This is a genomic window from Acidipropionibacterium virtanenii, from assembly GCF_003325455.1.
Classification (GTDB): domain Bacteria; phylum Actinomycetota; class Actinomycetes; order Propionibacteriales; family Propionibacteriaceae; genus Acidipropionibacterium; species Acidipropionibacterium virtanenii.
Genome location: NZ_CP025198.1, coordinates 2635335 through 2692184, shown reverse-complemented (window position 1 = coordinate 2692184; position 56850 = coordinate 2635335). Strand labels below are relative to the sequence as shown.

Genomic DNA, 56850 nt, shown 5'->3' with positions numbered 1-56850 from the left:
GTCGCCTGTGGACACCCCGGCCCCCTGGAGAACCAGGATGTCGGGGTCGACCTCCTTGACGGCGGCGGTCGAGTCGCGGATGTAGTCGTCGGTGGTCAGCGACCCCTTGCCGATCTGCGAGGAGGGCTCGCAGATCATGACGTCGGGGCCCATCCCGGCGATCGCCTGGCACTGGGCCAGGGAGTCGGCGCAGACGACGGTCGCCAGTCCCACCTCGCGGGCGCGGACCAGATTCGCGTCCAGGTCGGCGAGGGTGAGGCTGTGCTCGGCGTGGTTCAGGACGACGGCCCGGGCGCCGGCGGCGACCAGCGACTCGGGCAGGATGCGGCCCATCCCGCGACCCGGGGTGATCGGGTCCATGTGCTGGGCCGTCACGACCAGGCGCTCGGTGTTGTCGGCGACGAGCCGCAGGTCGGCGTGCTGGGCCGTGAACATGATGTCGACCCCGTACTCGGCGCTCAGCTCATCGGCCAGCCGGGCGAGCCTCAGGAGCTCGTCCCCGTAGAGGTAGGCCTTCGGATTGATGATGAGGAACGGAGCCTCGATGACCCGATCCATCTGTCCTCCCAATGATCGTTTGATGCAAAAAAATGCATCGAAAAAGCAAATATATGCGTACTGAGATCATTGCACACCCGGCCACAGCCCACAAGATCGAACGGAGGAACGTGCATCGCTGGTGGGCCGATATGCATCAAGGCTCGTGGCGGACGATCCGGCCACTGCCCTGGGATGTCGGCGATAGAGTCGCGATCATGTCAGCAGAACCCGTCGTCGCCGTCGTCGTCGCCGGGGGGCTCGGATCCCGATTCGGGGGACCGGTCCCCAAGCAGGTGCGCAATCTCACCGGCAAGGCGGTCGTCGCGGTGGCCGTGGAGTCCCTGGCCGCGGGCGGCTGCACGGAGGCCGTGGTGGTGGTCAAGGACGGCATGCACAACCACTTCAGGATGGCGCTCGCCGCATCGCCGATCCCGGTGCGCTTCGTCACCGGGGGAGCCACCCGGCAGGAGTCGGTGCGCAACGGGTTGAATGCGATCGCCGGCAGTCCCCGGCTCTCGCGGGCCCGGAAGGTACTGATTCATGACGCCGTCCGCCCCCTTGTGCCGGCCTACGTCGTCAACGACGTCATCGAGGCCCTGGGCGGCGGCGCCGTCGCCGTCACTCCGGCGGTAGCCGTCGTCGACACGATCCGCTGCCTCGACGCCGAGGGGGCCAGTCATGTCGTCGACCGCTCCACACTGCGCGCAGTCCAGACCCCCCAGGGATTCGATCGGCAGGTCATCACGGAGTGTCATGAGCGGTTGATGGCCGACGGCCTGGACGTCACCGACGACGTGACCTGCTGTGAGCACTACGGCCATCCGGTGACCCTGGTGGAGGGATCGAGGATGGCCCTCAAGATCACCGAGCCGCTGGATCTCGACATCGCCGAGACGCTGGTCAAGGCAACCGCCGGTGCCGGCCACCATTCCGGACGCCGGGTCAGGCGGGCCATCAAGGACCTGGATCCGCGCCGTGGCCGGAGGCGTCGCGGATGAGCGGAGGCACGATGCCGACGATTCGCACCGGGATCGGCACCGACGTCCACAGGCTGAGTCCCGGGGTGCCGATGCACGTCGCAGGGCTGTCCTTCCCGGATGAGTCCGTGGGGCTGGAGGGCCATTCCGACGGCGACGTCGCCGCCCATGCCATCTGCGACGCGCTGCTGTCGGCGTCGGGCCTGGGGGACATGGGATCGGTCTTCGGGACGAGCCGTCCCGAGTGGGCCGGGGCCTCGGGGGTCGCCTTCCTCGCCGAGACCTCTCGGATGCTCGCCGGGGCGGGCTGGAGGATCGGCAATGTCGCGGTCCAGGTGATCGGCAACCGGCCTCGGATGGCGGCCCGCCGTGACGAGGCCGGGCAGGTGCTGTCGGCGGCCGTGGGGGCTCCGGTGTCGGTCTCGGCGACGACGACGGACGGGCTGGGATTCACCGGCAGGGGAGAGGGCGTGGCCGCAGTGGCCACGGCGCTGATCCTCACCGACTGAGACGGCACTCCTGCCTTTTCTCCGCCCGCATTTTCTTTGTTGTGCTCCGGCTGTCCTGTCGCTTTGCGTCTCTAACTCTGCGTTGGCCCTCTTGCAAGAGGGCCAACGCAGAGTTAGAGGCGCAAAGCCGGTGCACAGGGGGCGGGTTTGGGCCCATGGCCCCCCGGCAGGCATTGCTCAGGGCGAGTTACTGCACCTCGGAGTCGGGGGCGGTGAAGGTGTTGCAGGCCGAGATCGCCGTCGACCCCAGGCCCTTGGTGTACCAGGCGCGGCGGCTGGAGCCCGAACCGTGGTTGCCCTCGCCGGGGGAGATCTTGCCGTTGGAGCCGATGTCGTCGCCGAAGTCGTAGAAGAGGGTCTTCACATGGTTCTCGTCGGCGGCGGTGAGCTTGAGGGACCGGGCCACCGCGCTGGTGAACTGCGCTGACAGGCAGTCGGCCTGGGTCTCGGAACGGCGTCCCGCATCCAGTTCGTCGGAATCCTGCCCGGCCTTGTGGAACTCCTGTTTGGCAATCGCATTGGCCGCCAGGATCCCGGTCCGCGCCTGAATGGCGTGGCCGAACTCATGAGCCATGATCGCCTCCACCACGTGCCGTTCGGACCGCAGGTCCGGGGGGATGGACTCGGGCAGGTCGTGGGAGAAGTAGATCTGCTGATCACCCGAGCAGTAGAAGGCGTTGTGACTGGGGGCCTTGCCGCAGGCGGTGCTCGGGTTGCCGGTGTAGACGGTGACGGTCGGGCGGACGGCGGTGAACCCGGCCTGCTGCAGGGCGGGGCCCCACACCCTCATCAAGCAGGCGGTGAGTTCGTTGAGGTGGGACTCGACGTCGGAGTCGGAGCTGGCTCCGTAATCGATATCGGGCAGTTCGCAACGCACCGGCTTGGCGACGCTGACCGAGTAGATCTTGTTCTGCCGGGTCCAGGAGGTGAGTTCGGAGCGGTACTCGGGCACCGGGATCTCCGGCGGGTTCGAATCGGGAGGAGGCACCTGGTAGGTCTCGTTCTTGTAGGCCGTGCCTCCTCCGGTGGAGGTGGATTCCCCGAGCGCCCCCAGAAGGCCGACGCTCCCGACGAGCACCAGGCCGGCGACGATGACCCAGATGAGCACCGACACCGAGCTGCGACGCTTCCGCACCGGCTGTGGGAAGGGCCCCGGCTGACCGGGCTGAGGCCACTGCGGATACTGCGGGGGCCGGGAGTATCCGGCGCCCTGCGGATACTGGGGGGCCTGCGGGTACCGCGGAGCCTGCGGCTGGGGATAGCGAGGGCTCTGCGGCGGCCGGGCGGGCTGGGCGTAGCGGCCCTGGTACGCCGACGCGCCGTAGCCGTCCTGGAACCCCGCCTGCTGGGGCGGCTGATAGGCGGGCTGAGCGGATCCAGGCCGGGGGCCCGGTTGCTGACGGCCCTGCGGATGCATCTGCTGCCCGTAGCCCTGCTGGGGCCGGCCGTGACCCTGCTGCGGAGCCCCGTAAGGCTGCTGCGGATAGGCCCCGAAGGAACTGTGCCCGAAGGAACTGTGCTCGAAAGAACTGTGGGCGGGCGCCTGGCGACCGCCCCACGTCGACGAACCCCCATGGCCGTTCGCTCCGGAGGCGCTCCGGGCCTGTCCGGTCCTCGAATCGCGCCAGCCGTCGGAGGCGCCCGACCGCTGACGTGAATCCTCCCAACCGCGGCGCGGGCGGGTCTCCTCGCCTCCCGGATCGGGCCGTGCCCATGGATTCTGGCTCACGGCCGTCAGAGTACCGGCCCGCAGTCCTCACCGCGGGCCCCCGGTCCGATATTCCCGAACCGCGAACCAGAGGCTGTGCAAGACTGAGGCCGGTCAGATCAGAGCACCGGGAGGCAGCGCCGTGACCGATATTTCGCACGACACGGGCAGGTATTCGCCGCGGCGTCGGCAACGTCGTGGGGCTCGTCTTGTCGTGGCCCTCCTCGCGGTGCTGGTCTCGCTGACCGCCACCGCATCCCCGGCCAGAGCCGATGACGCCGGCATGGCCACCAGCTACACCGTCGAGGGCACAGTCTCCAAGGACGGTGGGCTGACGGTGCGCGAGACCATCTCATGGACCGGCGAGGACACCCCGCCCGACACCCTCACCCAGCGTCTGGCCACCCGGTACAATCAGCTCGACAACGCCTATTACGAGTACACGATCAGCGGCCTGAAGGCTTCCAGCGGGGGCCGCGATCTCGGTGCGAAGGTGTCTGCCGACGGCACCTACCAGGTGATCACCGTCGACACCTCGAAGCTGAGCGGCACGAGTCTGACGATCTCGTACGCGGTGCGCGGAGCGGCCCTCAAGGATGCCGATGTGAAGGGGCGCAAGGCCCACACCACCATCGTGTGGCGGGTGCTCCAAGGTCTCTCGGTCCCGGTGCGGGAGGCGACGGGGACAGTGAAGATGCCCGGTCTCATCGACCGCTACTCCTGCCAGTCGGGGGCCCCGGTGGCCCCCAGCGCGTGCCGGCTGTCCCAGGGCGGGGCCGGCGGCCAGCTCGACCCAGTCTTCACCGACGGTCCGCGCGGAGCCGGCGAGATGGTCGAGATGACCATCGGGATCTCCTCGACGCAAGTCGCCCCGGACGCCGTCCTCAAGCACGAATGGACCCTCGACCGGGCCTTCTCGGCCAGCCCTGCGGCCCTGTTGACCGCCCTGGCGGCGCTGCTGCTCGGCGGATTCCTGGTGTGGTTGCTCCACCGGCGCGCCGGCCGCGACCTCGACGGTTCGGGAGATCCCACCCGGATCGCAGAGTTCTCACCGGTGGGCCCGGGCGAGGAGGAGTTCAACCTCCTCCTGCCGGTGCGTCCCGGCGAGGTGGGCACCATCGCCGACGAGCGGGTCGATCCGGTCGACGTCACCGCGACTCTGCTGGATCTTGCGGTGCGCGGGCACCTCATCATCCACGAGCTGCCGCGGGAGAACCCGCACGCCCCGATCGACTGGTCCTTCGAGAGGGTCGACAACGACATGGTCGGCGGCGCCGGGGAACTGCGCGGCTACGAGCGCCTCCTGCTGGACGCGGTGGCGCCCCGGCGCGGCGAGGACCGGGTGCGGGTCTCGGAGGTCTCGACGGCGATCGGGCCGGTGATCCCCGAGGTGGAGGACGCCCTCTACGACGAGGTGGTGAGCGAGGGCTGGTTCGAACGGCGTCCCGACTCCACCCGGAACCGCTGGAACGCGATGGGAGTGGCGGCGGTTGTGCTGGCCGCGGTGGCGGCCGCGCTCCTGGTGGCGTTCACCACTCTGGGACTGCTCGGGCTGGCACTGCTGGGCGTCGCGGTGGCCCTGCTCATCGTCGGCCAGCAGATGCCCAGGCGCACCGCCAGGGGCTCGGACGTGCTGGCGGGGCTGCACCTGCTCGCCGGGGAGCTGCTGTACCACCGGACCGATCAAATGCCGCCGGGCCGCGAGTACGAGGAGCTCTCGGAGCTGATTCCCTACGCTGTGGTGCTCGGCGGACGCGATCGGTGGCTGGAGGCGCTGGCTGCCGCCGACGACGACATCGGAACCCCCGATCCCGAGGACCTGAGCTGGTACCACGCCCCCGACACCTGGCACCTGCAGGATCTGCCGGTCTCGATGGGAGCCTTCATCACCACGGTGCAGGGACGGCTCTTCGGCCGCTGAGCAGTCCGGCATCCTCGGCGGCGGGAGGCGTCCTCAGCGTCCCGGGCGACGGCGCTCCCGCACCCACTCGGTGATCGGATTCGGCGGCTGTTCGGGACGCGCCGGGGTGGGGCCCACCGCCGCGGCGAGCCTGCGGTTGTCCACCGCTCCCATCGCGATCAGGGCCGCCGCGCACACCAGGGCCACGACCAGCACCACCCGGCTGCCGGGTACGACCATCGGCGTCAGGGCCGTCGCCGCGATGACGAGCCATCCGAACAGGTGCCAGGGAGTCAGCGCGGGAGACCTCTCCGCCAGCCACCTGAGCCCCGTCGAGGCCGCCGCCAGGATGACGGGGGAGAGCAGGACGGTGCCGGATCCAAGGGCGGTGCCGCCGCGGGAGGCGTCCAGACTCACCGAGAGGGTCAGTACCGTCAGCACCGCCAGAACCGCAACCGCCAGCAGCAGGGTGCGCGACGTGGTGCGGGTGACGCCGCGGCGATTCTGGTAGGTGTGGCACATCCCCGCCGTGACCGCGACACCCAGACCGGCCACCATCACCGACATCGGGCGCTCGGCGCTGGTCAGCGCGACGAAGACCAGGGTGATTCCGACGCCGGTCTCGATGGCCCCGGTGACGGTGTCGGGAAGGGCAGCTGTGCTCACGCGCAGATGATACGTGGTCGGTCAGGCAACCACATATCCCGTGCTGCACGGGTTCGGTGGTATCGTGTTGCCCATGGCGAATCTGACGATCACGGTTGACGAGGAGACGCTCAAGCGCGCCCGTATTCGGGCGATCGAGCGAGGAGAGTCCGTCAACCGCGTCCTCGCCCAGCGGTTGGAGGAGTACGCGGGAGCCGACGCCGAACGCGAGCGGAGGCAGAAGGCCGCCGATGACTTCGCCGAGTTCGCCCGCACCCACAGCGGCAGCAGCGGAGGGCGCGGCTGGACCCGCGAGGATCTGTACGAGGAGCGGCTCGGGAAGAATCCGGCGTGACTGTCTTCTTCGACACGAACATCATCGCCTACATGTTCGATGACGGTCAGCCCGTCAAGCAGCACAGAGCCTTCGAGATCTTCTCCCAGAGCGCGCCGGATGCAGTCATCAGCACTCAGGTGCAGATCGAACTGTGCTCGGTGCTGACGCGCAAGCTGGGCAAGAGCCGTGAGGACGCGGCCCGCGTCCTGCGGGAGTTGAGACTGGACGTCGTCCCCACCGATGAGGCGCTGGTTCTCGCCGCCGCCGACGCGGCGGCGGAACATCAGCTGTCGATCTTCGACGCCCTCGTGCTCGTCGCGGCCGGGCGGGGCAGATGCTCCGAGCTGTGGACGGAGGATCTGGCCACCGGCAGCACGCTGGATGGCATCCGCATCGTCAATCCGTTCCTCGCGGGCTGAACTGCCGTACTGCTCAGCCCCCCTACAGCTCCAGGCCGGGGTAGAGCGGGAAGTTGCCGACCAGCTCGTCGGCCTCGGCATGGACCCGATCGGCGACGCCGTCGGCCATCTCGTACTTGGCCTTGCCCGGCCTGCCGGTCGACGCCGTCTTCGCAGTGGTGGCCGTCAGGGCCTCGACGATCAGGGCGGCGACTCGGTCGAACTCGTCGGCGCCGAAGCCGCGGGAGGTGAGCGCCGGCGTGCCGATCCTCACTCCGGAGGTGTACCAGGCGCCGTTCGGGTCGGCGGGGATCGAGTTGCGGTTGGTGACGATGCCGGAGTCCAGCAGCGCGGCCTCGGCCTGCCGGCCGGTCAGCCCGAAGCTGGTGGTGACGTCGAGCAGGTTGATGTGGTTGTCGGTGCCGTCGGTGACGAGCTTGACGCCGCGCTTCATGAGCCCCTCTGCCAGGGCCTTGGAGTTGTCGGCGACCTTCTGGGCGTAGTCGCGGAAGGCCTGGGTGCGGGCCTCGGCCAGGGCGACCGCCTTGGCGGCCATGACATGGGCCAGCGGGCCGCCGAGCACCATCGGGCAGCCGCGGTCGACGTCGTCGGCGTACTCCTTGTTCACCAGGATCAGGCCTCCGCGGGGCCCGCGCAGGGACTTGTGGGTGGTGGTCGTGACCACCTGGGCGTGGGGCACCGGGTCCTCGTCGCCGGTGAACACCTTGCCGGCCACCAGGCCGGCGAAGTGGGCCATGTCGACCATCAGCACGGCGCCGATCTCATCGGCGATCTCGCGCATCCTGGCGAAGTTCACCCGGCGCGGGTAGGCCGAGTAGCCGGCCACGATGACCAGCGGCTTGAACTCGCGGGCCAGCTCGCGCACCTTGTCGTAATCCAGCAGACCGGTCTGCGGATCGGTGCCGTAGGAGCGCTGGTCGAACATCTTGCCCGAGATGTTGGGGCGGAAGCCGTGGGTGAGGTGCCCGCCGGCGTCCAGGCTCATGCCGATCGCGCGCTGGTCGTTGAACCTGTGGCGCAGGGTGTCCCAGTCCTCCTGGGAGAGGTCATTGACGTTCTTCGACCCGAACTCGGCCAGCGCCGGGGTCTCCACATGGTGGGCCAGGATCGACCAGTAGGCGGTGACATTGGCGTCGATGCCCGAGTGCGGCTGCACATAGGCGTGATCGGCGCCGAACAGCTCCCTTGCGTGCTCGGCGGCCACCGCCTCCACGGTGTCGACGTTCTGACAGCCCGCGTAGAAGCGGTGGCCGATGGTGCCCTCGGCGTACTTGTCGGACAGCCAGGTGCCCATGGTGGCCAGCACCGGCAGGGAGGCGTAGTTCTCCGAGGCGATGAGCTTGAGGGAGTGACGCTGGTCGTGCAGCTCGGCCCTGGTGGCGTCGGCGATCCGCGGCTCGACCGAACCGATGATGTTCAGCAGGGTCTGGTAGGCCGGGGAGGCCTGCTCGTTGATGCTCGTGGGTTCCGGGTAAGTGGACTCGGGCACTGATTCCTCCTGTTGTGGGGCGGTCTCACCCTAGTACGCGGCTCCGGCGCGCAGGCTTGCCTGAGACGGCGTCTCACACCGTGCTGCGCCGGTCCCGCAGCAGTTCCAGGGCGAAGACGACGCCGGCGGCCGCCACGAAGGCCAGGGCCGCGATCACCACGCCGTGCCAGCCGAACCGGCTCCAGAGACCGACGGCCACCGCGGAACCCACCGACCCGCCGATGAAATAGGTCGTCATGTACAACGAGTTGAGCCGTGAGCGCAGCGTGGGCTCCTGGGCGTAGACGACGTTCATGTTGGTGACGTGGGCGCTCTGCAGCCCCAGGTCGACGAGGATGAAACCGATCCCGAACATCACCACCGACCACGTCCCGAACCACATCGCCAACCACCCGGCCGCCAGGATCGCCAGGCCCGACGCCACCGCGCGGTTTCCCAGTCCGCGATCGGCCAGCCTGCCCACCGGGCCGGCGGCGAAGGCGCCCACCACCCCGAGCAGTCCCAGCAGCCCGATGACGCCGGGGCCCAGATCGTGCGGCGGGCCGGCCAGCAGCGGCGTCATGGTCGCGAAGCAGGCGCTCATCGAGGCGAACAGCAGGGCCGAGATCACCGCCCGGGAGCGGACCTTCGGATAACGCGTCCAGGCCTTGGCCATGGATGCGGGCACCCGGGTGAGGCTGAAGGTCTCGGGAACCGGCACATCGGGCAGCGCCCGCCACAGCGCGGCGGCCATCGCCACCAGCAGCACGCCCAGCACCCAGTAGGCGGTCTTCCAGCCGCCCACCATGCTCAACATGCCCGAGACCGCGCGGGCCACCAGGATGCCGACGAGCAGCCCGGTCATCATGGTGCCCACCGCCGATCCGCCCCTGCCGGGGGCGGCCAGTTCGGAGGCGAAGGGCACCAGCACCTGCGCGGCCACCGAGAACAGCGAGCCCACGGCGGTGCCGATCATCATGACGGTGAAGGTGGTCGACACGGCGGCGGTGAGCAGTCCCGCCGCCGAGAGCACCAGCAGAGTCACGGCGAGCTTGCGCCTGTTGACCATGTCGCCCAGCGGCACGAAGAGCACCAGCCCCAGGGCGTAGGCGAACTGGGCGACGGTGACGCTGGTGGCGGCGGTTGCCACGGGGACGCCGAAGTGCCGCGAGATCTCGTCGAGCAGCGGCTGGTTGAGGTAGTTGCCGCCGACGCACAGGCCGGTGGCCGTCGCCATGAGGAGCAGAAGGCTGTGACTGAGACCCCGGCCTCCGGGCTGCTCCTGCGCACTCACCATCAACCTCCTGGTCGGGTCACCCAGCACTCGGTGGTCATCGGAATCGAGACCGCGTCCAAGGTTGCCACGGCGGGGTCGGTGGCCAGAATCTCCCGCCATCCGGACATCCATTCCGTCCGCTGCTCATCGGTGGCGGTGAGCCACTGCGAATGGGTCCGCCACAGCGCCAGGAAATCCTCCTTGAGCATCGTGCGCGACCACTCGACGTCATACCGGGTGAAGGGCAACCAGCCCGGGCCCGGCGCGGCTGGCGTGCGGTCTGGGCCGCGGTTGAGTTCCGAGCCCCGCGGCACATTGCGGATCGCCTCGATGCGGGCCAGCCATCCGGAATCGGTGTGATCGGTGTTCCAGGCCAGCCCCAGGGGTCGGGCCCCGCGCATCACGCGGGCCAGTTCGCGGCCGAGGGCCACCAGGCGGTCAGTGAGCTTTCCGGTGCCGGCCCCCAGATCCAGCACCCGCCCGCCGGCCGGGGCTCCGGCCACCAGATGTCTGACGGCCTCGATCGGGTAGTCGGGGCGGTAGCGCTGGTAGTCGGTGGCTGCCTCTCCGAATGAGTGTGCGCGGGCCTGCCGGTCGGAGGGGGAGATCCGCCCCTCAATCACCGGAGCCCGCCCCGCGGACTCGCGAGACCTCGTAGAGGGCGATGGAGGCCGCGACCGAGGCGTTGAGGGACTCGACCGTGCTGGTGATCGGGATGGAGGCCAGCACATCGCAGGTGTCGCGGGTGAGTCGTGCCAGGCCCTCCCCCTCCGAGCCGATCACCAGCACCAGCGGGCCGTCGAGCCCGGGTGCGTCGGTGATGTCGGCGTCGGCCTCACCGGCCAGCCCCACCACGGTGTAGCCGGCCTTCTTCAGCTTGGTCAGGGCCTGGTTGAGGTTGGCGGCCATCGCCACCGGGATGCGGGCGGCGGCACCGGCCGAGGTCTTCCAGGCCGCGGCGGTCATCGACGCCGAGCGGCGCGAGGGGATGAGCACCCCCTGGGCGCCGAATGCGGCCGTCGAACGGATGATCGCGCCCAGGTTCCGCGGGTCGGTCACCTTGTCCAGGGCGACGATGAGCCCGGCGGCGGGCGACTCCACGCCGGCGGCGATGAGATCGTCGATGTCGGCGTACTCATACTCGGGCAGCCGGATCGCCACGCCCTGGTGGTTGGTGCCGCCGGTCAGCCGATCCAGCTCGCCGCGGCTCACCTGGAGCATCGGCATCGAGTGGTCTGCGGTGTGGGACAGGATCTCGCGCAGCCGCGAGTCGTGCTCGGCGCCCTCGGCGACGTAGGAGGCGCGCACCGGCAGCCCGGCGTGAAGGGCCTCCAGGACGGCGTTGCGGCCGATCACCCATTCGGGGCCGACCCCCTTCGGGGCCTTGGCGCCCTGTCTCGGCTGGCGGTTGTCGTGCTGCTTGTCCTTGTAGGCCTTGTGGTAAGGGCGGTCCTCGGCCTTGGGGGTCGGTCCGCGGCCCCGCAGGCCGCGGCGCACCCGGCCACCGGAGCCGGCCGTGGCGCCCTTGCCGGCGAACTTGGAGGAACGGTTGGTTCCAGCACCTCGACGCTGTGAGTTTCCGGGCATGGTGCCTCCTGTGGAGCTGGATCGTTGCGGTGATGGAAGTCAGCTCAGTGACCAACGGGCCCCGGCGGGGGTGTCCTCGATGGTCAGGCCGAGACCCGACAGTGTGTCACGGATGGCGTCGGCGGTGGCCCAGTCCTTGCGGGCCCGCGCCTCCTGACGCTGGGCGAGCATGGCCTGGACCAGTCCGTCGACCACCGGCTCGAGCTTGTCCTCGGCCGAGCCGGGAGCATCGATCCACTCGGGGCCGTCGGGATCCAGGCCGAGGACGTCGAGCATCCGGCGCACCGCGGCCAGCGAGACGGCGGCGGCCCCCGCGTCCCCCGAGGCGATCGCCCGGTTGCCGGCACCGATGGCGTCGAAGAGGGCCGCGACGGCTGTCGGGGTGCCCAGGTCGTCGTCCATCGCCGCGGCGAAGGCCTGCTCCTCGGCGGTCGGGGAGGGATCGACGTCGTCAACGGCTGGTCCCACCAGTTCGACGGCGCGGCGCAGGAAGCCGTCGATCCGCTCGACGGCCTTCTCGGCCTCGTCCAGGGAACCCAGGGTCTGCTCGTCGGCGGGGGAGAACTCGATGGTGGAACGGTAGTGCGGGGCCAGCAGGAAGTAGCGGACGGCGCGCGGGTCGTGGTCGCGGGTCACCTCGGTGACCCGGGCCGTGTTGCCCAGCGACTTGCTCATCTTCTCCCCGGCCATCGTCACCCAGGCGTTGTGCATCCAGTAGTGGGCGAAGGGCCGACCGGCCGCCGCGGACTGCGCCAGCTCGTTCTCGTGGTGGGGGAAGCGCAGGTCGATCCCGCCGCCGTGGATGTCGAAGGCGTCGCCCAGGTATTTGCCGGCCATCGCCGAGCACTCCAGATGCCAGCCCGGCCGACCGCGCCCCCAAGGGGTGTTCCAGGAGGCGGTGAGCGGCTCGGAGCCCTTGTGACCCTTCCACAGCGCGAAGTCGCGGGGGTCGTGCTTGCCGCGCGGGTCGGAGTCCTCGGCGGGGGCCATCTCGTCGACCTTCATGCCCGACAGCTCCCCGTAGCGGGGCCACGAGCGCACATCGAAGTAGACGTCGCCGGACCCGTCGGCGGCGGGGTAGGCGTGGCCGCGCTCGATGAGGATCGCGATGAGCTCGATCATCTCGGGGATGTGACCGGTGGCGCGCGGCTCGTAGGTCGGCGGGCGGCATCCCAGGGCGTGGTAGGCGGCGTGCAGCTCGGTCTCGAAGTGGTAGGCCAGCGCCCACCACGGGACCCCCTGCGCGGCTGACTTGTTGAGGATCTTGTCATCGACGTCGGTGACGTTGGCCACCACGGTGATGTCGTATCCGCTGTGCTCCAGCCAGCGACGCAGGACGTCGAAGACGACCTCCTTGCGGATGTGGCCCAGGTGCGGCGATGACTGCACCGTCATGCCGCAGTGGTAGATCGTCACCTTGCCGGGCGTGAGTGGGACGAACGTCTCGATCTGGCGCGACGCGGTGTTGTACAGCTGGAAGGTCACGGGGGACAGCCTACCGGCGCCGCGACCGACGGCGTTTACCATGGGGGTCATGGCCGAGATCCGCAAGCACAAGCCGTCCTCCGGCGCGATCGCCCAGGCCCTCGCGGCGGCGATGGGCGAACCGATCCGACCCACCGCGCCGGGATCCAAGCCCTTCGACGACGAGGACGAGGATCCGGGCACCGCCGCTCACGGCCCCGCCAGGTCGGCGTCGTCGGCCCCGGTGAACCTCTCAGAGGTGGGCTCGGCCGCAGGGTGGAAGGGGATCACGGTGGCGTCGCTCCCGAAGAAGAAGGTCGTCGAGGAGTCCGACGAGGATGAGGACGACTGACTCCGTTCTCCGCTACTTCTTCGCCTTCGCGCGCAGCGACGCCATGTCCAGGAAATCCGGTGCCGCCTCCTCCTGGGCGCCGTCCTCCCACGGATCGTAGGGGGGCTCGTCCTCCTGGTCCTCCACGTACCCCAGGGAGGGGTCGTAGGGGTTGACCATCTGATGGACGGCCTGCTCACTGACATTCTCGCCCTCGACCGGGACCACCGATTCGGCGCTCATCGCCTCGTCGGGCAGTTGGGCGAGCACGTCGCGCACGTATCCCTTGGCCGCATCCACGTGGGAGACCTCGCGATTCTCGCGCTGCGACTGGTACCAGCGGTAGTCCAGGACCTCGTGGAAGAACTGTGCCAGCTCCCGCTTGCGGGCCAGCTCCGGCGGGATCTGGGCGATCACCGGTTCGAAGCACTCGGTGAGCCACATGTGCGCGACCACGGCCTCGTCGGCCTGCTGGAGACCCTTGCGGGCGCGGAAGGTGTCGAGGTCGTTGAGGAGACGGCGGGCCTGGTTCTCCTCGACGTCCAGCCCCGTCAGACGCATGAGCCGGCGCTGGTGGTGGCCGGCGTCGACGACCTTCGGCTGGATGCGCAGGGTGGAGCCGTCGGGCGAGGTCTCGATATCGAGCTCGGCGACGTCGAAGCCCAGCGCGTTGAGACGACGCACCCGCGACTCGACCTGGGAGATGTCGGAGCCGGCGTACTCCTCCGCTCCGGTCAGTTCATCCCACAACTCGCGGTAACGGCTCTCGATGGTGGTCACCAGATTGAGCGGATCCAACGAGGAGTCGAGCATGTCGCCCTCCTCCAGGTCGAGGAACTCGCCGAACATATTGGTGCGGGCGATCTGCAGGTCGTGCTCGCGCTGCCCGTTGGTGAGGGCGTCGTGGAGCTCCCCGGTCTCGGCGTCGACGAGATAGGCGGCGAAGGCATCGGCGTCGCGGCGGAACAGCACATTCGACAGGGAGACGTCCCCCCACAGGAAGCCCACGAGATGGAGCCTCACCAGCAGCACGACGAGGGCGTCGAGCAGCCTCATCACGGTGCCCTGGCGCACGCCGGTGTGGAACAGCGACCGGTACGGCAGGGAGAACTGCAGGTGGCGGGTGATGAGGACCGGGTCCAGCGGCTCCCCGTCGATGTCGGCGCGCCCCGTCACCACCCCGATCGGCTCCACCGAGGGGGTGCCCAGGCGATCGAGGTCGTGGAGCAGCCGGTACTCGTGGATCGCCAGGTGCTCGACGACCTCCTTGGCCGCGTAGACCGACTCGCCCACCTTGATGAATCGGACCACGTGGCGGGAGATGCCTCGGGGCAGCGCCACCAGCCGGTCAGTCGGCCAGTCGGCCAGCGGAGTGCTCCAGGGCAGGGGGAGCAGCCGCGCGTCGGGCTTGGCAGACAGGAATCGCGTCACGAGGGCAATTCTGCCACCGGGCGCGTAGCCGGGTGGCGGGTCACACCCGCTCCAGCGCCTCGTGGAGGCAGGCCAGCAGATCCCCGGCCGGCTCGATGCCCACGCTCATCCGCACCATCGACTCGGTGACGCCGGCATCGGCCTTGGCGCGTTCGCTCATCGCGGCGTGGGTCATCGTGAAGGGATGGCAGACCAGCGATTCCACCCCGCCCAGGGACTCGGCGAGGGTGAACCCGCGCAGCCCGTCCAGGAAGCGACGCACGGCGTCGATCCCGCCGTCGAGCTCGAAGCTGAGCAGCGAGCCGGGGCCGTCCTGCTGCTTGCGGGCGAGGCGGCGACCGGGGTGGTCCGGCAGTCCCGGCCAGTGAACGGCATTCACCGCGGGGTGGGAGGTGAGGAGTTCGACGATCCGCTCGGTGTTCTCGGCATGCACCCGGAGTCTGGCGTCGAGGGTGCGCAGGCCGCGCAGGGTGAGCCAGGAGTCGAAGGGGGAGGCGGTGACCCCGATGACATTGGCCAGGTACCTGATCTGCTCGGCACTCTCGGCGGTGGCCGAGACCACTGATCCGCCGACGACGTCGGAGTGCCCGTTGATGAACTTGGTGTCGGAGGAGATCACGTGGTCGGCGCCGAACTCCAGGGGCCGCTGCAGAAGCGGGGAGCAGAAGGTGTTGTCCGCCGCGACGACGGCGCCCCGGGCATGGGCGAGCCTGGAGACGGCCGCGATATCGGTGATCCGCAGCAGCGGATTGGAGGGCGTCTCGATCCAGACCAGACTGGTGCGCACCTCCTGGCCCTCGAAGGCGGTCAGCGCCGTCTGCAGCGAGGGGAGGTCGGTCTCATCGACCCAGTCGACGGTGAGGCGGCCGGTGCCGGCCCAGGTGTCCAGCAGGCGCCAGGTGCCGCCGTAGCAGTCGTGCGGCGCGATGACATGGCCGCCGACCGGCACCACGGCGTCGATCAGCAGGGCGATCGCCGACATGCCGCTGGAGGTGATGGTGCCTCCTGCTCCTCCCTCCAGGGTCGCCAGCGCCCGGCCGAGCTGGTCGCGGGTGGGATTGCCGCCGCGGGAGTAGTCGATCGGGGGACGTCCGTCCAGGCCTTCGAAGCCGTAGTTGGTGCTCAGGTAGATGGGCGGGACGACGGCGTTGTGCTGGTTGTCGACGTTCATCCCGGTCGTCAGGCCGCGCATTCGTGCGGACAGTCCCTCCATGGAAGCCTGGTGGTCGTGGCCGGAGGCGGGGGACGGGCTGTCAGCTGCATTCATGATTTCTCCTGGTCCGCGGGTTGATGCCTGCGTCGTGGTGAACTCTAGCGATCAGTTCGGGTGGTGCTCCGCGCTCGCCAGTACGTGAATCAGCGGAGGTGGTGTGCGGCGTCCGTGCCGTGCGCGGATCGAGGGCGAAGCCGATTTCGTCCCACGTGCCTCAGACCGCCGTCTATGAAGTTCTCAGGTAATTTTTGGTTTTTCTTCAGGATGGGTTAATGTGTGGACACACGCCCACCGCGTTCCCGATCCCGGAGGAGAACTGTGTTGAAGTCGACCCACGCTCAGCCCAGGCGCATGTCGGAGGACGAGGCCTCCGAACATCGTTCCGAGCCGCGCCGGGCCATGCCGGGTGCCGGTAGCATCCTGCGGCAGCGACTCACAGCCGGTGTCAGCGCGTTCGCTGTCGCCGCCGTGGTGGGCACGGCCGTCGTGTCCAGCGCATCGGCATCCTCCAAGCAGTCCCTGGCCGGGGCGGCTGTCTCGCCCACCGCGGCCCAGGCGAAGGCTTCGAGCGCCTCGAGCGCTCCCCGTCGCGCGGAGCGGACCCCGGACGTGAGCAGCCGGGTGAGCAAAGAGATCAGTCGTTCCCAGGCTCGCAAGCCCCAGCGTGCGGCGATCGCCGACGCCAGGGTCTCCGGTGCCCTCAAGGACAAGGCGACCCCCACACCTACACCCACACCGACACCGACGGCCACTGCCACCAAGTCTTCCGAGTCGCAGGACTCCGAGTCCTCGGAGAAGTCGAGTTCGTCCTCCAGCTCCTCGAGCAGCTCCTCCTCCAGCAGTTCATCGACCACCCTCGACGTCGACACCAGCGGCCTGAGCGCCAACACGGTGGCCGTGATGAAGGCCGTCAAGGCCAAGTTCCCCGGCGTTCAGATGCTCACCGACGGGTCTCAGGACCACGCCAGCGGCAAGGCCGTCGACTTCATGGTCTCCGATTCGGCCACCGGCGATGCGATCGCCGAGTATGTGCGCTCCAACGCCTCCTCGCTCGGCGTGCACTACGCGATCTGGAGCCAGAAGATCTGGAACATCCAGCGCAGCGGCGAGGGCTGGCGGCCCATGGAGGATCGCGGTTCGACCACCGCCAACCACTACGACCACGTTCACGTCTCGGTGAACTGAGTCTTTTCAGCGTGACGCCCCGGCCTGAACGGTCGGGGCGTTGGCGCGCTCTGCGGCGCCGCACATGTTCTGGCCCGTGGCGCCGGAGAATTTACAGCACGCCGTTCACCGACGCAGCCCCGGGACTGGATTCTGAGGATTCTCTCTGTGAGAGCCTGTGTGCGTGGTCCGGTGAGTGCCCTTGTCAGAAGCGCATGAGACACAGCCGACGGCCAGTTTCTATGAATCTCTTAGATTATTTTTGGTTTTCCTTCAGGTTTCGCTAGCGTCGGGTGTGCCGGGCTGATCCAGCAGCCCCGAATCGAAGGAGATGTCATGTCCTTCCTCACCCATCCGGCTCCGAAGCACATGCTGGACACGCCAGTTGCCGATACCGACACCCGCTCGCGCGCAGTCGAACCCCGCCGGGCGAAGCCCAGAGTCAGCGTCGTCGTGGGGCGTCGGCTGGCCGCCGGCGCCGGCGCACTCACGGCGGCCGCAGTGATCGGCTCTGCCGCGGCCACGACCGCCTCGGCGACGCCGCAGAGCCACCGTGAGAGCCAGTCGGTGTCGGGCTACTCGGGCTCGCACCATTCGGGATCCGAAAGGCACGGCTACCGCGGCTACCACGGAGACCGCGGCTACCACGGGTACCGTCACTCGCACCACGCTTCGACCTACACGGGGTCCTCCGGCTCGGGATCGTCCTCAAGCAACTCGGGGACCTCCTCGAGCAGTGCCGCGAACTCGAGCGGCTCCTCGGCCGCATCCACCAGCACCTCCGCTGTCAGTTCGGACGGCCTGAGCGCCAACACCACTGCGGTGATGAAGGCCATCAAGGCCAAGTATCCCTCGGTGACCTTCTCGACCGGAGGTAGCCAGGATCATGCGACCGGTCATGCCGTCGACATCATGATCCCGAATGCGGGCAGCGCCTCGGGCAAGCAGCTCGGCGACGAGATCGCCGCCTATCTCAAGGCCAACCAGTCGACCTTCCATGTTCACTACCTCATCTGGCAGCAGAAGATCTGGAACATCCAGCGCGACTCCGAGGGTTGGAGGTCGATGGAGGATCGCGGTTCGACCACCGCCAACCACTACGACCACGTACACGTCTCGGTGTACTGATCGGTTGACGGAGGGGACGACCCCTCCGAGCTCGCCAGGGCTCACTGCCACCCCGAGCGTGTGGGGTCTGTGATCGCATGCCGGACCTCCGCGCTCGGCCTCCTCGGCCACTGACCGAATGCAGGCGGGCACATACAGACGTCGCTCCCGGACTTGAAAGCCCGGGAGCGACGTTCAGCTCAATCCGTGATGCGGGTCAGGAGATCCGATCGCCGCTCTTCTGGCTGAAGACGTGGACGAGGCTCGGATCCACACCGAGGCGAACGACATCGCCGCGCTTCGGAGGACGACGGGTGGAGATGCGGGCCACGATCTGGTGCGCCTCCCCGTCCTCGAGGCTGGCCACCTGAGAGCCCTCCAGGGCGCCGTAGAGGTAGGCGTCCGAGCCCATCTCCTCGACGGTCGCGACGTTGAGGCCGATGCCCTCCTCGCCCACCCCGAAATTCTCGGGGCGCACGCCGATGGTCAGCCTGGACTCGCCCGGGGCCTTGTCCAGGACCTCGCGGGCAACAGGCACGACGTAGTCGCCGATCTTGACGCCGCCGTCGACGACGTCGCCCTCGAGCAGGTTCATCGACGGGGAGCCGATGAAGCCGGCCACGAAGAGATTCTTCGGTGCATCGTAGAGGGTCAGCGGGGAGTCGACCTGCTGCAGCAGGCCGTCGCGCAGCACCGCCACCCGGTCGCCCATCGTCATGGCCTCGACCTGGTCGTGGGTCACGTAGACGGTGGTGACTCCCAGACGCTGCTGCAGGGCGGCGATCTGAGTACGGGTCTGGACACGCAGCTTGGCGTCCAGGTTCGACAGGGGCTCGTCCATCAGGAAGACCTGAGGATTGCGGACGATGGCGCGGCCCATGGCGACGCGCTGCCGCTGGCCACCGGAGAGGGCCTTCGGCTTGCGGGTGAGGAAGTCCTCCAGGCCCAGCAGCTTGGCGGCCTCGAGGACCCGCTGCTGACGCTCGGCCTTCGGCACGTTCTGCATCTTCAGGGCGAAGCCCATGTTGTCCGCCACGCTCATGTGCGGGTACAGGGCGTAGTTCTGGAAGACCATGGCGATGTCACGGTCCTTGGGGGGCAGGTCGGTGACGTCGCGGTCGCCGATCCAGATGCTTCCGGCGTTGACCTCTTCAAGGCCGGCCAGCATGCGAAGGGAGGTGGACTTGCCACAGCCGGAGGGCCCGACGAGCACCATGAACTCGCCGTCGCCGATATCAAGATTGAGCTTGCTGACGGCCGCGCGATCCGTTCCCGGATAGACGCGCGTCGCCTCCTTGTACTGAACAGTTGCCATGACGGCTGTTCCTTTCCACGGGCAGGTACGTGCCCGACGATCCGTTGTGGAAGGGGGAAGCCCGAAGGGATCCCCGGCTCGTGGCGATGTTCAGTCGCTCGAACCGTACATGAGCATAGCCGGAAATCTCCCGGTCGGGAACTCCACACCGCGTCATCCCGCGCCGCGCCCGCCGTCGGGTGCCGACTCCCTAGTGGGATGCGGTTGTGGTGTCATCTGTCGCCGGTTCCCGTCCGGTCCCGGACTCCATGAACCCGGGCTTGCGGAACGCGAAGGCGCAGATCGCACCGACAAGGACCGCAGCGGCGGGAAGCAGGATGGTCTGGGACATCGCCGTCGTGAATGCGCCCTTGAGGAAGTCGGGCAGGGCGCCGCTGCCGGCCGATGCGGCCGCTCCGCTCGGAGCCCGGCCCCCGGAGGCCTTCGAGAGTCCGGAGGTGATGCGGTCGGCCATCAGAGCCGCGATCGCAGCCGAACCGATCACCGATCCGAGCTGGCGGGTGGCGTTGTAGACGCCCGCTCCCGCACCCGCCTGGTGGAGGGGCAGATTGCGGTTGGCGGTGGTGGAGATCGGTCCCCACACGAAGGCGCTCCCGGCGCCCATCACGACCGAGGGGATGAGCAGCCACCACCAGTCGATGGTGGGCGACAGCATCGCCGAGTACAGCCACATGGCTCCCGACATGAGAAGGACGCCGGGGCCTGCGAGCAGCGCCGGGTGGACCCGGTCTGTGAGACGGCCGGCGGGTGCGGCGAGCACGAGCCCGAGGATCGACGACGGCGCGGTCATGAGCGCCGATTCTGTCGGCCTCATGCCGTGGACCAGCTGGAAGTAGTAGATGAGGGGGACGAAGAGCGACGTGACGGCGAATCCCACCGTGGCGATGGCGACATTGGCCAAGGAGAAGTTGCGGTCGCGGAAGAGATCCAGGGGCAGCAGCGGCTCATGGCGGTTGACGGCCTGCCACCACAGGAACAGCCCCATGATGACGACGCCTGCCGCGACTCCCGACCACACCCAGCCGTTCCAGTGGTAGGAGTTCCCCTCCTGGAGACTGAAGACGATGAGGAACATCGCGACACCTGAGATCGCCACGCCGGGCCAGTCGAACCGGTGGGTGTGGAGTTCCAGGGTCGGTACCAGCCGGGCCACGAGGATGACGCCCACGATTCCGATCGGTACGTTGACGAAGAAGATCCACTCCCAGCCGAGCCCGTCCACCAGCACCCCGCCGAGGATGGGCCCGATCAGGGTTCCCACTCCGGCCGTCGCGCCCCAGAGCGCCATGGCGCCGCCCCTGTTCTCCCGCGGGAAGGTGCGCGTCAGCACCGCCATCGGCTGAGGAGACATCACCGCGGCGCCCAGACCCTGGACGGCGCGCGCGACGATGAGGTTGGCGATCCCGCTTCCGGGCAGCAGGTTCGACAGGCCGCACCACAGTGAGGCCAGGGTGAAGACGACCAGGCCGATGAGGAAGACCCGCCTCGGTCCGAAGCGGTCGCCCAGGCGTCCGGTGACCAGCAGCGGGACGGCGTAGGCGAGAAGGTAGGAGCTGGTGACCCACAGCACACCGGTGGTGGAGGTGCTCAGGCCGCGCTGGATGGAGGGGTTGGCCACCGACACGATGGTGGTGTCGATGAGGATCATGAAGAAGCCGATGAGCATCGCCCACAGCGACGGCCACGGCCTGATCTCCTCGGGAGCCGACTGGCTGGCAGTGTGTTGATCGGGCACTCGACAAGGCTTCTGCCGGGGCGGGCCGGCGTCAATGCCGCGGACTGCGGTACCGCTACGCCGATCGCGGACGGGAGGTGCGCGCCGCCAGCATGCCGGCGACACGGATCACCCGCACCCGCGCCGGACGCCGGGCAGCCGAAGGAGCATCCGATAGGTCGCGTTCGAGGACATGGCTCACCGCATTCGGTCGAAGGGCGGCCACGCAGGCACAGGATCACATCGGCGTTCCCGGAGCCTGCCGGCATGGCGTCGTCGTCACCGATCCAACCACGCCTGGCCGAGGGCGGCGAGAGAAGGCACAGTGACCGAGGCGCCCGGCAGTCCGGGATTCACCGCGATCGAGGGCATCCCGGCGCGCGAGGCCGCCGCGATGCCGGAGCGGGAGTCCTCCACGACGACGCAGACCGCTTCCTCGGTCAGGCCGAGTAGATGTCGCGCGAGCAGGAAACCCTCCGGATCGGGCTTGCCGCGCTCGATGTCTTCGATGCTCACCACACCGCCCAGCACCGGCGTCAGGCCGGTGTCCGCGAGAACCGGTTCCACCATCGCCCGGATCGTCCCTGTGACGACGGCGCAGACGGTGCCGCGGGCGACCAGACCCTCCACCAGACGCCGATGCGACGGCGGCACGGGAGGATGCTCCCGACAGTCCTCCAGATATGACGCCGTGAGGTGACCGAGCAGCTGGTCCGAGGTGGCTGAACCATCGCGGACCTCCAGCAGCGCCCGGCAGATGTCGAGCTCGCTTCTGCCCATCAGGCTCGCGTACTCACCGGGGCCCATCGCCGGCTGGCCCAGGGTGGACAGGGCAGACTCATAAGCCTGTTCGAGGATCTCCTCGTCGAGGCTGAGCGTGCCGTTGAAATCGAACAGCACGGCGTCCGCCCGCTGCAGCAGGTCAACGGCCGCCTCGAGCGCAGTCGTGGCGGGAGATGCGGCCATCTCAGAACTCCGTCGACATGCCGTCGAAGGCGACACGGAACCCCATTGGTGCCGCATGCTCGACGAGCTGCTCATGGGTCGAACCGCAGTTGTGGGAGAAGTGGTTGGCCACGAAACTCGTGCTGGAGTCCGCCAGGCCCATCTCCATCAGACGCTCCCGGACCTCGGCGTTGCGCGGCAGGGACATGTGGATTGACATGCCGTTGTGGGTATATCCGCCGGTGCAGTCCAGCGACACGTAGTCATAGCGCACGCCGGCATCGGCGATCTGCTGCCAGCACGTCTCGGTGAGCGGCCCGGTGTCATGGGCGTACAACAGGGCCTTGTCGCCGTCGTCGATCCCGTAGAAGACGCAGTCGCCGTCGCGATGCCCGTGGGTCGCCTCGAAGACGTGGATGGTGAACCTCCCGTCGAGAATGGGGAAGGAATCGCCGCCGGTGACCGTGTGGAACCGCAGCCTCGGGGTCTCCTCCGTCTCCTCCAGATGCAGCGCGCGATCGAAGAACTCCCCGACGGTCCTGGTGCCGTAGACGTCGAGGGTGGCGGTGATGTTGTTGGCGTAGTCGGGGAGGCGGTAGGCGAGGTCCTCGCCGTAGAAGTGGTCGGAGTGCCAGTGGGTCACGAGGAGGACCGGGATCTGTGCCAGATTCAGCCCATACCGAATGGCGTGAAGGTATGAGTCACCGCCGAAATCCAGCAGCACGGTGTCGTCGACCAGCGCCTGGGCCTGGGTACGGACATCCTTGCCGCCGACCTCGCGGGCATGGATGCACAGCTCGTCCTGGCAGAACAGGGCCGGAATCCGCTCGGCGGCGCCGGTGCCCAGATGTGTGATCTTCAATGCTGTCGCTCCTGTGACTCGTGATGCGCCGAGCTGCTAGCACTCGACGTGCTGATGCGCCGAGCTGCTAGCACTCGACGTGCTGATGCGCCGAGCTGCTAGCACTCGACGTCCTGATGCGCCGAGCTGCTAGCACTCGACGATGTTCACGGCGAGGCCTCCGCGCGCGGTCTCCTTGTACTTCACCTTCATGTCCTTGCCGGTCTGCATCATCGTGCGGATCACCTGATCCAGGCTCACGACCTGCTGCTCGTCCCCCGCGCAGGCCAGCCTGGCCGCCGTCAACGCCTTGATCGCCCCGACCGCATTCCGCTCGATGCAGGGGATCTGCACCAGACCGCCCACCGGATCGCAGGTGAGTCCGAGATGGTGCTCCAGCCCGATCTCGGCGGCGTTGCACACCTGATGCACCGTTCCGCCCATCACCTGGGCCAGCCCGGCGGCGGCCATCGAACAGGCCACCCCTACCTCCCCCTGACAGCCCACCTCGGCCCCCGAGATGGACGCCGACTGCTGGAAGATCGTCCCGATCGCCCCCGCCGTCAGCAGGAAGTCGATGATGGCGTCGTCGTCGCCAGTGTCCACCCCCGGTGTGCCCGAGTCCGGACCGGTGTCCCCGACCAGGTACTTCACCACCAGGTGCAGGGTCGCCGGGACGATCCCCGCCGCACCGTTGGTCGGCGCGGTGACGATCCGTCCGCCGGCCGCATTCTCCTCATTGACCGCCAGCGCCCAGACCGTCAACCAGTCCAACGACCCGAACGGCTCGGGTCCGCCCGGAGCCAGCCGCTCGCGGCGCTCCAGATCGTGGTGCATCTTCATCGCCCGTCGCCTCACATGCAGGCCTCCCGGCAGCACTCCCGAGCGCGAGCAACCCCGCTCCACGCAACCGTGCATCACCTCCCAGACATGCAGCAGCCCTTCGCGCACCCGCTCCTCGGCCCGGGCGGGATCCTCCGACCGCAATGACACCTCATTGGCCATCATCGCCTCGGGGATGCTCATCCGGTTGTCGACGCAGTGCTCCAGCAACTGCGTCCCGGTGCGGAACGGGAAGGGTACCGGGGTGGAATCCGGCACCACCGCCGGGTGCCCGTCATCGCCGTGCTCCACGACGAACCCGCCGCCGATCGAGTAGAAGGTCCGCTCAGTCACCACGTCGTCCCCGGCCCAGCCGGTGAAGGTCATCCCATTGGGGTGGAAGGGCAGGGATCGCGTCCGGTACAGGATCAGGTCCTCATCGGCGTCGAACCCGATCTCCATCGCATCTCCAGGGCGGGCGGCATTGAGGGTGATGCGTCCGCTGGTGCGGATGGCCGCCTCCCGGGGCTTCATCGCATCGGTGTCCACGGTCGCAGGATCCTCGCCCTCCAGGCCGAGCAGCACCGCCCCCTCCGAACCGTGACCGTGACCGGTCGATCCCAACGACCCGAAGAGTTCTGCGCGCACCCGGGTCACCTCCCGGTAGCGGGGATCCGACGACAGATCGTCGGCGAAGACCCGGGCCGCCCGCATAGGTCCCACGGTGTGGGAACTCGACGGCCCGATGCCGATCTTGAAGATGTCGAAGACGCTCACAGCCACACTCTCATTATGGGCAGGGGGCGACGGCGGAGGGAAGGCGGGCAGCCCCGTCGGTCCGGACCGGATGGTGGGAAAACCGCATCAGATGTTGACAACAGCGGCATGCTGCACCGAAAGTGGAGCTGTTCATTTGAAAGACCCTTTCGAAAAGGTCTTTTGTAACCAATGTGTTTCAGTGCCGACACGGGAGTGGCGATGGTCAGCAGCGATCAGGAGGCGAAGCGCGTCAGGGCCGACGTCGTCCTCGCCGAGCTGCGCCACACCAGTCCTGCCACCATCCGCGATCTCGTGGCATCGACCGGGTTCTCCCGTCCCACCGTCATCTCCCTGCTGGGAGCACTGGAGTCCCACGCCGTCATCCGCCAGTCGGAGAACGGCGCCGGAAACGTGGTGGGCCGTCCGGCGGCCAGCTGGGAGATCGACCGCTCGGCGGGCATCGTGGTCGCCGCCGACGTCCTGGTGAGTTCGGTACTCCTCGTCGTCGCATCGACCCATGGCGAGATCCTGTCGACCCGGACTCTGGCCCTGCGCTCCCAGCAGCGCGAGGCACGGCTCACCGAGGTCTGCGAGATGATCGCCGACGCCGCGGGCCGTTGGACCTCTGAGCGCGGTCAGCTGCGTCAGATCGGGATCTCCACCACCGGCGTCATCGACGGTGACGGCGTCATCCAGCGCAGCGATCTGGTCCCGCAGTGGAACGGCCTGCCGCTGGCCGCAGAGATCTCCTCGCGCCTCGGCGTCCCCGTCATCGTCGACAATGACATCAACATGGCCGCCTTCGGCGAGTTCTCCGCACGGCGCCAGTCCGGCACCCTCGCCCCTGACGCCGATCTGCTCATGGTGCAGATGACCCGCGGCTTCAACACCGGCCTGGTGCTGGGCGGACGAATCCACCACGGACGCCAGTGGAACGCCGGCGAGGTGAGCGACATCCTCGGCCAGCCGCTCGACAAGTTCGACAGCCCCACCGACGAGTGGGTCGAGAGCGCCGCCGTCGCCATCGGCTCGGTGGCCGCCGTCATCGACCCCGATCTCATCGTCGTCTCCGGTCCCACCCCGGCCTCCCTGCTGGCCATCCGCCGGGTCGTCGCGCGGCTCATCAGCAACCGACCCGTCGGCGCCCCGCCCCTTCCGGCCCAGGTCTCCGGGCTCGGCTGGGCGGCCTCTGTGTCGGGAGCCCTGGGCGCCGCCCTCCAGACCGCGGCCGGGAGCCTGCTGGGCATCCCGGACCCCCGGCCGGTGCCCGTCCACCACTTCGACCTCGTCACAGCAGAACTTGAGAAAGGACCCCATTCCACAATGACGACGACAGTTCCCTCGCAACTCCGCACCGACACCCTGAGAGTCGGGGTGGTCGGCGTCGGGGCGCGGGCGATCCTCGCTCTCAACGCAGAGCTCGAGGAGAACAACGGCGCCATCACCGCCGTGGCCGAGCCCCACCACCTGGCCCGCGAACGGGTCTCCGAACGGCTCCACAAGAACCCCGACGAGGTCTCCATCAGCCCCGACGTCGCGGGCCTCATCAGGGCCGGGGTCGACGTCGCCTTCGTCACCTCCCCCGACGACACCCACGCCGACGCCACCTGCGCCCTGCTGGAGGCCGGCATCCCGGTCTATCTGGAGAAGCCGCTGGCCATCACCATGGAGTCGGCCACCCGGGTCCTCACCACGGCGTACGAGACCGGCACGAAGCTCTACGTCGGCCACAACATGCGCCACATGAACGTCGTCCGCTCGATGCGGGATCTCATCCGCACCGGCAGGATCGGCGAGGTCAAGGCGATCTGGTGCCGGCACTTCGTCGGAAACGGAGGCGACTACTACTTCAAGGACTGGCACGCCACCCGGGAGCACGGCACCGGCCTGCTGCTCCAGAAGGCCGCCCACGACATCGACGTGATGCACTGGTTCGCGGACTCCCACACCACAGACGTCGTCGCGATGGGCGGCCAGACCGTCTACAACCAGATCGCCGACCGCCACGACAACACCGACGACCTCATGGTCGACTGGTTCTCCCACGACAACTGGCCCCCGCTGAGCCAGAAGAGACTCAACCCGGTCATCGACGTCGAGGACATCTCGATGATGCTCATGAAGATGGAGTCCGGCGTCTTCGCCTCCTACGAGCAGTGCCACTACACCCCCGACTACTGGCGCAACTACACCGTCATCGGCACCGAAGGCCGCATCGAGAACTTCGGCGACGGCGAGGGCGGCCTGATCCGGCTGTGGAACCACCGCACCGAGTACAGCGCCGATGGCGACGAGCAGTTCCCGATCCTCGGCGACGCCAATGGCCACGGGGACGCCGACGTGCTCACCGTCTCCGAGTTCATCCGGTTCGTGCGCAGCGGCGCCCGCACCGACACCTCCCCCCTGGGCGCCTGGTACGCGGTCGCGGCCGGCATCGAGGCCACCGATTCGCTGCGGCACGGTTCGACGCCGCGGCAGATCCCGTCACTGCCCGGCGAGATCGTCACATATTTCCTCAACAACCAGGTCAAGTGACCGCAGGAAAGCAAGGAGAAGACCATGAAGAGGCGTAGTTTCCTCACCGGAGCGGCGGCCCTCGCCGCGATGGCCGTGGCCGGATGCGGCTCGAAGGAGAGCGGCGGGAGTTCCTCCGCGGCGCAGAAGATCGATGCGAACACCGAGGCCGAGCTCACATTGGCCTACTGGAGCAAGACCCAGACGGCGACCGTCACCGAGAACATCAAGAGCTTCAACAAGAAGTATCCGAAGATCAAGGTCACAACGAATCTGACCGGCTGGGACAACTACTTCAACAAGCTGCGGACCCAGGCCAAGGGCAATGAGCTTCCTGATGTGTTCTGGATGAACGGTCCAAATCTTCAGCTCTTCGCCTCCAACGACATGCTGGAGCCTCTCGATGCTATTACCTCTTTGGGTATTTCCTGGAGCAAATATCCCAAGGCGCTCGTCGATCTGTACAGCTACGACGGGAAGCACTACGGCATCCCGAAGGACTACGACACCATCGGCGTCTTCTACAACAAGGCACTATTCAAGCAGGCCGGCGTCGAGGTGCCCAAGGCCGGCTGGACATGGGACGACTTCCACGAGAAGGCCAAGAAGATCTCCGCCTGGGGCAAGTCCAAAGGGATCTGGGGATGCGCGTCTCCAATCAATATCGACGCACAGTCCACCTACTACAACACCATCCTCCAGGCCGGCGGATACATCGTCAAGGGCAAGAAGTCCGGTTACGACGACCCGAAGTCCATCGAGGGTCTGCAGTGCTGGGCCGACTGGGTGAAGGACGGTTCGGTGGCCTCTCCCAAGATCGTCACCGACACCAATCCCGAGGACATGTTCAAGGCCGGCAAGACCGCCATGACGTGGGATGGAAGCTGGTACGCCGGCGATCTGGCGACCACCATCAAGGGCCACGAAGACGACTACGGCGTCATCGCTCTGCCTAAGAAGGAGAAGGAGGTCTGCGTGATCCACGGACTGTCCTGGTCGGTGTCGAAGAACTCGAAGAACAAGGCTGCTGCCTTCGCCCTCGCCGCCCATATGGCCGGTGAGCAGTCGCAGAAGGTCGAGGCCAAGAACGGCACTGCCATTCCCGCTTACTCCGGTGCTGCCGATGCGTGGGTCAAGACCTTCCCGAAGTGGGACGTCCAGGTATTCGTCGATGCGGCGACCACTCACTCCGAGCCCTACCCCGTCAGCCTCAACTCCGACGTGTGGGCATCCAAGGAGCCTGATTACTTCATCCCGATCTTCTCCGGGGCAACGCCCGCGAAGTCTGGCGCGAAGCAGATGGCTGACTTCATGAACGCAGCGCTGGCCAAGGAGAAGTGATGTCTGAAGCTGGTGCGCGGGGCGCAATGAGCGCCCCACGCCCCGGCTCCGCCAGCCCGAAGGGCCGGCGCCGCCGGGGTTCCCCCACAAGCGTCGGCGCCTGGCCGCTCGCCTTCATCGGCCTGCTCATGTTGGGTGTGGCGGTCTTCTACTACTGGCCCATCGTCAAGAACATTATTATCTCCTTCCAGCAGACCAATGCCTTCGGCGGAGATCCGGAATTCGTCGGCGTCGACAACTACAAGGCGCTGTTCGCCGATCCGTCCCTCATGTCATCCATCGGGAACACCCTGCTCTACACAGTGATAGTGCTCCTCGGCATCCCGCTGTCAGTGGCGATCGCCTCTATGATCGAGCTGCCGGGCCTGAGGTGGAAGAGCCTGTACCGGACGCTGTTCTTCATGCCGTACCTGGCCATGCCGATGGCCATTGGGCAGGTCTGGAAGATCGTATACAACGGCAATTTCGGAATTCTCAACCAAGTCCTCAGGGCTCTTGGTGTGAGCGATCCCCCGTACTGGATTGTGACCCCCGGATTCGCGATCGTCGCCGTGTCGATCTTCGGCCTTTGGAGTTCGATCGGGTTCAATGTCATCATCCTGTCCAGCGGGCTCAAGGGGATCTCGCGGGAACTCTACGAGGCCGCCTCCATCGACGGGGCCACTGGCGTCAAGCAGTTCCGCTGGATCACCGTCCCGCTGCTCACGCCGTCGATCTTCTTCCTCACCATCATGACGACCATCGGGGGCTTCCAGCTGTTCGACGTTCTCTTCGCCATGATCGGCAACGGGAATCCGGCCGAGTCCAGGACACGGTCGCTGGTCACCCTGTTCTACAAGCAGGCCTTCGTCAACAGTGACCAGGGAACCGGTGCAGCCATCGCTATCGTCATTCTTGTGTTCGTCGCCATCGTGACGGTGATCCAGTTCATCGGTCAGAAGAAGTGGGTGAACTATGTCTGAGTCAACGATCATGACTCCGGGAGCCTCGAGGTCCGGTGTGCGGACCTCCTTGGTGAGCACCGACGTCACCGGTGACTACACCCGTGCCGACATCGCCAGGATGGCCAGGAAACAGGGCAATGTGTCCCAGAAGCGGTTCATTCCGGTCCATATCCTGCTCATTCTCGGCGGCCTGTTCATGGTCTTCCCGTTCATCTACCAGATCCTCATGTCCCTGTCGACGAACCCCGAGATCCAGTCGGTTCCGCCGAAGTTTATCCCTGACAGCTGGCAGTGGCACAACTACTCCGATGTCTTCACCAGGCTGCCCTTCCTTCATCAGTTCTGGGTGTCGGTGGAGATCACTGTGCTGCGCACCGGCGTCCAGCTACTGCTGTGCGCAATGGCCGGTTACGCGTTCGCCCGCATGCAGTTCAAGGGCCGAGGCCTGCTGTTCGGCCTGCTGTTGGCCATTCTCATGGTGCCCGGGCAGTCCTACCTGATCGGCCAGTACCAGGTGATCCAGAACTTCGGTCTGCTGGAGACGCCGTGGGGCATTGTGCTACCGGGATTCTTCTCGGCCTTCGGTGTCTTCCTCATGCGGCAGGCCTTCATGAGCCTGCCGGTCGAGCTGGAGGAGGCCGCCAGGCTGGACGGCTGCAACCCGTGGCAGGCGTTCTGGAGAGTGATGTTCCCGCTGGTGAGACCCAGCCTCTTCGCGGTGATGATCACCACCGTGTTGTGGTCTTGGAACGATCTGCTCTGGCCTCTGATCGTCACCACCCGTGAGGAATCGATGCCGCTGAGCGTCGGCATCGCCACCCTGGCCGGCCAGCACTCAACCGACTACGCCCTCATGATGGCGGCCTCCACGATGGCGATGGCCCCCATCTTCATCCTCTTCTTCTCCATGCAGAAGAGGGTCATCGAGGGCCTTGCGACCTCGGGCCTCAAGGGCTGACACAGGTTTACCGGCCTACTTCCCCCCATATTGGCCGGTACGGCGACGGCCCCGGCGGCATACTGTGCCGTACGGGGCCGTCGTTGTCCCCGGCCGCAGAACACATCAACCTGCGGCGTACACGGAGGTACTGATGAAGGCTCTGGTGAAGACCCGTCCCGCCCCGGGACTGGATCTCATCGACGTTCCCGACCCGGTGGCCGGACCCAACCAGGTGATCGTCGAGGTGATGCGCACCGGCATCTGCGGCACCGACGTCCACATCGACCGGTGGGACGGCTGGGCACAGAGCAACGTCGAGGCCCCTAGGATCGTCGGACACGAGTTCTGCGGGCGGATCGTCGAGCTGGGCTCGGAGGTCGGCGACCTGGAGATCGGCCAGTTCGTCTCCGGCGAGGGCCACTACGTGTGCGGACGGTGCCGCGCCTGCCTGGCCGGCAAGCGCCACCTGTGCCGCAACACCAAGGGCATCGGATACGCCGTCGACGGCGCCTACTGCCAGTACTTCGCGATGCCGGCAGCCAACGTGTGGGTCCACCACATCCGGGGCCTGGATCCCGATGTCGCCGCCATCTTCGACCCCTTCGGCAACGCGGTACACACCGCGCTGCAATTTCCATGCCTGGCCGAGGACGTCCTCGTCTCGGGGGCCGGGCCGATCGGCATCATGGCGGCCCTGGTGGCCCAGTTCCAGGGAGCCCGCAACGTCGTCGTCAGCGACCTGTCCGACGACCGGCTGGCCCTGGCCCGACGGTTGGGGCTGCGCAACACCGTCAATGTGGGCCGCGAGAGCCTCGCCGACGTGTGGGGGTCCTTCGACATGAAGGAGGGGTTCGACATCGGCCTGGAGATGTCGGGCTCGGGGACGGCGCTCACCTCGATGATCGACAACATGGCCCATGGCGGGCGGATCGCACTGCTGGGGACCCCCACCTCGCCCACCGAGGTGGATTTCGCCAAGATCATCTTCTCGATGCTCACCCTCCAGGGGGTGACCGGTCGGCAGATCTTCGAGACCTGGTACGCCATGTCCTCGCTGCTGCGCTCCGGCCTGGACATCTCCCCGGTGATCACCGACCGGCTGCCCGTCACCGAGTTCAGGCGGGCCTTCGACATCGCCGGGAACGGCCACTCCGGAAAAGTCGTCATGAACTGGGAAGGACTGGCCTGAGGGCCGGAAAGGACGCACCATGTACGGCGCGATGAAGGACGATCTGGCAGACAGGATCGCGGGCCTCAAGGAGGAGGGCCTCTACAAGGCCGAGGCGGCCCTGGCCGGCCCCCAGGCCGCCGAGATCACTGTGGGCGACGGGCGGCAGGTGATCAACCTGTGCGCCAACAACTACCTCGGCCTGGCCGACTCCCCGGTGCTCATCGCCGCGGCGAGGAAGGCCCTCGACGAATGGGGATTCGGGATGGCCTCGGTGCGGTTCATCTGCGGCACCCAGACCCTCCACCAGAGGCTGGAGAGGGCCATCACCGAGTTTCTGCACCCCGAGGACCCCGAGGAGTGGGACACCATCCTCTACTCCTCCTGCTTCGACGCCAACGGCGGCCTGTTCGAGGTGCTCCTCGGCGAGCAGGACGCCATCGTCTCCGACGAGCTCAACCATGCCTCGATCATCGACGGGGTGCGCCTGTCCAAGGCCCGCCGGCTGCGCTACCACAACCAGGACATGGCAGACCTGGAGGCTCAGCTCCAGATCGCCGAGAAGCGCCGGTACAAGATGGTGGCCACCGACGGCGTCTTCTCCATGGACGGGTTCGTCGCCCCGCTGCCCCAGATCTGCGACCTGGCCGAGGCATACGGCGCGATGGTGATGGTCGACGACTCCCACGCGGTGGGATTCGTCGGCGAGTCCGGCGCCGGCACGCCCGAGAAGTGGGGCGTGCAGCCGCGCGTCGACATCGTCACCGGCACCCTCGGCAAGGCCCTGGGCGGGGCGTCCGGCGGATACACCTGCTCCCACCGCGAGGTGGTGGAGATGCTGCGCCAGAACTCGCGGCCCTACCTGTTCTCCAACTCCCTGGCCCCCTCCATCGCGGCCGCGGCGCTGGCCACGCTGGACCTGCTGCGCTCCTCGGGGGAGCTGCGCGAGCGGCTCGCCGAGAACACCGCCTACTTCCGCTCCGAGATGAGCGCCCGCGGCTTCGAGATCCCCGCCTCCGACCACCCCATCTGCCCGGTGATGATCGGCGACGCCGTGAAGGCCTCGCAGATGGCCGACGCCATGCTGGCCCGCGGCATCTACGTGCGGGCCTTCTCCTACCCGGTGGTGCCGAGGGGCAGGGCCCGGATCCGCACCCAGATGTCGGCCTCGCTGACCCGCGAGCAGCTCGACCGGGCCATCGCCGCATTCGAGGAGGCGCGCGCCGAGATCGGCTGATCGTCGCCGGGCGAGAACCGCCTCGACCTGGCCCTGACTTGGCCCTGAACCGCCGATGCCGGGGCTTCGGCGGGCCGGACCTGTGAGCGGCTGTGGGTATTGTCGAGCCCATGGTTCGACCCTCCGACCCGCACTCGCCGGGCTCTTCGCAGGAGTCCGGCGACCCCGTCGACGACGCTCAGGACGCAGCGGTGACCGATCCCGACACGGTCGCCGCCGTCTCCGAGGAGGAGGCGCCCTGGTGGCAGGACGAGGGCATGCCCTGGCACAGCAAACCGGGGAGGGCCGACTACTGGTGCATGGGCTGGATCGGATTCCTCGGCGTCTTCGCACTGGTGATGATTCCGCTCAAGGGCTGGCTGCTGGGCCTGGACCCGCCGGTCATGATGGGCGTCAGCGGCTCGCGCGTCGGGGCCGCCGCGACCGGAGCCCTGGCCGAGGCCGGCAATGCCCCGTTCTGGTGGGCCTGGCTGCTGCTGGGATCGCTGATGTCGATCAAGCTCGACTGGGTGTACTGGTGGGCCGGCAAACTGTGGGGCCGCGGCATGATCGAGGTCTGGGCCGGCAGCTCCCCACGCGCCAGGAAGCGCTACGACAGGGCCGAGAGGTGGGCCGGGAGCCTCGGTTGGCTGGGCATCATCGTCGCCTACGTGCCCATCCCGCTGCCCATCATGCCGGTCGTGTTCGTGCTGACCGGCGCCTCGAGAATGCCGCTGAAGTGGTTCATCGCCCTGGACTTCCTCGCCGCGACGCTGTGGAATGCGGGCTTCATCGCAGCGGGATGGCTGGTCGGGGACCCGATCGTCGAGGTCCTGCACCAGTACAACCGGATCGTCAGCTACGTCACCGTCGCGCTGTGCCTGGTGATCATCGTCCCGATCTTCTTCCGCGGCTCGAAGAAGAACACCACGCAGAAGAGCTGAGCGCCGCCGGGCAGCAGCTCAGCCCGCCACGGCGTCCACGGCCCTCCGGTAGGCGCGTTCGGCCTTCGCGTTGAAGGCCACCAGCACGATCCTCTCCACGATGTCGGTCCTGGCCCTCGTGCAGGTCTCCACGGCCACCCGGGTGGCACGGTCCAGCGGATATCCGAAGGCACCGGCCGAGATGGTGGGGAAGGCGATGCTGTGAGCGCCGATCTCGTCGGCCACCGTGATGCAGTTGGTGTAGCAGCTGGCCAACAGCCCGTCCTGGGTGCCCGAGTTGTCCCACACCGGTCCGACGGTGTGGATCACCCACCTCGCCGGCAGGTTCCCGGCCGAGGTCTCCACGGCTGCTCCGGTGGGCAGGCCGCTGCGGTACCGGGTCTGGCGGATCGCGCGGCACTCCTGGTCGAGGACGGGCCCCGCTGCCCGATGGATGGCGCCGTCGACCCCTCCACCTCCGGCCAGCGCCGAGTTCGCGGCGTTGACGACGGCGTCGACGGACAGTCTCGTGATGTCTGCCTGGACAATCTCCACAGTGGCCATGCGGCATTCTCTCGCATCGTCCTCGCCGGCGCGCAGACCCACGCCGACATGACATTCGTCATCCTGAACCCGTGACATCGGGGGATGGCCGCCGCCGGGCCGCCGGCCGGAGCATGGATCCATGAGAAACACCATGACCACAGACACGAGGTTGCCCACGGACACTCCTGCCATCCGGGCCGACGAGCTGGTGAAGACCTTCCGCCGGCCCGGCGCACACGACCGCCTCACCGCCGTCGATCACGTCTCCTTCTCGATCCCGGCCGGCCAGCTGGTCGCCTTCCTCGGCCCCAACGGAGCCGGCAAGTCGACGTCGATCGACATGATCCTGGGCCTCATCCGGCCCGACTCCGGTCTGGTCCAGGTGCTCGGGGGAGACCCGGGCCGCGCGGCCCGCGGCGGGCGCCTCGCCGCGGTGCACCAGATCGGCGGGCTGCTCCCCGACTTCACCGTCGCCGAGACGATGCGCGCAATCGCCGCGATCCACGGCGTCGGGAACCGGGCGGACGGGTTGATCGAGCGTTGGGGGCTGGAGAGCTGCGCCTCCACCAAGGTGCGCAAATGCTCCGGCGGCCAGCAGCAGCGGCTCAGATTCGCCCTGGCGATGCTGCCCGACCCGCTGGTCCTGATCCTCGACGAACCCACCGCCGGGCTCGACGTCGACGCCCGTCGTCGGTTCTGGCGGATCATGCGCTCCGAATCCGAGCGGGGAGTCACGATCCTGTTCGCCACCCACTACATCGAGGAGGCCGACAGCTTCGCCGACCGGGTGATCCTGCTGGCCGAGGGCCGCGTCGTCGCCGACGGGCCGATCGCCGCCGTGCGCGCGGTCACCAGCGGATCCACGGTGAGCGCGGTACTGCCGGACGCCGCCTCGGCCGGCCCGGCGCTGGCCGGGCTGCCCGGCGTCCACGACGTCACCGTCAACGGCGACCGGGTGACCATCGAGACCGACCGGTCCGACGCCGTCGCCCGTCACCTGCTCACCGCCACCGACGCCCACGACGTCCTCATCGACACGACCACCCTCGAGGACGCCTTCCTGCGGCTCACCGGGGGAGACAGCGCATCGATCGTCCGACCCGGCACCGGCCAGGCGGCATACGGACGTCGCGACGCAGGACACACCGATTCGAAGGAGATGGCGGCATGACTCTCACATACTCGCTTCTGGACTTCCGCAGGATGGTCCGCAACCCCGGCATCCTCATCTTCGCAGTGCTCATGCCGACCGCCTTCTACATGATGTTCGGAGCGCTGCAGAACTATTCCGACGTTGTGGTGTTCCACGGCAACGTCTCGGCCGTCATCATGACCTCGATGGCCTCCTACGGAGCCGTCATCGCCGCCACCTCCCTGGGTGCCAACGCAGCCCTGGAGCAGGACCGCGGATGGGGTCGTCAGCTGGCCATCACCCCGATGACCCCCGCCCGCTACCTGATCTCCAAGGGGCTGTCCATCCAGTTGGTGACGCTGTTGCCGGTGGCCAGCGTCTTCGCCCTGTCGATCGTTCTCGGCGCACGCATCGAAGGGATCGGCTGGTTGTGGGCCTTCCTGCTGTGCTGGGGATGCACTATGCCGTTCACGGTCTTCGGGCTGGGCATGGCGCAGCTGATCCGTACCGAGACGGCCGGGGCCATCACCTCCTTCTGCGTCATCGGCTTCGCCTTCCTCGGCAATATGCTCGTGCCGCTGTCCGGATTCATGCTGGAGCTGTCGCGGTTCACGCCGCTCTACGGCATCAACCAGCTCGCCCGCTACCCGGTGATGGGAGCGTGGGAGATGACCGGTGGCGAGCCGGCCCCGTTCAACATCTGGATCGCGGTCGCCAATCTGGCCGCCTGGGCGGCGGTCTTCACCGGCGGGGCACTGCTGGCCTCCCGACGCGGCCAGGAACGGTGACCGGGGCGGGGAGCATGATCGGAGCACGAGGAGGTGGCACCGATGTACAGCTCTGAATCCGCGTCTCGCGGGCGCGCCCGCGCTGATCGGGGCCATCGGCGAATGCGCGCCAGGGCGTACGGGCGAACCCATGGCACGGTGCTCGTCACCACCGGCGTCTGGTTGGGGTTCGTGGCCTTCCCGGTGCTGGCGGTGATCTTCGACCAGAGCCTCTCGACCACCGTCAAGACCCTCAGCCTGATCGATATCGGCGTGTTCATCGTCTGCTACCTGGTGGGTTTCTGGACGGACGACGATGCCATCGAGTCCTCGCCGGCCCACCGCCGCGCACGGCCGGCGTCATGGGTGTGGCTGGGAGTCCTTTTGGCGCTGATCATCGTACTGGCGGTGCTGCGCGGCGCCCCGGCACTGACGATGTGCTGCTACCTGGTGGCCTACGCCGCCTTCCTGATGCCCGGCTGGACGGTGATCACGATCCTGGCGGTCATCGTGGCGGCCGTGTCGACGGCGCTGCTGCGCGGCGCCATGACGGGGTGGGAGACCCTCCCTCTGATCGGGATGGCCCTGGTGTTCGCCTTCGGGATCGTCGCCCGCAGCGAGGGCCGGCGGGACGTCGAGCAGGCCCGGGCCCGGGAGAGCGCCGCGCGGCTGGGGGAACGGGAGCGGATCGCCTCCGACGTCCACGACCTGCTCGGCCAGTCGCTGACCGTGATGGCGATGAAGGCCGAGCTGATGGGCCGCTTCGTCGACAAGGATCCCGAGGCCGCCAAGCAGCAGGCCCGCGACCTTCACCGCATGTCGCGCGACTCGCTGACGCAGATGCGGGCGCTGGTCGGCGGCCTTCAGCCTCAGGGTGTCGACGGTCAGCTCGCCGAGGCCCGGATCGCGCTGAGGGCCGCTGGAATCGACCTGGTGATCGATGACATCCGTGGCGGCACCGGCTCTGGCCCTGGCCCCGCCGTCGGCTCGGATGTCGGCCAGGACCCCTTCGACATCGTCCGGGGCTGGGTGCTGCGCGAGGCCGTCACCAACATCATCCGTCACTCGAAGGCCCGCACCTGCACCATCGACGTCGGCGACGACCGGCTGCGGATCGTCGACGACGGCGTCGGGGAGGAGAATGCGCCCGAGGGTGCCGGCAGGGCCGGGATGCGCCGGCGCGTCGAGGCGGCCGGTGGGGAGTTCTGGAGCGGCCCCGGCCCGGACGGACGGGGGGTGGCCATCCTGGTGACAGGATGACCTCCATGACCATCCGGCTGGCGATCGCCGACGACCAGGCCCTGGTCCGCGGCGCGCTGCGGGCCCTGCTGTCTGCCGAGCCCGATCTCGACGTCGTCGCCGAGTGCGGGCGCGGCGACGAGGTCGTCGGCATGGTCGTCGGCAGCCGCCCCGACGTCTGCCTCCTCGACATCGAGATGCCGGGTCTGGACGGGATCACCGTCGCCGAACAGCTCGCCGAATCCTGCCCCGAGTGCCGGGTGCTGGTGGTGACCACCTTCGGTCGGCCCGGATACCTGCGCCGGGCGATGGACGCCGGGGTGGCGGGATTCATCGTCAAGGACACCCCCGCCTCCGAGCTGGCCCAGGCGGTGCGCACGGTTCACGGGGGCGGCCGGGTGATCGATCCGGAGCTGGCCGCCGAATCCCTGGTCGAGGGGCACAATCCGCTCACCGAGCGCGAGCAGGAGATCCTCAGGCTGGCCGAGGACGGATCCTCGATCACCGTGATCGCCGACCGGTTGAGCCTGTCGACGGGCACGGTGCGCAACCACGTCTCCTCGGCGATCGGCAAGACCCACAGCGCCAACCGGGCCGAGGCGGCCCGCAATGCCCGCGAACTGGGCTGGCTGTGAGATCTCGGTCCGGGGCCGTTCAGACGCCGCGCAGGGCGAGGGCGGGAACGCGGTCGCCGCGGATCGAGGCGACCATGTCGACGATCCTCCTGGTCGCGGCGATGTCATGGGCGCGGACGACGGTCGCTCCCAGCCAGGTCGAAACCGCCACGGCGGCGAGGCTGCCCTCCAGCCGGTCGTCGATCGGCAGGTCAAGGGTCTCCCCGACGAAATCCTTGCGGGAGGCCGCCACCAGCACCGGGTGACCCAGCGCCACGAACCGGTCGGTGGCGCGCACGCAGGCCAGGGAGTCGGCGGTCGTCTTGCCGAAGTCCAGCGTGGGGTCGACGATGATCCGTTCTGCGGGGATGCCGGCCGCCTGGTCCCTGGCCGCGGCCCTGGAGAGTTCGGCGATGGCGTCGTCCACCACGCCGTGCTCGTAGTGCACATGGTGCGGATCGGTGCGGGGAGGCAGCCCTCCGGTGTGGGAGACGACGTGGCCGGCCTCGAGATCGGCGGCCACGTGGACCAGCCCGGGGTCGGCGCCGGCCCAGGTGTCATTCACGACGTCGACCAGGCCGGCGCAGGCCCGGGCCACCTCGGAGCGCCAGGTGTCGAGGCTCAGCAGGATCTCGGGGTGGTGACGGCGGGCCTCCTCGAGGAAGGGCCGGACGCGCCGGATCTCCTCGGCCGGGCTCACCTCGGGGCCGTCCTCGCCGGCGCGGACCCCGCCGACGTCGACGATGTCGGCTCCCTGGTCGACCACCTCGTCGAGACGGCGCAGGGCGTCGTCGAGGGTGTGCCGGGCGGGGGAGTAGAAGGAGTCGGGGGTGCGGTTGATGACGGCCATGACGGCCGGGTGGGACGCGTCGAAGCGCTGGTCGCGCAGGATCAGCGGGGCCGGTTGCGGGATGGAGGAGCCTGACACGCTGGTCAGGCTACCTGCGCCGGATCGGCGTCCCGGGTGATGACCTCGCCGTTTCCCAGGACGAGGTCGAAGTTGCACTCGCGGTGGGTGCGGCCGTCGAGCAGGGCCAGGAGCACTCGCAGGGTGTCGCCGTGGGAGACGATGACGGCCCGGGCGGGGGAGCGGCCGTCCTCGGCAGCGGCCAGATCGGAGAGGAATGAGCGCAGCCGGGCCGCGACGTCGGCCAGGGATTCGCCGCCTCCCCAGCGCACGTCGGCGATGTCGACGCCCTCGGGTGCGGGTTCGGGGGTGAGCTGTTCGGGCAGCAGGCCCTCCATCCGTCCGAGGTCCTGCTCGCGGAGCCTCGGATCGGGGCGGGGCTGGACCGTGAGGGCCGCGGCGATCGGGGCGGCGGTCTGAAGGGCGCGGTCCTGGTCGGAGGAGTAGACGGGGGTCGCGGGGGGGACGAGGGCCTTGACCCTCCGTGCCGCCTGGTCGGCCTGCCTGCGCCCCAGCGGGGTGAGGGGGACATCCATCCTCTGCCCCTGGAGGCGATGCTCCAGGTTCCAGGTGGACTGGCCGTGGCGGACGAGGACGAGGAGGGTCACGGCGCGAGCCTACTGGCGTGCCGGACCGGCTGCGAGGGCTATTGCTGGGAATGAGTTCTGCCATCACACGACTGTCGAGCGCGCTGTGCGGTTCGCGGTGGTCCTGTGGCAGGACTCGTCTCGGGACAGTCAGAGGCAGGAATGAGTTCTGCCGTATATACGCCGCCGACTGGATAATCCACGCGGCGGCGGTCACATGGCAGAACTCATTGCGCTGTGGGCTCGTCGGGCCGGCCGACCCGGAACCGGCGCCAGAGTGCGGGCACGGTGGAGACGAGGATTGCAGCGAAGACGGTCTGGTTGACGACTCCCCACAGCGGATTGCCCGAGACGAAGAGATAGACGGCCCAGTTCACCGAGATGTCGGAGAGGATCACGGCCAGAGCCAGGACGATGCCGGTCCGGCGCCGCAGGACGAGCAGCGTGATGGTGAGCGGGTCGAGGATCGTGAGGCAGACCCAGTAGATGCGCAGCCCGGTGGGGAACTGCGCGTAGGTGTTCAGGCCGCCGGCCACCAGGTCGAGGACGTGCGAGGCGGTGCCGACTAGGAAGCCCGCGATCCAGATGACGAGGACGATTCGGCCGCGGCGACCTGAGCTGTCACGCTCCGAGGTGGAATGTCCTGGCACGGGTCCAGCCTCCCAACCCACTGGCGGCGGAAGGGCCGGACCACCACTCGACGGCGTCGATCTTCTGGATGATCGGCAGCCGAGCCGTCACGTCCCATTCGGCCTCCCCCAACTGCGCCGTCTGCCCGTCGTCGCCGATGGTGAGGTGGGGCACGATGCGCTCGAAAGCACCGCCGTACGGCCGCCAGTCCGGGAAGGCGGCCTGGACGTCGCGGGTCAGCCCGATGAAGGGAGCCGGATCCGAGGGACGCAGGAACAGGACGGCATCACCGAACCAGCCGGTGTCGGCCAGTGTTGCGGTGAACGGCGCCACTCCGGCGATCACCGCCTCCAGGGTCTGAATGTCCTTCGTGGCGATGGCGTCGGGCAGGGCAAAGGGGTACATCAGCGTGATGTGAGCTGGTATTCCGTCCTTGCAGGCGGCGTCGTGCCGCTGCCGCCATGGAGCGACGACGGGGTCGGCCGCGGGCATCCTGAACAGCAGCAGGGCCTCGTGCGGGGCGGTCTGCGGGACGCTCGCCTGAATCATGGGACTCAGAGTAGTGAGCGCCATCGCAGTTCGGAGGAGGGCGATACGGGATGAGCTCTGCCATATTTCCGCCGCCACATGGATTATCCGGTCGGCGGTGGACACATGGCCGTTCTCGCGACGACGGCTCACTTGATCTCGCGCCGGATGCTCAGCACAGTGCCCACCGCCGCCGGGATGACGATCCAGATCGTCGCCGAGACCGCGACGTGGGCCCAGTCGCGTCCGTCCAGCGACCCTGTGGACAGCAGGGACATGCCGTTGACCGAGGCCCACTCCATCGGGGTGCGCAGGCCGGGGATCAGCCCCAGGGTGGTGGTCATCAGGGGCTGGGCCATGTAGACCACGATCGCCGCCGCGGCATTGCCGAGCAGCAATGCCAGGGACAGTCCCATTCCGACCATGAGGAAGGTGAAGCCGAGATCCCCGGCCATCGCGGCCCGGTCGATGCCCCAGGACGCCGGGTAGTCGGGATGGATTCTCTCTCCGGCCGCCGCGGACAGCGCCGTCAGCCCCTGGCAGACCAGCCAGACGACGACGGTGACGGCGAGCATCAGGACGGTCTTCGCCAGCAGCACGCGGCCGCGGCGAGGCTCGAGGGTGAAGGTGGTCATCGCGGATCGGGTGCTCCACTCCGAGGTGACCAGCAGGATCGCCAGCACCGGCAGGAGCATCATCGGGGCGAAGGGCACCAGCGAGCCTCCAGCGGTCCAGGAAGCGCCTGCTGCCCGGGCGACCTGATGCCATCCCGCGGCGGTGGCCCCGGTGGCGAGGATGCCGCCCAGGGCCATGACGAGCATCAGCCAGAACCCGGAGCGGGTGTCGGTCAGCTTGTGGCCCTCGGCCCTCACCAGGCGGGCCAGCGGGACGGCCGGCTGATCGGCGGCCGGGCGGGCGGAGGACGTGGGGGTCTGATCGGAAAGAACGGTGGTGGACATGAGTGACTCCTGTTGCGAGACGGGCGTGTTCGATGGTGATGTCAGCGGCGGGCGACGGCGTCGGTGCGCGACAGGTACAGCTCCTCGAGGCTGCTCTGGCCGTCCAGCAGCTCCTCGGTGGAACCGGATGCGATCACCCGGCCGCCGCCGATCAGCACCAGGGTGTCGGCGATCTGCTCCACCTCGTGGAGCAGATGGGAGCTCAGCAGAACCGTGTCGCCGCGGTCGGCCAGACGCCGCAGCAGGTCACGCATCCAGGCGATCCCCTCCGGATCCAGCCCGTTGGTGGGCTCGTCGAGCACCAGCACCCGCGGGTCCCCGAGCAGTGCCACGGCGATCCCCAGACGCTGCTGCATGCCCAGCGAGTAGGTCCGCACCCGGGCGCGCGCCTCGGCCGGCGTCAGGCCGACCTGCTCGAGGACGGCGTCGATCCTGCTGCGGTCCAGGCCCTGAACCAGGGCCGCGATGCGCAGCGTCTCGCGTCCGGTGCGGCCGGGATGCTGGGCGGTGGCGTCGAGCATGATGCCGACCTGCCGGCCCGGATTGGGCAGGCGGCGGTACTCGGCGCCGAGCACGGTTGCCCGGCCCGAGGTCGGTGGGGTGAGCCCGACCAGGCAGCGCATGGTGGTGGACTTGCCGGCGCCGTTGGGCCCCAGGAATCCGCACACCTGGCCGGGTTCGACGGTGAAGGAGACGTCATCGACCGCGGTGACCGGGCCGTAGCGTCGGGTGAGATGACTGATGTTGATCATGGCAGCCACGATGCGGTAGCCACCCGGGCGGACCGCAAGGTCCGCGGGCATCGGGAATCATCGACCATCGGACCCGGGTCCAATACCTTCGGACCGCTTCGGAGGCTCTGGTGCTGCCTAGAGTGACCGGTGTGACGAGCGACTCCGCGAGCAACTCCGCGAGCAATTCGGCGGTGGTGCCCGGCCACTACCTGCCACCGGCGCTGACCGGATGGCAGCAGACGTGGCGGTGGGGGCTGTGCCTGATCGGATCGCTGGCACTGTTCATGAGCCAGACCGGCACTGCGAATCACTCTCCCGGATGGCTGGATCTGGCGGGCGGTGGCGTCGCCTTCATCCTCGTCGGATTCCGACGTCGTCATCCGTTCCTCATCTGTGTCGTGCTGGGCGCGATCGCCGCATTCTCGCTGAGCGCCGTGACGGCGGCCACCTGGGCGGCGATCAGCCTGTGCACCCGGCGTCGATGGCGCGAGATTGTGCCCGCCACCGTGCTGGCGCTGGCATTCTCGCTGGCCGGAACGGCATGGTCGGGGGAGCTGCTGGGAGCGCTGAGGCCGCCCTTCGCCGGCATGTCACGGCTCCAGTACGTCAGCTATCTGGGATTCGTCGGCGGTGGGGTGCTGGCGATGACGGCCTCGGGGATCGCCTTGGGGATGTACATCGGCGCCCGTCGGGATCTGATCGCCTCGCTGTCCGAGCGCGCCTCCACCGCCGAGCGGGAGCAGCGGATCCGGGTGCTCGCCGCCCAGGCGCAGGAGCGCAACCGGATCGCCCGGGAGATGCACGACGCCCTGGCGCATCAGCTCACCCTGGTCTCCATGCATGCCGGCGCCCTGGCCTCCCGCGACGACCTCACCGGCGAACAGACCAGGCGGACCGCCGGCATCATCCAGCAGGGGGCAGGACGCGCCCTGGCGGAGCTGCGCGGAATCCTCGGCTCGCTGCGCAACACCGAGGAGGTGGACGGCAGGCTGGCCCGGCCCCAACCCACCCTGGCCGATCTGGCCGGGCTCATCGACGCCGTGAGGGCGGCCGGGATGCGGATCGAGCTGGACGAGGACCTGCCCGACGCCGATGAGCTGCCCGTGCCGACCAGCCGGAACCTGTACCGGATCATCGCAGAATGCCTCACCAACGCCGGAAAGCACGCTCCCGGCGCGACGGTCCATGTGACCCTGTCCGGAGGGCGTGGGGAGGGCGTGCGGCTGCGTGTCTCGAATGCCGTGCGGGGCGCCGACGCCCGGGGCGTGCCCGGATCCGGTTCGGGGCTGATCGGTGTGGAGGAGCGCGTCGAGGCTCTGGGTGGAAGGATCGGTCACGGGATCGAGGACGGCCGGTTCGTGGTGGAGGTGTGGCTGCCGTGGTGAGCAAGAACACTGATGAGCACGATGCCGAGGGCCCGGTCGCCGTCGCCGTGGTGGACGACGACGCGCTGGTGCGCAGCGGCTTGAGACTCCTGCTGGAGGGCCCGACGTCGGGCATCCGGATCGTGGGGGAGGCCTCCGACGGCGACGAGGCGACCGACCTGGTGGCCGAGTGCGACCCGCGGATCGTCCTCATGGACATCAGGATGGCCAGGATGGACGGCATCGAGGCGACCCGCAGACTGCTGGCCGGCGACGACCCGCCGAGGGTCATCATGCTGACCACCTTCGACGCCGACGACATGGTGCTGCGGGCCCTGGTGGCCGGCGCCCACGGCTTCCTGCTCAAGGACACCGCCCCCGGACGGATGATCGAGATGATCCATGCCGTGGCGTCGGGGGAGTACACCCTCTCGCCGAGTGTGCTGCGCTCGGTGATCACCGCGGCCACCTCCGAGATGACCGATCCGCGCCGGGTCGAGGCCAGGAGGGCCCTGGAGGGTCTCAACCGGCGCGAGCACGAGATCGCCCTCGGTGTGGCCGAGGGACTGTCGAATGCGCAGATCGCCGGGCGGATGTACTTGTCGGTGCCGACCGTCAAGGCCGCGCTCACGAGGATTCTGGCGAATCTGGGGCTGTCGAGCCGGGTGCAGCTGGCGATCCTCGTCCACGACGCCGGGTGATGGCCATCGCGCTCAGGCGAGGGTGAGCCGGGTTCCCAGAGCCTGGGTGAGACGCGTGAGGGTGTCGACGGTCGGGTTGGCCCGCCCGGTCTCGATCCGGCTGATCTCGGCCTGCTGGATTCCTGTCATCTCGGCAAGGTCTGGCTGTGTCATCTGACGGTCGCGCCGGGCCCGCATCAGAAGCTGCCCGAGATCGCGGCGGGCGGCGAGCTCTGCGTTGTAGGAGGCGCTCGCGGCCTCGTACGTCGCCGTAGCAGCAGAAGACCACGACTGCTTCGCCTGTCCTGCCAGGTCACTGAACGCATGGGTTGCCATGACTGCCTCCCTCTCTCATCGACCAGTATGTGCGTTAACACATACCATGGTCAATACGAATCAGTGATTCTGCTGACGGCGCCAGACCTCCAGACAGTCCTGGTCCACGATGCCGGGTGGCCCGGTGAGGCCGTACTGGGTTGGTAGGTTTGCGGCCATGCCCATCACCCGGAACCGTCGTCGCGGAGCTGCGCTGCTGGCCAGAGGGGCGGGCATCGGGCTCGGCGTGATGGCCGACCGGCTCATCGGCGACCCGCAGCGCCACCACCCGGTCGCCGTCTTCGGCTCGGCCGCCGACGCCCTAGAGAAGAGGATCTGGGCCGATTCGGTGCCCTGCGGCGCCCTCTACACCCTCTGCTGCCTCGCCCCGCTGGCCGCCCTGGGCCTCGCCGTCGAACGCGCCACCGGCAGCCATCCCGTCGCCAGGGCGCTGGCCACAGCGACCACCACCTGGGCCGTGGTCGGCGCCGCATCCCTGGCCCGCGAGGGGGACACCATGGCCTCCCGTCTGGCCGAGGACGATCTTGACGGCGCCCGCGAACAGCTCTCCCACCTGTGCGGACGCGACCCCGAATCCCTCGACGAGCCCGAGCTGGCCCGCGCCACCGTCGAGTCCATGGCCGAGAACACCGCCGACGCCGCCGTCGCCTCGATCTTCTGGGGGGCGGTCGCCGGCGTCCCCGGGATGCTCGTCCACCGCGGCGCCAACACCCTCGACGCCATGGTCGGCCATCACAACGAGCGCTTCGAGCGCTTCGGCAAGGTCGCGGCCCACCTCGACGACCTGCTCGACCTGCTCCCCGCCCGCATCACCGGCGTCCTGGCAGGCCTGCTCGCCCCCGTCGTCGGCGGCGACCGGAGGCGGGCTCTCGACGTCATGTCACGTGACCACGCCCACCACCCCAGCCCCAACGGAGGCTGGTGCGAGTCCGCCTGGGCCGGGGCACTGGGCGTCACCCTCGGCGGGCGCAACCTCTACTACGGCAACCGCCACGAGGACCGCCCCCTGCTGGGCGACGGCCCCCGCCCCGACGCGGACAAGGTCCACGACGCCGCCACCCTGGTGCTGGCAGTCAGTGCCGCCGCGACCGTCGGGGCGGTCGGGGCACTGGCCGTCGTGGGCCATCTCACCTTTTACGGCGGCGTCATTCCCCGCAGCCAGAACAAGCAGGGCAGGAGAGCCAGGTCATGACCGGGATCCTCATCGCCGGCACCTCCTCGGACGCCGGCAAGTCGCTCATGGTCACCGGCCTGTGCCGGGTGGCGGTTCGCCGAGGCGTCGACGTCGCGCCGTTCAAGGCCCAGAACATGTCCAACAACTCCATGGTCTGCGCCGACGGCGCCGAGATCGGCCGGGCCCAGTACCTCCAGGCCCACGCCGCCGGTCTGGAACCGACCTCGGCGATGAACCCCGTCCTGCTCAAGCCCGGCACCGACCGGCGGTCCTTCGTGGTGCTGCGCGGCCGGCCCGGCGGCACCCTGGAGGCCGGCGAGTACACCACCGGGCGCAGGGCCCTTGCGCAGGCCGCCTGGGACGCCTACGACGAACTGACCGCCGCCCACGACCTGGTGATCTGCGAGGGCGCCGGATCCCCGGCCGAGATCAACCTGCGGACCGGCGACTACACCAACATGGGGCTGGCCGTCGCCAAGAACCTGCCCGTCGTCCTCGTCGGCGACATCGACCGCGGCGGGGTGCTCGCCTCCATCTACGGCACCTGGGCGCTGCTCGACCACGCCGATCGCTCCCACCTGGCCGGCTACCTCATCAACAAGTTCCGCGGCGACCACTCCGTCCTGGCCCCCGGACTCGACGAGATCAGCCGCCGCTCCGGGCTGCCCTGCCTCGGCGTCCTGCCCTTCGTCCATGACGTCTGGCTCGACGGGGAGGACGCCCTGGAGGTCGGCCGCTGGCGCCACGAGGGCGAGGAGCCCAGCCCCGGCGCGCTGCGCATCGCCGTGGTCCGGTTCCCGAGGATCTCCAACGCCACCGACGTCGACGCCCTGGCCATCGAATCCGGCGTCGACGTCCAGGTCACCACCAACCCCGTCACCTGCGCCGCCGCCGACGTCGTCGTCCTGCCCGGATCCCGCTCCACCGTCTCCGATCTGGCCTGGTTGCGCGAGACCGGAATCGCCGATGTCATCGCCCGGCGCGCCGCCGAGCACCGCACCGTGGTGGGGATCTGCGGCGGCTACCAGATGCTCTCTCGGCTGATCGTCGATCCCGATGGGGAGGAGGCCGCCGCCGGATCGCGCATCGAAGGACTCGGCCTGCTGCCCGTCGAGGTGGACTTCTCCGCCGCCAAGACCCTCGCCCTGTCCCACGGCTCCTGGAACGGCATCTCGGTCGGTGGCTATGAGATCCACCACGGCAGCTGCTCCATTGATCAGGAAGCCGCCGACACCGAGCCCTTCCTGGACGGGGTCCGCGCCGGCTCGGTGTGGGGGACGATGTGGCACGGGGCCTTCGAGTCCGACGACTTCCGCCGGGCCTGGCTGGAGGAGGCCGCCGCCGAGGCCGGCGTCGACTGGCACCCCAACCGCGACGCCACGGGATACGGCGCCCGCCGCGAGCAGATGATCGACACCCTCGCCGACGCCGTCGAGGAGCACCTCGACGTCGACGCCCTGTTCGACCTGCCGCGCTGAGGGCCCCGGTGAGACACGGTGAGGGTGACCTCACATCCATGTGGAAGAATCGGGCTCGCGTCCGTCGCGAGGAATCCGGTGCGAACCCGGAGCGGTCCCGCCACTGTGACCCCGGCAGGGGAAGCCAGACACTCGGATGGAAGAAACGGCGCGACATGATCGGGCGAGAGACCTGAGGAGGCCGGCATGACCCATGCCATTGACCCTGCACGCAGACTGATCGGGGTCGGTGTGGGCCCCGGCGACCCAGAACTGGTCACCCTCAAGGCCTCACGCATCCTTTCGACCGCCGACGTCGTGCTCGTGCCCGCCACCGAGAAGTCCGCCGAGGGCCCGGGCCGGGCCGAGGCCATCGTCCGCGCCGCCTGCCCGCAGATGGCCGGACGGATCGAACGCATCCCCTTCTCCATGGCCCAGCGCCGCGGCATCGGCCACAAGCGCACGGAGTCCTGGCAGGTCTCCGCCGACGCCGCCGTGGCGGCCTTCGAGGCCGGGGCCGCCACCGTCGCCCTGGCCACAGTCGGCGACCCGGCGGTCTTCTCCACCTTCAGCTACCTGCGCGGCAACGTCGAACAGCGGCTCCCCGACGTCGAGGTGACCCTGGTCCCCGGCATCACCGCCATGCAGGCCCTCGCCGCGGCGTCGCGCACCCCTCTTGTGGAGGGCCGCGAGATCCTCGCCCTGGTGCCCGCCACCGTCGGGGCCGACAGGCTCGGCCAGGTGCTCGATCTCGCCGACTCGGTGACCGTCTACAAGGGCGGACGGACCCTGCCCGCGGTCCTCGACCAGATCCGGGAACGGGGCCGCGATGCCGTGCTCGGCACTGACGTCTCCATGGAGTCCGAGCAGCTCATCGGCCTGGCCGACGTCGAGGAGGGGCAGACCCTGCCGTACTTCTCGACGGTCATGAGCGCGCCGGCACGCACCACAACAGGAGGAAGCCTCTGATGAACACGAATTCAACAGAAGGCGGGGCGACCCCCACGCCCCCGCACGGGGCTGCGCGCGCTGCCAGGCCAACCCAGCACAGGTCCGAGCAGAGCCTCGAGGAGTTCGACCACACCCAGATCTCCCCGGCCCCGATCCCGAGGCGGGAGACCCGCCCAGGGGAGGGCAAGGTCGTCTTCGTGGGAGCCGGACCCGGCGCCGCCGACCTGGTGAGCGTGCGCGGTGCGCGGATCATCGAGGCCGCCGACATCATCATCTGGGCCTCCAGCCTCGTCCACCCCGACATGGTCGCCCGTCACAAGGCGGGCGCCGAACTGATCGATTCGGCGTCCATCCCCCTGGAGGACCTCGAACCGCTGTATTCCCGGGCCCGCGACGAGGGCCTGCTGGTGGCCCGGGTGCACACCGGCGACCCGTCGATCTACGGCGCCACCGCCGAGCAGCGCGACCTCTGCCGTCGCGTCGGCATCGGCTACGAGACGATCCCCGGCATCTCCGCCTTCTCCGCGGCCGCCGCCCGGATGGACGTCGAGATCACCGTCCCCGAGGTCTCCCAGTCCCTCATCCTCACCCGGCTGGAGGGCGGTCGCACCCCGATGCCCGACGGTGAGACCATCGCCTCCTTCGCCGCCCACGGCGCCACCATGGCGATCTATCTGTCGGCGGCCCGCAACAAGGCCCTGCAGGACGCCCTGCTGGCCGGCGGCTACCCGCCCGGCACACCCTGCATCATCGGCTACGCCGTCACCTGGCCCGAGGAACTCATGTTCCGCTGCCCGCTGGCCGAGCTGTCCGCCACGATGCGCGCCCACAAGCTGTGGAAGCACGCCGTGGTGCTCGTCGGCCCGGCTCTGGCCGAGGGCCCCATCTCCACCCGCAGCCACCTGTACCATCCCGGCTTCCGCCACGAGTACCGCGGCGCCGAGGCCACCGCCCATGCCGACCTGAAGGCCCACGGGACGCGCGGGGTGCTTGACGACAACCCCCCTGACAACAACCCCTCCGACGAAGCCGCCACTGACAAGGGAGAACACTCATGATCCGGGTTCACGGATATCTCGGCGAGATCACCGCGGCGATGAGGGACGACGTCGCCGCATCCCAGCTGGTCGTCGGCGGGAAGCGCCACCTCGACGCCCTCGACGTCCCCGAGGAGCGCCGCCAGGTGCTCGGCCTCATCGGGCCGGCCATCGAACGGATCCAGACCCTGGACGCCGATGCCCGGGTGACCGTCGTGGCCTCCGGCGACCCGCTCTTCTTCGGTGTCGTGCGACGGATGCGCCAGGCGGGTCTGAAGCCCGAGGTGGTCACCGCGCCCAGCTCCCTGCAGGCCGCCTTCGCCGCCATCGCCCTGCCCTGGGACGACGCCCAGCTGGTCTCCTCCCACACCGGGGGCATCGAGTCGGCGATCAGGCTCGCCAAGGTCCATCCCAAGGTCGGCGTCCTCACCGCCCCGAAGAAGGGCCTGCCCGAGCTGGTCGAAGGGCTGGCGGGCCTGGGACGCCACTACGTGGTCGCCGAGCGGATCGGCGAGCCCGGCCAGCGGATCCGCGTCCTCGACGAGGACGCCGCGCGGTCCGTCGTCGACGCCGAGGACCTCTCCAGCCCCTACGTGGTGCTCGTGCTGGCCCACCATCCCGACTCCCCGGAGGCCATCGGGATCAGCCCGGAGCTGGTCGGCGACGTCAACACCCCGGCTCCGGGGGACCCGCAGCCCGGTTCGGACACGAACCCCGACGGCTCCGACAGGGCACCGATCATCGGCCAGATCGTCAACACCGACGCCGCCATCGCCCACGCGCAGGCCATCGACAAGGCACTGGGCACCGAGACGAAGAAGTACCCCGGCCCGGCCACCGCAGGCCTGGTGGAGGCCTGGGGCCAGTGCGATCTCATCGTCTCCCACCTGGCGCTGGGCGCCACCACCCGGATCATCGCGCCGCTGCTGGCCTCCAAGAAGACCGATCCCGGCGTGGTCGTGGTCGACGAGGCCGGCCGCTTCGCCATCCCGCTGGTCGGCGGCCACGTCGGCGGCGCCAACGACCTTGCGCGACGGATCTCCGAGGCCCTCGGCGGGGTCGCTGTCGTCTCCACCGCCACCGACTCCCTGGGGGTGCCGGCCCTCGACCAGCTCGGCTGGGCCTACGAGGGTGACGTCGCCGCGGTCACCGGGGCGATCATCGCCGGGCGGCCCGTCGCCGTGGTCCGCGAGCAGCCGTGGCCGCTGCCTCCGCTGCCGGCCAACGTCTCGCAGGGCGCCGAGAACCCGGCAGCGCAGATCGTCGTGAGCGACCGGGTCGCCGAGGCAGCGCTGAAGGGTCTGCCCGAGCTGCCGTCGGTGGTGCTGCACCCCCGCTCCCTGGTGGTGGGGATGGGCTGCAACTCCGGCACCGACGTCGACCACCTGGCCGCCCTGCTCGACGACGTGCTGGCCGAGGCCGGGCTGGCGCCCGGATCGGTGAGCGCCCTGCTGAGCCACGAGGTGAAGTCCGGGGAGTTGGGACTCATCAAGCTCGCCCACCGTCTCGGCGTCGAGTACCGCACATATCCCGCCGAGGTGCTGGCCGCCCAGGACGCGCCCAACCCGTCGGCGACGGTGGCGCGCGAGGTCGGCACGGCGAGCGTGTCGGAGGCGTCGGTGCTGGCCGAGAGGGCCGAGCTGATCGTCACCAAGCACAAGACCTCCGAGGCCACCTGCGCCGTCGGCCGGATCCCGGCACGCGGCCATCTGGCGGTCGTGGGGCTGGGGCCCGGCGCGCGGGATCTTCTGGCGCCGCGGGCCGTCAAGGCCATTCAGGACGCCACCTTCGTCGCCGGATACGCCCCCTATGTCCGTCAGATCCGCGATCTGGTGCGTTCTGGCGCCGAGATCCTGGCCACCAAGATGGGCACCGAGGAGGAACGCACCGAGGCCGCCATCGCCGCGGCACGCAAGGGCAACAACGTCGCCTTCGTCTGCGGCGGGGACCCGGCCATCTACGCCATGGCGTCGCCCACCCTGGAGATGGGCACCGACGGAATCGACGTGGAGATCGTTCCCGGCATCACCGCCGAGCTGGCGATCTCGGCCATCCTCGGCGCCCCGCTGGGCCACGACCACGCCACCATCAGCCTGTCGGATCTGCACACTGACTGGAACCTCATCCTCAAGCGGGTCCGGGCCGCCGCCGAGGGCGATCTGGTGACCACCTTCTACAACCCGCGCTCGCGCACCCGCGTCCACCAGCTCCCCGACGCCCTGGCCATCATGGCCGAGCACCGCCCGCCGGAGACCCCGGTGGCGATGGTCTCCCACGCCGAACGGCGCCAGCAGGAGGTCGTCATGTCCACCCTCGCCGAGTTCAGGCCCGAATGGGTCGGCATGACGGCGATGGTGGTGGTGGGCTCCTCGACCACGAAGTTCGTGACGTCGGGGGACGGGCGCCAGATGATGGTCACCCCGCGCGACTACCACTGGATGGACGGGGCGATCAGCGCCCACAAGCAGAAGAACTACTCCCACCGCGACCTGCCGAGGGCCGACGACGCCTCCTACCACGGGCAGCGCAAGGCCCGGCAGGACGCCTCGGACGAGGCCGGTAATGTCATCGAGGAGAATCAGAAGGGATGACCATGACCGACCGCACTGCCGATGATCGTGCCACCGCCCAGGACTTCACCTCGCGGGTACCGCTGGTGATCGCCGCCCACGGCACCCGGAACGCCGACGGTGTCGAGACCTGCCGGGCCCTGGCCAGACGCGTCGCCTCCAAGCTGCCCGGAGTGCCGGTCGAGCTGGGCTTCGTCGAACTGGCGGAGCCGCCGATCGCCGACGCCGTCGCCACGGCGGTGGCCGCCGGCCAGGAGTACGACGGGCAGGCCGCGGCCGAGGTGCAGCGGGAGGGCGGCCCGGTGCCCCCCGACGCCGTCGTCGTGCCACTCATGATCAACACCGGCGGGCACGTCCAGCGCGACATTCCCGAGGCCATCGACGAGGGGCGCGGGGACGCCCGGGTGCTGTACTCCAGCCCCCTGCAGCCCGATCCGCGGCTGCGCGCCGCCCTGGGGCGTCGTCTGCACGAGGCCATGGCGCCCGCCGACGGCAGAGAGTGGGAGGCCAAGGACACTGCCGCGGTGCTCGTGGGGCGCGGCGCGCTGGATCCCGAGGCGAACGCCGCCCACTACCAGCTCACCCGCCTGTTCTGGGAGGAGAACAAGCTCAAGAGGGTGCAGCCGTGCTTCATCCAGGTGACCCCGCCCTCCCTGCCCGAGGCACTGAGCCTGCTGTCCTCGGAGGGGGCCACCCAGATCGTGGTGGTGGGCAACTTCCTGTTCCCGGGCCGGCTCCACGAGTGGATGACCGACCAGGTGAGGGCCTGGAACGAGGCGAGGCCCGACGTCGAGGTGCGGGTCGCCGAGGTGATCGGCGACTGCGATGAGCTCGCCGACGTCGTCGTCGACCGATACCGCTCCCCGTTGGGCGAGGAGGGCGTGGGCGAGGGCGCCCCGGTGTACCTGTCGGGGCTCAGACTCGCCGGCAGGGACGTCCTGGTGGTCGGCGCCGGTCATGTCGCCGAGAGACGGGTGGTGCGTCTGCTGGACGCCGGGGCGAAGGTGCACGTGGTGGCCCCCAATGCCGGTATCCAGCTGGGCCGGCTGGCCAGGCGCGGGCAGGTCGAGTACCGGAAGAAGGCTTTCGAGTCCTCCGATCTGGACGGTATGTGGTTCGTCCAAGCGCTCACCAACGATCCCGAGGTCAATGCTCGTGTGAGTGAGGAGGCCGAGAAGCGCCGCATCTTCTGCGTGCGCGGGGATGCCGGGCGCAAGGGCACGGCCTTCACCCCCGCCACCCAGCAGTCCGGCGGGATGACCGTCTCGGTGGTCGGCGACCGGACCCCGCGCCGGTCGGCGAAGCTCCGCGACGAGCTGTTGCGGGCACTGCAGGGATGACCTCGTAGGATCGGCGGGTGATCTCGTTCGACCTGCACAGCCTCGGCTTCGACGCCGCATCTCTCGACGAACTGGTCTCGGCCGCAGTGACCGCCGGCGCCGCCGGGGCCCAGAACGTCGACGGCTTCGAGCTGCTCGCCGCCTACACCGACCCCTCGGGAGCACGCCTGGGGCTGATCCAGTCGGGCGGTGAGCTCGACACCATCGCCTCCCTGGTGTGTCCCACGACCCATCCCGCGGAGGTCTTCCGGTACTCCGACACTCTGGCCCAGGTCGACGTCATGGCGCCCGGCGGTTCAGGATCGGGTAGGGGCGGCGGGCTGAGCCGTGCCGGGATCGGCGAGGCCGGTGTGATCAGCGGCGACTCGATCCTCAGCGGGCTTGCGGTGGGCCACCGGCGCGAGCGGCTGGCGCGGTTCCTGGCCAACGTCGACGACCCGGTGGAGTACCCGCTGGGCGGTGAGCCGGGGGAGGAGACCCCGAAGGAGATCGAGCATCTGCGGGTCGGTGCGGTGCCCACCGAGTTCCCGAAGATCTACGACTCCGAGGAGGCCTACGGGCGCTCAGAGGAAGGGTCGATGGGCACCGAGCTGTCCTTCTCGGCGGGGGCCCTCATCTCGCCGTGGCTGCTGGAGATCAGCGCCGGACGCGCCACCCGCGAACAGGCCAGTGCGGCCGCCCAGATGACGATGGTGGTGCAGCGGGTGGAGCGGCGCACCAACCGGCTTACCGGGGTGGACTGGCTGCGGGTGATCGGCACGACGTCGATCCCGATGACCCTGGCACTGCCCGCCGACCTGCCCCATGCTCCCCACGAGGGGTCGGTCATCTCGGCGACCGTGACGCCGGTGGTGTCCTCGGGTACCTGGGAGGCCGGACAGCTCTGGGGATGACCCCTACTTGTGAGAATTCGTCTCCTCGTCCCATGACGCGATGGCGTTGAGCGCCGCGACCGTGATCGCCGAGCCCCCGCGCCGGCCCAGCAGGGTGAGGAACTCCAGGCCGAGGGCGGAGTCGACCAGGGCCTGCTTGGACTCGGCGGCGCCCACGAATCCGACCGGGACGCCCACCACCGCGGCGGGAAGCTGACCGGTCTCGGCGGCCACCTCGAGGACCCTGAACAGGGCGGTGGGTGCGTTGCCGATCGCCACCACCGAGCCGTCCAGCTGCCCGTCGGAGGCCCACATGTCGACCGCCGCGCAGGTCTTCGTGGTGCCACGCTCGGCTGCCAGCTCGGCGAGGCGCGGCTCCTTGATGTGGCAGACGACCTCGTTGTCGCGGGGCAGCCGGGATCGGATGACCCCGGTGGCCGTCATCGAGGAGTCGCACAGGATCGGTGCCCCCGCCTCCAAGGCGGCCCGGGCAGCCGCCACCACCCCAGGTGTGAAGGCGATGTCGCCGGCGATCAACGGATCGGCGGCAGCGTGGATCATCCGCACCACGACGTGCTCGACGTCGGTCGGGAATCGCTCCAGGTCGGACTCCTCGCGGATGATCCGGAACGACTCGCGATAGATGTCTGCCCCATTATTGAGGTAATCAGGAATGTACTCGTGACCCACCAGGAACTCCTCACCGCCGGCCGCCCCGGCGGGGTGGCGCTCAGGGCTCGACCCTATCCGAGGAGACGCCGACGGGCACCCGGCCGAAGGGCCGCGGAGCCGCCGTGATCTAATGGTCATCGGCGGTCCCTCCCAACGTGCCCGATGGATCAGGGACCCCACTGACAACAGAAGAAATAATCGACGCCATGAGCGGAAGCCGGACAGAGCCGGCACGGTCGCGCCACTGTGAGCACCTTCGGGTGGGAGTCAGGAACGCCACGGCATCGATCCTTTCCAGGACGGGACGCAGTATCCCGAGAAAGGAGTGAAGACCCCCATGCACATCGCAGAGGGAATTCTCTCACCGACAGAGTGCGCGGTCTGGTACGCAGCCGCCGCACCGTTCGTCATCCACGGCGCCCGCGAGGTCGTCAAGCAGGTCAAGCACCACCCCGAGAACAAGCTGCTGCTGGCCACCGCCGGCGCCTTCACCTTCGTGCTGTCGGCCATCAAGCTGCCCAGCGTCTCCGGGTCCTCCTCGCACCCCACCGGCACCGGCGTCGGAGCCGTGCTCTTCAAACCACCGGTGATGGCCTTCCTGGGCATGGTCGTGCTCATCTTCCAGGCCCTGCTGCTGGCCCACGGCGGCATCAGCACGCTGGGCGCCAACACCTTCTCGATGGCGATCGCCGGCCCCTGGGTCGGCTTCGCCTTCTACAAACTCACCAAGAAGCTCGGCGGCCCCGACGCCCTGGCCATCTTTCTGTGCATGGTCTTCGCCGACTTCTCCACCTACTGCGTCACCTCCTTCCAGCTGGCCATCGCCTTCCCCGATCCCAGCTCCGGGATCATGGGTGCCGCCGGGAAGTTCCTGTCCATCTTCGCCGTCACCCAGATCCCGCTGGCCCTGGCCGAGGGCGTCCTGGGCATCCTGCTGTTCCGCTTCCTCGCCAGGGTCGCCGGCCCGCAGCTGCGCAAGCTCGGCGTGCTGAGCACTCCGGCCGATGACGTCGAGCAGGGCGGTACCGTCTCCGCAGCAAAGATCGAGGAGGGCACCCATGTCTGAACCCATCAGCACACGCACGGGCAAGCAGAAGAGCAACTTCCTGACCGGCGATCACAAGTGGGCCACCCCGGTGCTGCTGGTGATCCTGGTGGCCATCTTCGTGGTGAGCCTCATCCTCGGCGGGCAGAAGCCGGCCGCCGACGGCGAGGGCTTCGCCGGCACCGATGACGCCGCGGCCCAGGCCGCCGAGGCGGCGGGTGCCAAGCAGTGGATCAAGCCGATCTTCGAGCCCAACTCAGGAGAGGTCGAGTCCGGTCTGTTCGCCCTCCAGGCGGCCCTGGGAGCCGGCATCGTCGGCTTCGCCCTGGGCCGCATGAGCGGGAGGAAGAAGGGGCACGACGAGGCCATGGCCGCCTCGCAGCTGCCCGATGAGATGCCTGTCGAGGCTGACGCACCGACCGATCAGGAGGCGGTCGAGCCGGCCGCCGAGCCGGTCTCACGGGCGTGAGCATCACCTCTCTCGACGACGCCGCCTGGGACTCCCCCTGGCGGCGTCGTCCGGTGGGGGAGAAGGTGGGGCTGTCGGTGGGGCTCATCGTGGTCGCCCTGTGCACCCCGGCCTGGCCCGGCACCCTCTTCGTCTCCCTGATCGCTCTGGTCGCCATTCTCGGTTTCGCACGAATCCGTCCACGGGTGCTGTGGCAGGCGATGTCCGCCCCGATCGTCTTCCTCATCCTGGGAGGCGTCTCGGTGCTCGTCAGCGTCGGCACCTCGCAGGATCCGGCCGCCGTCTGGTGGCGGGGCGGGATCTTCGCGATCGGTCCGGTCTCGGCCCGTCAGGGCGCCAATCTGGTGGCCCACGGCCTGGCAGGGACGCTGGCCCTGATGATCCTGGCTCTGACCACGCCGATGGTCGACCTGCTCACCTGGATGCGCAGGCTCCACGTCCCCGACGCCCTGCTGGAGATCGCCAGCCTCACCTACCGGCTGATCTTCGTGCTGCTCGACACCGTGTTCACCGCCCATGAGGCGCAGAAGTGCCGGCTGGGAGACGCCCCGGTCGGCCGGCTCAACGGCTACCGCCGGCGCTTCGAGAACACTGCCGCCCTGATGGGCTCGGTCGGGGTGCGGGCCTGGGCACGGTCCAACCGGCTGAACGACGGCCTGGTGAATCGCGGGTTCGAGGACTCGCTGCTCACCCTGCCGGTCCAACGGGTCGGTACCTGGAAG

The 56850-nt window shown here is 68.8% G+C and carries 55 protein-coding genes and 1 riboswitch (2 of these 56 running past the window's edge); of the genes, 31 read left to right on the top strand and 24 right to left on the bottom strand.

All coding sequences use genetic code 11. The features are described 5' to 3' along the window. Nucleotides 1-558: the 5' portion of a triose-phosphate isomerase gene (locus JS278_RS12545; protein ID WP_114045482.1), read on the bottom strand. Its footprint begins 141 nt before the window's first position; only the first 558 of its 699 coding nucleotides appear in the window; it begins with the start codon at nucleotides 556-558; the stop codon falls past the left edge of the window. A 197-nt stretch (nucleotides 559-755) separates the two neighbouring features. On the opposite strand from JS278_RS12545, the gene ispD reads away from it, so the two are divergent. Beyond that, nucleotides 756-1538, top strand: a complete 783-nt coding sequence (gene ispD / locus JS278_RS12540) for a 2-C-methyl-D-erythritol 4-phosphate cytidylyltransferase (protein WP_114046320.1) — start codon at nucleotides 756-758, stop codon at nucleotides 1536-1538. Nucleotides 1539-1549: 11 nt separating this feature from the next. Beyond that, on the top strand, nucleotides 1550-2026 hold the full coding sequence (ispF, locus tag JS278_RS12535; RefSeq protein ID WP_114045481.1) for a 2-C-methyl-D-erythritol 2,4-cyclodiphosphate synthase: 477 nt from the start codon (nucleotides 1550-1552) through the stop codon (nucleotides 2024-2026). 187 nt (nucleotides 2027-2213) lie between these two features. Here the strand turns inward: ispF and JS278_RS12530 are convergent, their stop codons facing one another. After that, a complete protein-coding gene (locus tag JS278_RS12530) occupies nucleotides 2214-3755 on the bottom strand; it encodes a neutral zinc metallopeptidase (RefSeq protein ID WP_147243210.1) in 1542 nt (513 codons plus the stop codon). A 121-nt stretch (nucleotides 3756-3876) separates the two neighbouring features. Here JS278_RS12530 and JS278_RS12525 point away from each other — a divergent pair, with 121 nt between their 5' ends. Next, the gene (locus JS278_RS12525) at nucleotides 3877-5655 is read left to right on the top strand and encodes a DUF2207 family protein (RefSeq protein WP_220149967.1); all 1779 of its coding nucleotides are present in this window, start codon (nucleotides 3877-3879) and stop codon (nucleotides 5653-5655) included. Between the two features lie 33 nt (nucleotides 5656-5688). Here the strand turns inward: JS278_RS12525 and JS278_RS12520 are convergent, their stop codons facing one another. After that, the gene (locus JS278_RS12520) at nucleotides 5689-6300 is read right to left on the bottom strand and encodes a hypothetical protein (protein WP_114045478.1); all 612 of its coding nucleotides are present in this window, start codon (nucleotides 6298-6300) and stop codon (nucleotides 5689-5691) included. 73 nt (nucleotides 6301-6373) lie between these two features. Here JS278_RS12520 and JS278_RS12515 point away from each other — a divergent pair, with 73 nt between their 5' ends. Both JS278_RS12515 and JS278_RS12510 read left to right on the top strand, forming a co-directional pair. Then, complete coding sequence (locus JS278_RS12515) at nucleotides 6374-6634, top strand: hypothetical protein (protein ID WP_147243209.1); 261 nt, start codon at nucleotides 6374-6376, stop codon at nucleotides 6632-6634. After that, the gene (locus JS278_RS12510; protein ID WP_114045476.1) at nucleotides 6631-7035 is read left to right on the top strand and encodes a PIN domain-containing protein; all 405 of its coding nucleotides are present in this window, start codon (nucleotides 6631-6633) and stop codon (nucleotides 7033-7035) included. The genes JS278_RS12515 and JS278_RS12510 overlap by 4 nt, the downstream gene beginning before the upstream one ends. Nucleotides 7036-7057: 22 nt before the next feature. Here the strand turns inward: JS278_RS12510 and JS278_RS12505 are convergent, their stop codons facing one another. The 5 genes from JS278_RS12505 to cysS all read right to left on the bottom strand — a co-directional run bounded on the left by JS278_RS12505 (nucleotide 7058) and on the right by cysS (nucleotide 12851). Beyond that, nucleotides 7058-8524, bottom strand: coding sequence for a glycine hydroxymethyltransferase (locus tag JS278_RS12505; RefSeq protein ID WP_114045475.1), 1467 nt, complete (start codon nucleotides 8522-8524; stop codon nucleotides 7058-7060). 73 nt (nucleotides 8525-8597) lie between these two features. Then, nucleotides 8598-9797 carry an MFS transporter gene (locus JS278_RS12500; RefSeq protein WP_181833723.1) on the bottom strand — a complete coding sequence of 400 codons (1200 nt, stop codon included), beginning with the start codon at nucleotides 9795-9797 and terminating at the stop codon, nucleotides 8598-8600. Nucleotides 9798-9799: 2 nt separating this feature from the next. Next, entirely contained in the window at nucleotides 9800-10402 is a 603-nt protein-coding gene (locus JS278_RS15875; protein WP_147243208.1) for a class I SAM-dependent methyltransferase, read from the bottom strand. Beyond that, entirely contained in the window at nucleotides 10395-11366 is a 972-nt protein-coding gene (rlmB, locus tag JS278_RS12490; protein ID WP_114045472.1) for a 23S rRNA (guanosine(2251)-2'-O)-methyltransferase RlmB, read from the bottom strand. The genes JS278_RS15875 and rlmB overlap by 8 nt, the downstream gene beginning before the upstream one ends. 39 nt (nucleotides 11367-11405) lie before the next feature. Next, nucleotides 11406-12851, bottom strand: coding sequence for a cysteine--tRNA ligase (gene cysS, locus JS278_RS12485; RefSeq protein WP_114046319.1), 1446 nt, complete (start codon nucleotides 12849-12851; stop codon nucleotides 11406-11408). A gap of 49 nt (nucleotides 12852-12900) precedes the next feature. Between cysS and JS278_RS12480 the strand changes: the two genes are divergently transcribed. After that, nucleotides 12901-13182 (top strand): hypothetical protein, encoded by a 282-nt coding sequence (locus tag JS278_RS12480; RefSeq protein WP_147243207.1) that lies wholly within the window; start codon nucleotides 12901-12903, stop codon nucleotides 13180-13182. Between the two features lie 12 nt (nucleotides 13183-13194). On the opposite strand, the gene JS278_RS12475 is transcribed toward JS278_RS12480, so the two are convergent. Next, nucleotides 13195-14592, bottom strand: coding sequence for a DUF4032 domain-containing protein (locus tag JS278_RS12475; RefSeq protein WP_181833722.1), 1398 nt, complete (start codon nucleotides 14590-14592; stop codon nucleotides 13195-13197). Between the two features lie 40 nt (nucleotides 14593-14632). Next, the gene (locus JS278_RS12470) at nucleotides 14633-15784 is read right to left on the bottom strand and encodes a trans-sulfuration enzyme family protein (protein WP_114046317.1); all 1152 of its coding nucleotides are present in this window, start codon (nucleotides 15782-15784) and stop codon (nucleotides 14633-14635) included. 339 nt (nucleotides 15785-16123) lie between these two features. Between JS278_RS12470 and JS278_RS15870 the strand changes: the two genes are divergently transcribed. Together JS278_RS15870 and JS278_RS12455 are read left to right on the top strand one after the other, a co-directional pair. Beyond that, nucleotides 16124-16990: a VldE C-terminal domain-containing protein gene (locus tag JS278_RS15870; protein WP_147243206.1), complete on the top strand. Its 867-nt coding sequence runs from the start codon at nucleotides 16124-16126 to the stop codon at nucleotides 16988-16990. 315 nt (nucleotides 16991-17305) lie between these two features. Next, nucleotides 17306-18097 carry a VldE C-terminal domain-containing protein gene (locus tag JS278_RS12455; RefSeq protein ID WP_114045468.1) on the top strand — a complete coding sequence of 264 codons (792 nt, stop codon included), beginning with the start codon at nucleotides 17306-17308 and terminating at the stop codon, nucleotides 18095-18097. Between the two features lie 196 nt (nucleotides 18098-18293). Here the strand turns inward: JS278_RS12455 and JS278_RS12450 are convergent, their stop codons facing one another. From JS278_RS12450 to JS278_RS12430, 5 genes are all read right to left on the bottom strand, one after another. Next, the gene (locus JS278_RS12450; RefSeq protein ID WP_114045467.1) at nucleotides 18294-19391 is read right to left on the bottom strand and encodes an ABC transporter ATP-binding protein; all 1098 of its coding nucleotides are present in this window, start codon (nucleotides 19389-19391) and stop codon (nucleotides 18294-18296) included. A gap of 190 nt (nucleotides 19392-19581) precedes the next feature. Continuing rightward, nucleotides 19582-21057 carry an MFS transporter gene (locus tag JS278_RS12445; protein ID WP_181833907.1) on the bottom strand — a complete coding sequence of 492 codons (1476 nt, stop codon included), beginning with the start codon at nucleotides 21055-21057 and terminating at the stop codon, nucleotides 19582-19584. Nucleotides 21058-21384: 327 nt separating this feature from the next. Continuing rightward, entirely contained in the window at nucleotides 21385-22071 is a 687-nt protein-coding gene (locus JS278_RS12440) for an HAD family hydrolase (protein WP_181833721.1), read from the bottom strand. 1 nt (nucleotide 22072) lies between these two features. After that, nucleotides 22073-22912: an MBL fold metallo-hydrolase gene (locus JS278_RS12435; protein WP_114045464.1), complete on the bottom strand. Its 840-nt coding sequence runs from the start codon at nucleotides 22910-22912 to the stop codon at nucleotides 22073-22075. 129 nt (nucleotides 22913-23041) lie between these two features. Then, complete coding sequence (locus JS278_RS12430) at nucleotides 23042-24496, bottom strand: L-serine ammonia-lyase (protein WP_114045463.1); 1455 nt, start codon at nucleotides 24494-24496, stop codon at nucleotides 23042-23044. A gap of 195 nt (nucleotides 24497-24691) precedes the next feature. On the opposite strand from JS278_RS12430, the gene JS278_RS12425 reads away from it, so the two are divergent. The 7 genes from JS278_RS12425 to JS278_RS12395 all read left to right on the top strand — a co-directional run bounded on the left by JS278_RS12425 (nucleotide 24692) and on the right by JS278_RS12395 (nucleotide 33539). Further along, the gene (locus JS278_RS12425; protein ID WP_114045462.1) at nucleotides 24692-27007 is read left to right on the top strand and encodes an ROK family protein; all 2316 of its coding nucleotides are present in this window, start codon (nucleotides 24692-24694) and stop codon (nucleotides 27005-27007) included. 24 nt (nucleotides 27008-27031) lie between these two features. Continuing rightward, entirely contained in the window at nucleotides 27032-28327 is a 1296-nt protein-coding gene (locus JS278_RS12420) for an ABC transporter substrate-binding protein (RefSeq protein WP_114045461.1), read from the top strand. Beyond that, nucleotides 28327-29289, top strand: a complete 963-nt coding sequence (locus tag JS278_RS12415) for a carbohydrate ABC transporter permease (RefSeq protein WP_114045460.1) — start codon at nucleotides 28327-28329, stop codon at nucleotides 29287-29289. The genes JS278_RS12420 and JS278_RS12415 overlap by 1 nt, the downstream gene beginning before the upstream one ends. 100 nt (nucleotides 29290-29389) lie before the next feature. Continuing rightward, entirely contained in the window at nucleotides 29390-30229 is an 840-nt protein-coding gene (locus tag JS278_RS12410) for a carbohydrate ABC transporter permease (RefSeq protein WP_425451511.1), read from the top strand. Between the two features lie 133 nt (nucleotides 30230-30362). After that, nucleotides 30363-31400 (top strand): L-threonine 3-dehydrogenase, encoded by a 1038-nt coding sequence (gene tdh / locus JS278_RS12405; protein ID WP_114045458.1) that lies wholly within the window; start codon nucleotides 30363-30365, stop codon nucleotides 31398-31400. A 31-nt stretch (nucleotides 31401-31431) separates the two neighbouring features. Beyond that, on the top strand, nucleotides 31432-32616 hold the full coding sequence (locus JS278_RS12400) for a glycine C-acetyltransferase (protein WP_114046316.1): 1185 nt from the start codon (nucleotides 31432-31434) through the stop codon (nucleotides 32614-32616). 110 nt (nucleotides 32617-32726) lie between these two features. Further along, nucleotides 32727-33539, top strand: a complete 813-nt coding sequence (locus JS278_RS12395) for a DedA family protein (RefSeq protein ID WP_114045457.1) — start codon at nucleotides 32727-32729, stop codon at nucleotides 33537-33539. Between the two features lie 18 nt (nucleotides 33540-33557). Here the strand turns inward: JS278_RS12395 and JS278_RS12390 are convergent, their stop codons facing one another. Then, entirely contained in the window at nucleotides 33558-34082 is a 525-nt protein-coding gene (locus JS278_RS12390) for an O-acetyl-ADP-ribose deacetylase (RefSeq protein WP_114046315.1), read from the bottom strand. A 121-nt stretch (nucleotides 34083-34203) separates the two neighbouring features. On the opposite strand from JS278_RS12390, the gene JS278_RS12385 reads away from it, so the two are divergent. The 4 genes from JS278_RS12385 (at nucleotide 34204) to JS278_RS12370 (ending at nucleotide 37837) form a co-directional block, all read left to right on the top strand. Further along, nucleotides 34204-35235, top strand: a complete 1032-nt coding sequence (locus JS278_RS12385) for an ABC transporter ATP-binding protein (protein WP_114045456.1) — start codon at nucleotides 34204-34206, stop codon at nucleotides 35233-35235. Next, the gene (locus JS278_RS12380) at nucleotides 35232-35984 is read left to right on the top strand and encodes an ABC transporter permease (RefSeq protein WP_114045455.1); all 753 of its coding nucleotides are present in this window, start codon (nucleotides 35232-35234) and stop codon (nucleotides 35982-35984) included. The genes JS278_RS12385 and JS278_RS12380 overlap by 4 nt, the downstream gene beginning before the upstream one ends. A 102-nt stretch (nucleotides 35985-36086) precedes the next feature. After that, on the top strand, nucleotides 36087-37223 hold the full coding sequence (locus tag JS278_RS12375) for a sensor histidine kinase (RefSeq protein ID WP_220149966.1): 1137 nt from the start codon (nucleotides 36087-36089) through the stop codon (nucleotides 37221-37223). Continuing rightward, nucleotides 37220-37837 (top strand): response regulator transcription factor, encoded by a 618-nt coding sequence (locus tag JS278_RS12370; RefSeq protein ID WP_114045453.1) that lies wholly within the window; start codon nucleotides 37220-37222, stop codon nucleotides 37835-37837. The genes JS278_RS12375 and JS278_RS12370 overlap by 4 nt, the downstream gene beginning before the upstream one ends. A gap of 19 nt (nucleotides 37838-37856) precedes the next feature. Here JS278_RS12370 and folP read toward each other — a convergent pair whose 3' ends face one another. From folP to JS278_RS12345, 6 genes are all read right to left on the bottom strand, one after another. Further along, nucleotides 37857-38744, bottom strand: coding sequence for a dihydropteroate synthase (gene folP, locus JS278_RS12365; RefSeq protein ID WP_114045452.1), 888 nt, complete (start codon nucleotides 38742-38744; stop codon nucleotides 37857-37859). Nucleotides 38745-38749: 5 nt separating this feature from the next. After that, complete coding sequence (locus tag JS278_RS12360) at nucleotides 38750-39331, bottom strand: histidine phosphatase family protein (protein ID WP_114045451.1); 582 nt, start codon at nucleotides 39329-39331, stop codon at nucleotides 38750-38752. Between the two features lie 206 nt (nucleotides 39332-39537). Continuing rightward, a complete protein-coding gene (locus tag JS278_RS12355; RefSeq protein WP_114045450.1) occupies nucleotides 39538-39960 on the bottom strand; it encodes a hypothetical protein in 423 nt (140 codons plus the stop codon). Further along, nucleotides 39932-40489 (bottom strand): 2'-5' RNA ligase family protein, encoded by a 558-nt coding sequence (locus JS278_RS16065; RefSeq protein WP_181833719.1) that lies wholly within the window; start codon nucleotides 40487-40489, stop codon nucleotides 39932-39934. The genes JS278_RS12355 and JS278_RS16065 overlap by 29 nt, the downstream gene beginning before the upstream one ends. Nucleotides 40490-40617: 128 nt before the next feature. Beyond that, complete coding sequence (locus JS278_RS16060) at nucleotides 40618-41427, bottom strand: ABC transporter permease (protein WP_181833718.1); 810 nt, start codon at nucleotides 41425-41427, stop codon at nucleotides 40618-40620. 41 nt (nucleotides 41428-41468) lie between these two features. Next, nucleotides 41469-42230, bottom strand: coding sequence for an ABC transporter ATP-binding protein (locus tag JS278_RS12345; RefSeq protein WP_114045449.1), 762 nt, complete (start codon nucleotides 42228-42230; stop codon nucleotides 41469-41471). Nucleotides 42231-42310: 80 nt separating this feature from the next. Here JS278_RS12345 and JS278_RS12340 point away from each other — a divergent pair, with 80 nt between their 5' ends. Next, the gene (locus tag JS278_RS12340; RefSeq protein WP_147243205.1) at nucleotides 42311-43546 is read left to right on the top strand and encodes a sensor histidine kinase; all 1236 of its coding nucleotides are present in this window, start codon (nucleotides 42311-42313) and stop codon (nucleotides 43544-43546) included. Then, a complete protein-coding gene (locus tag JS278_RS12335) occupies nucleotides 43543-44226 on the top strand; it encodes a response regulator (protein ID WP_114046313.1) in 684 nt (227 codons plus the stop codon). The genes JS278_RS12340 and JS278_RS12335 overlap by 4 nt, the downstream gene beginning before the upstream one ends. Before the next feature lie 12 nt (nucleotides 44227-44238). Here JS278_RS12335 and JS278_RS12330 read toward each other — a convergent pair whose 3' ends face one another. Further along, the gene (locus JS278_RS12330; protein ID WP_114045447.1) at nucleotides 44239-44541 is read right to left on the bottom strand and encodes a helix-turn-helix domain-containing protein; all 303 of its coding nucleotides are present in this window, start codon (nucleotides 44539-44541) and stop codon (nucleotides 44239-44241) included. Nucleotides 44542-44698: 157 nt separating this feature from the next. Here JS278_RS12330 and JS278_RS12325 point away from each other — a divergent pair, with 157 nt between their 5' ends. From JS278_RS12325 to JS278_RS12295, 7 genes are all read left to right on the top strand, one after another. Beyond that, nucleotides 44699-45733 carry a cobalamin biosynthesis protein gene (locus JS278_RS12325; RefSeq protein WP_114045446.1) on the top strand — a complete coding sequence of 345 codons (1035 nt, stop codon included), beginning with the start codon at nucleotides 44699-44701 and terminating at the stop codon, nucleotides 45731-45733. Continuing rightward, nucleotides 45730-47193 carry a cobyric acid synthase gene (locus JS278_RS12320; RefSeq protein WP_114045445.1) on the top strand — a complete coding sequence of 488 codons (1464 nt, stop codon included), beginning with the start codon at nucleotides 45730-45732 and terminating at the stop codon, nucleotides 47191-47193. The genes JS278_RS12325 and JS278_RS12320 overlap by 4 nt, the downstream gene beginning before the upstream one ends. Nucleotides 47194-47261: 68 nt before the next feature. Beyond that, nucleotides 47262-47327, top strand: a riboswitch (cobalamin riboswitch). Nucleotides 47328-47379: 52 nt separating this feature from the next. Beyond that, entirely contained in the window at nucleotides 47380-48141 is a 762-nt protein-coding gene (gene cobI, locus JS278_RS12315) for a precorrin-2 C(20)-methyltransferase (RefSeq protein WP_114045444.1), read from the top strand. Beyond that, nucleotides 48141-49181 (top strand): precorrin-4 C(11)-methyltransferase, encoded by a 1041-nt coding sequence (cobM, locus tag JS278_RS12310; RefSeq protein WP_114045443.1) that lies wholly within the window; start codon nucleotides 48141-48143, stop codon nucleotides 49179-49181. The genes cobI and cobM overlap by 1 nt, the downstream gene beginning before the upstream one ends. Next, the gene (gene cobJ, locus JS278_RS12305; protein WP_114045442.1) at nucleotides 49178-51751 is read left to right on the top strand and encodes a precorrin-3B C(17)-methyltransferase; all 2574 of its coding nucleotides are present in this window, start codon (nucleotides 49178-49180) and stop codon (nucleotides 51749-51751) included. Before cobM ends, cobJ begins: the two co-directional genes overlap by 4 nt. Continuing rightward, nucleotides 51748-53070: a CbiX/SirB N-terminal domain-containing protein gene (locus JS278_RS12300; RefSeq protein ID WP_425451441.1), complete on the top strand. Its 1323-nt coding sequence runs from the start codon at nucleotides 51748-51750 to the stop codon at nucleotides 53068-53070. The genes cobJ and JS278_RS12300 overlap by 4 nt, the downstream gene beginning before the upstream one ends. Before the next feature lie 17 nt (nucleotides 53071-53087). Next, nucleotides 53088-53963, top strand: a complete 876-nt coding sequence (locus JS278_RS12295; protein ID WP_114045441.1) for a hypothetical protein — start codon at nucleotides 53088-53090, stop codon at nucleotides 53961-53963. A 3-nt stretch (nucleotides 53964-53966) separates the two neighbouring features. Here the strand turns inward: JS278_RS12295 and JS278_RS12290 are convergent, their stop codons facing one another. Continuing rightward, nucleotides 53967-54632 carry a precorrin-8X methylmutase gene (locus JS278_RS12290; protein WP_114045440.1) on the bottom strand — a complete coding sequence of 222 codons (666 nt, stop codon included), beginning with the start codon at nucleotides 54630-54632 and terminating at the stop codon, nucleotides 53967-53969. 319 nt (nucleotides 54633-54951) lie between these two features. Between JS278_RS12290 and JS278_RS12285 the strand changes: the two genes are divergently transcribed. The 3 genes in view from JS278_RS12285 to cbiQ are tightly spaced (each overlapping or abutting the next) and all read left to right on the top strand, a layout consistent with a single transcriptional unit that may run on beyond the window. Next, nucleotides 54952-55680 carry an energy-coupling factor ABC transporter permease gene (locus tag JS278_RS12285; protein ID WP_114045439.1) on the top strand — a complete coding sequence of 243 codons (729 nt, stop codon included), beginning with the start codon at nucleotides 54952-54954 and terminating at the stop codon, nucleotides 55678-55680. Then, nucleotides 55673-56128: an energy-coupling factor ABC transporter substrate-binding protein gene (locus JS278_RS12280; RefSeq protein ID WP_114045438.1), complete on the top strand. Its 456-nt coding sequence runs from the start codon at nucleotides 55673-55675 to the stop codon at nucleotides 56126-56128. Before JS278_RS12285 ends, JS278_RS12280 begins: the two co-directional genes overlap by 8 nt. After that, nucleotides 56125-56850 carry the 5' portion of a cobalt ECF transporter T component CbiQ gene (cbiQ, locus tag JS278_RS12275; protein ID WP_114045437.1) on the top strand. The gene runs 78 nt beyond the window's last position, so only the first 726 of its 804 coding nucleotides appear in the window; it begins with the start codon at nucleotides 56125-56127; its stop codon lies beyond the right edge, outside the window. The genes JS278_RS12280 and cbiQ overlap by 4 nt, the downstream gene beginning before the upstream one ends.

Bases quoted from the DNA above. Each gene is read 5' to 3' on its own strand.
- cobJ (WP_114045442.1), top strand. From the start codon at position 49,178: ATGATCCGGGTTCACGGATATCTCGGCGAGATCACCGCGGCGATGAGG.
- JS278_RS12320 (WP_114045445.1), top strand. From the start codon at position 45,730: ATGACCGGGATCCTCATCGCCGGCACCTCCTCGGACGCCGGCAAGTCG.
- JS278_RS12280 (WP_114045438.1), top strand. From the start codon at position 55,673: ATGTCTGAACCCATCAGCACACGCACGGGCAAGCAGAAGAGCAACTTC.
- JS278_RS12455 (WP_114045468.1), top strand. From the start codon at position 17,306: ATGTCCTTCCTCACCCATCCGGCTCCGAAGCACATGCTGGACACGCCA.
- JS278_RS12380 (WP_114045455.1), top strand. From the start codon at position 35,232: ATGACTCTCACATACTCGCTTCTGGACTTCCGCAGGATGGTCCGCAAC.
- JS278_RS12445 (WP_181833907.1), bottom strand. From the start codon at position 21,057: ATGCTCATCGGCTTCTTCATGATCCTCATCGACACCACCATCGTGTCG.
- JS278_RS12325 (WP_114045446.1), top strand. From the start codon at position 44,699: ATGCCCATCACCCGGAACCGTCGTCGCGGAGCTGCGCTGCTGGCCAGA.
- rlmB (WP_114045472.1), bottom strand. From the start codon at position 11,366: ATGCCCGGAAACTCACAGCGTCGAGGTGCTGGAACCAACCGTTCCTCC.
- JS278_RS12515 (WP_147243209.1), top strand. From the start codon at position 6,374: ATGGCGAATCTGACGATCACGGTTGACGAGGAGACGCTCAAGCGCGCC.
- JS278_RS12300 (WP_425451441.1), top strand. From the start codon at position 51,748: ATGACCATGACCGACCGCACTGCCGATGATCGTGCCACCGCCCAGGAC.
- JS278_RS12400 (WP_114046316.1), top strand. From the start codon at position 31,432: ATGAAGGACGATCTGGCAGACAGGATCGCGGGCCTCAAGGAGGAGGGC.
- JS278_RS12395 (WP_114045457.1), top strand. From the start codon at position 32,727: ATGGTTCGACCCTCCGACCCGCACTCGCCGGGCTCTTCGCAGGAGTCC.
- JS278_RS12390 (WP_114046315.1), bottom strand. From the start codon at position 34,082: ATGGCCACTGTGGAGATTGTCCAGGCAGACATCACGAGACTGTCCGTC.
- ispD (WP_114046320.1), top strand. From the start codon at position 756: ATGTCAGCAGAACCCGTCGTCGCCGTCGTCGTCGCCGGGGGGCTCGGA.
- JS278_RS12415 (WP_114045460.1), top strand. From the start codon at position 28,327: ATGTCTGAAGCTGGTGCGCGGGGCGCAATGAGCGCCCCACGCCCCGGC.
- JS278_RS12450 (WP_114045467.1), bottom strand. From the start codon at position 19,391: ATGGCAACTGTTCAGTACAAGGAGGCGACGCGCGTCTATCCGGGAACG.
- JS278_RS12385 (WP_114045456.1), top strand. From the start codon at position 34,204: ATGAGAAACACCATGACCACAGACACGAGGTTGCCCACGGACACTCCT.
- JS278_RS12440 (WP_181833721.1), bottom strand. From the start codon at position 22,071: ATGGCCGCATCTCCCGCCACGACTGCGCTCGAGGCGGCCGTTGACCTG.
- JS278_RS12330 (WP_114045447.1), bottom strand. From the start codon at position 44,541: ATGGCAACCCATGCGTTCAGTGACCTGGCAGGACAGGCGAAGCAGTCG.
- tdh (WP_114045458.1), top strand. From the start codon at position 30,363: ATGAAGGCTCTGGTGAAGACCCGTCCCGCCCCGGGACTGGATCTCATC.
- JS278_RS12420 (WP_114045461.1), top strand. From the start codon at position 27,032: ATGAAGAGGCGTAGTTTCCTCACCGGAGCGGCGGCCCTCGCCGCGATG.
- JS278_RS12370 (WP_114045453.1), top strand. From the start codon at position 37,220: ATGACCTCCATGACCATCCGGCTGGCGATCGCCGACGACCAGGCCCTG.
- cobI (WP_114045444.1), top strand. From the start codon at position 47,380: ATGACCCATGCCATTGACCCTGCACGCAGACTGATCGGGGTCGGTGTG.
- cobM (WP_114045443.1), top strand. From the start codon at position 48,141: ATGAACACGAATTCAACAGAAGGCGGGGCGACCCCCACGCCCCCGCAC.
- JS278_RS12470 (WP_114046317.1), bottom strand. From the start codon at position 15,784: ATGCGCGGCCTGACGACCGGGATGAACGTCGACAACCAGCACAACGCC.
- JS278_RS12425 (WP_114045462.1), top strand. From the start codon at position 24,692: ATGGTCAGCAGCGATCAGGAGGCGAAGCGCGTCAGGGCCGACGTCGTC.
- JS278_RS12410 (WP_425451511.1), top strand. From the start codon at position 29,390: ATGGCCAGGAAACAGGGCAATGTGTCCCAGAAGCGGTTCATTCCGGTC.
- JS278_RS12480 (WP_147243207.1), top strand. From the start codon at position 12,901: ATGGCCGAGATCCGCAAGCACAAGCCGTCCTCCGGCGCGATCGCCCAG.
- JS278_RS16065 (WP_181833719.1), bottom strand. From the start codon at position 40,489: ATGATTCAGGCGAGCGTCCCGCAGACCGCCCCGCACGAGGCCCTGCTG.
- JS278_RS16060 (WP_181833718.1), bottom strand. From the start codon at position 41,427: ATGTCCACCACCGTTCTTTCCGATCAGACCCCCACGTCCTCCGCCCGC.
- JS278_RS12375 (WP_220149966.1), top strand. From the start codon at position 36,087: ATGCGCGCCAGGGCGTACGGGCGAACCCATGGCACGGTGCTCGTCACC.
- ispF (WP_114045481.1), top strand. From the start codon at position 1,550: ATGCCGACGATTCGCACCGGGATCGGCACCGACGTCCACAGGCTGAGT.
- JS278_RS12345 (WP_114045449.1), bottom strand. From the start codon at position 42,230: ATGCCCGCGGACCTTGCGGTCCGCCCGGGTGGCTACCGCATCGTGGCT.
- JS278_RS12285 (WP_114045439.1), top strand. From the start codon at position 54,952: ATGCACATCGCAGAGGGAATTCTCTCACCGACAGAGTGCGCGGTCTGG.